The organism is Streptomyces sp. NBC_01546, assembly GCF_045208355.1.
In the GTDB taxonomy this organism is placed as follows: Bacteria; Actinomycetota; Actinomycetes; order Streptomycetales; family Streptomycetaceae; genus Streptomyces.
The window spans coordinates 390,563-448,233 of the sequence record NZ_CP109379.1; the positions used below are offsets into that span (position 1 = coordinate 390,563).

At 70.9% G+C, this 57,671-nt stretch carries 47 protein-coding genes and 2 pseudogenes (2 of these 49 running past the window's edge); 24 read left to right on the top strand and 25 right to left on the bottom strand.

What is annotated here, in order from left to right:
- The 3 genes from OHA89_RS02110 to OHA89_RS02120 all read right to left on the bottom strand — a co-directional run.
- On the bottom strand, window positions 1–422 hold the 5' portion of the coding sequence (locus tag OHA89_RS02110) for a GNAT family N-acetyltransferase (protein WP_266615717.1). 73 nt of this gene lie to the left of the window's left edge; only the first 422 of its 495 coding nucleotides appear in the window; it begins with the start codon at window positions 420–422; its stop codon lies beyond the left edge, outside the window.
- 125 nt (window positions 423–547) lie between these two features.
- Window positions 548–1,081 carry a GNAT family N-acetyltransferase gene (locus OHA89_RS02115; RefSeq protein WP_406365021.1) on the bottom strand — a complete coding sequence of 178 codons (534 nt, stop codon included), beginning with the start codon at window positions 1,079–1,081 and terminating at the stop codon, window positions 548–550.
- Window positions 1,082–1,319: 238 nt separating this feature from the next.
- Window positions 1,320–2,237: a hypothetical protein gene (locus OHA89_RS02120; protein WP_406365022.1), complete on the bottom strand. Its 918-nt coding sequence runs from the start codon at window positions 2,235–2,237 to the stop codon at window positions 1,320–1,322.
- 363 nt (window positions 2,238–2,600) lie between these two features.
- On the opposite strand from OHA89_RS02120, the gene OHA89_RS02125 reads away from it, so the two are divergent.
- Window positions 2,601–2,927, top strand: a complete 327-nt coding sequence (locus OHA89_RS02125) for a hypothetical protein (RefSeq protein WP_406365023.1) — start codon at window positions 2,601–2,603, stop codon at window positions 2,925–2,927.
- 14 nt (window positions 2,928–2,941) lie between these two features.
- Here the strand turns inward: OHA89_RS02125 and OHA89_RS02130 are convergent, their stop codons facing one another.
- On the bottom strand, window positions 2,942–3,802 hold the full coding sequence (locus OHA89_RS02130) for an MBL fold metallo-hydrolase (RefSeq protein WP_266615723.1): 861 nt from the start codon (window positions 3,800–3,802) through the stop codon (window positions 2,942–2,944).
- A 249-nt stretch (window positions 3,803–4,051) separates the two neighbouring features.
- On the opposite strand from OHA89_RS02130, the gene OHA89_RS02135 reads away from it, so the two are divergent.
- On the top strand, window positions 4,052–4,615 hold the full coding sequence (locus OHA89_RS02135; RefSeq protein ID WP_257552507.1) for an NADPH-dependent FMN reductase: 564 nt from the start codon (window positions 4,052–4,054) through the stop codon (window positions 4,613–4,615).
- Window positions 4,616–5,152: 537 nt separating this feature from the next.
- On the opposite strand, the gene OHA89_RS02140 is transcribed toward OHA89_RS02135, so the two are convergent.
- The 7 genes from OHA89_RS02140 to OHA89_RS02170 form a co-directional block, all read right to left on the bottom strand.
- A complete protein-coding gene (locus OHA89_RS02140) occupies window positions 5,153–5,893 on the bottom strand; it encodes a formyltransferase family protein (RefSeq protein WP_406365026.1) in 741 nt (246 codons plus the stop codon).
- Window positions 5,890–9,060: an amino acid adenylation domain-containing protein gene (locus OHA89_RS02145; RefSeq protein WP_406365027.1), complete on the bottom strand. Its 3,171-nt coding sequence runs from the start codon at window positions 9,058–9,060 to the stop codon at window positions 5,890–5,892. Before OHA89_RS02145 ends, OHA89_RS02140 begins: the two co-directional genes overlap by 4 nt.
- A complete protein-coding gene (locus tag OHA89_RS02150) occupies window positions 9,057–10,211 on the bottom strand; it encodes an NAD-dependent epimerase/dehydratase family protein (RefSeq protein WP_406365028.1) in 1,155 nt (384 codons plus the stop codon). The genes OHA89_RS02145 and OHA89_RS02150 overlap by 4 nt, the downstream gene beginning before the upstream one ends.
- Window positions 10,196–12,289 carry an AMP-binding protein gene (locus OHA89_RS02155; protein ID WP_406365029.1) on the bottom strand — a complete coding sequence of 698 codons (2,094 nt, stop codon included), beginning with the start codon at window positions 12,287–12,289 and terminating at the stop codon, window positions 10,196–10,198. Before OHA89_RS02155 ends, OHA89_RS02150 begins: the two co-directional genes overlap by 16 nt.
- 5 nt (window positions 12,290–12,294) lie before the next feature.
- Window positions 12,295–13,137 (bottom strand): hypothetical protein, encoded by an 843-nt coding sequence (locus OHA89_RS02160; RefSeq protein WP_406368352.1) that lies wholly within the window; start codon window positions 13,135–13,137, stop codon window positions 12,295–12,297.
- Window positions 13,138–13,146: 9 nt separating this feature from the next.
- Entirely contained in the window at window positions 13,147–14,205 is a 1,059-nt protein-coding gene (locus OHA89_RS02165; protein WP_406365030.1) for a 3-oxoacyl-ACP synthase III family protein, read from the bottom strand.
- A gap of 517 nt (window positions 14,206–14,722) precedes the next feature.
- Window positions 14,723–14,962, bottom strand: coding sequence for a hypothetical protein (locus OHA89_RS02170; protein ID WP_266615735.1), 240 nt, complete (start codon window positions 14,960–14,962; stop codon window positions 14,723–14,725).
- 254 nt (window positions 14,963–15,216) lie between these two features.
- Here OHA89_RS02170 and OHA89_RS02175 point away from each other — a divergent pair, with 254 nt between their 5' ends.
- A complete protein-coding gene (locus OHA89_RS02175; protein WP_215140569.1) occupies window positions 15,217–16,605 on the top strand; it encodes a hypothetical protein in 1,389 nt (462 codons plus the stop codon).
- Between the two features lie 86 nt (window positions 16,606–16,691).
- On the opposite strand, the pseudogene OHA89_RS02180 reads toward OHA89_RS02175, so the two are convergent.
- The 4 genes and pseudogenes from OHA89_RS02180 to OHA89_RS02195 all read right to left on the bottom strand — a co-directional run.
- A pseudogene (locus OHA89_RS02180) lies at window positions 16,692–16,960 on the bottom strand (Tn3 family transposase); the annotation flags it as partial.
- A gap of 124 nt (window positions 16,961–17,084) precedes the next feature.
- The gene (locus OHA89_RS02185) at window positions 17,085–17,570 is read right to left on the bottom strand and encodes a hypothetical protein (RefSeq protein ID WP_266615738.1); all 486 of its coding nucleotides are present in this window, start codon (window positions 17,568–17,570) and stop codon (window positions 17,085–17,087) included.
- Between the two features lie 143 nt (window positions 17,571–17,713).
- Window positions 17,714–18,805 carry a hypothetical protein gene (locus OHA89_RS02190; RefSeq protein ID WP_406365031.1) on the bottom strand — a complete coding sequence of 364 codons (1,092 nt, stop codon included), beginning with the start codon at window positions 18,803–18,805 and terminating at the stop codon, window positions 17,714–17,716.
- A 53-nt stretch (window positions 18,806–18,858) separates the two neighbouring features.
- Window positions 18,859–19,932, bottom strand: a complete 1,074-nt coding sequence (locus OHA89_RS02195) for a hypothetical protein (RefSeq protein WP_406365032.1) — start codon at window positions 19,930–19,932, stop codon at window positions 18,859–18,861.
- Window positions 19,933–20,702: 770 nt separating this feature from the next.
- Between OHA89_RS02195 and OHA89_RS02200 the strand changes: the two genes are divergently transcribed.
- From OHA89_RS02200 to OHA89_RS02215, 4 genes are all read left to right on the top strand, one after another.
- Window positions 20,703–22,829: a PIG-L family deacetylase gene (locus OHA89_RS02200; RefSeq protein ID WP_406365033.1), complete on the top strand. Its 2,127-nt coding sequence runs from the start codon at window positions 20,703–20,705 to the stop codon at window positions 22,827–22,829.
- Window positions 22,830–22,918: 89 nt separating this feature from the next.
- Window positions 22,919–23,407, top strand: a complete 489-nt coding sequence (locus OHA89_RS02205; RefSeq protein WP_266615746.1) for a hypothetical protein — start codon at window positions 22,919–22,921, stop codon at window positions 23,405–23,407.
- 197 nt (window positions 23,408–23,604) lie between these two features.
- Window positions 23,605–25,140, top strand: a complete 1,536-nt coding sequence (locus OHA89_RS02210; RefSeq protein WP_406365034.1) for a DUF6056 family protein — start codon at window positions 23,605–23,607, stop codon at window positions 25,138–25,140.
- A 116-nt stretch (window positions 25,141–25,256) separates the two neighbouring features.
- Window positions 25,257–26,354 (top strand): MerR family DNA-binding transcriptional regulator, encoded by a 1,098-nt coding sequence (locus OHA89_RS02215; RefSeq protein ID WP_406368354.1) that lies wholly within the window; start codon window positions 25,257–25,259, stop codon window positions 26,352–26,354.
- 68 nt (window positions 26,355–26,422) lie between these two features.
- Here OHA89_RS02215 and OHA89_RS02220 read toward each other — a convergent pair whose 3' ends face one another.
- Both OHA89_RS02220 and OHA89_RS02225 read right to left on the bottom strand, forming a co-directional pair.
- Window positions 26,423–27,667 carry an acyltransferase gene (locus tag OHA89_RS02220; RefSeq protein WP_406365035.1) on the bottom strand — a complete coding sequence of 415 codons (1,245 nt, stop codon included), beginning with the start codon at window positions 27,665–27,667 and terminating at the stop codon, window positions 26,423–26,425.
- 2 nt (window positions 27,668–27,669) lie between these two features.
- Window positions 27,670–29,757, bottom strand: coding sequence for a glycosyltransferase (locus tag OHA89_RS02225; RefSeq protein WP_322975601.1), 2,088 nt, complete (start codon window positions 29,755–29,757; stop codon window positions 27,670–27,672).
- Window positions 29,758–29,819: 62 nt separating this feature from the next.
- Here OHA89_RS02225 and OHA89_RS02230 point away from each other — a divergent pair, with 62 nt between their 5' ends.
- On the top strand, window positions 29,820–30,365 hold the full coding sequence (locus OHA89_RS02230; RefSeq protein WP_257552525.1) for a hypothetical protein: 546 nt from the start codon (window positions 29,820–29,822) through the stop codon (window positions 30,363–30,365).
- A 356-nt stretch (window positions 30,366–30,721) separates the two neighbouring features.
- A complete protein-coding gene (locus OHA89_RS02235; RefSeq protein ID WP_406365037.1) occupies window positions 30,722–31,660 on the top strand; it encodes a glycoside hydrolase family 16 protein in 939 nt (312 codons plus the stop codon).
- Window positions 31,661–31,780: 120 nt separating this feature from the next.
- Here the strand turns inward: OHA89_RS02235 and OHA89_RS02240 are convergent, their stop codons facing one another.
- The 3 genes and pseudogenes from OHA89_RS02240 to OHA89_RS02250 all read right to left on the bottom strand — a co-directional run bounded on the left by OHA89_RS02240 (window position 31,781) and on the right by OHA89_RS02250 (window position 34,338).
- A complete protein-coding gene (locus tag OHA89_RS02240; protein ID WP_406365038.1) occupies window positions 31,781–32,998 on the bottom strand; it encodes a pyroglutamyl peptidase in 1,218 nt (405 codons plus the stop codon).
- 239 nt (window positions 32,999–33,237) lie between these two features.
- A pseudogene (locus OHA89_RS02245) lies at window positions 33,238–33,597 on the bottom strand (GNAT family N-acetyltransferase); the annotation flags it as partial.
- Window positions 33,598–33,675: 78 nt separating this feature from the next.
- The gene (locus tag OHA89_RS02250; RefSeq protein ID WP_266615756.1) at window positions 33,676–34,338 is read right to left on the bottom strand and encodes a DUF5979 domain-containing protein; all 663 of its coding nucleotides are present in this window, start codon (window positions 34,336–34,338) and stop codon (window positions 33,676–33,678) included.
- 526 nt (window positions 34,339–34,864) lie between these two features.
- Between OHA89_RS02250 and OHA89_RS02255 the strand changes: the two genes are divergently transcribed.
- Entirely contained in the window at window positions 34,865–35,350 is a 486-nt protein-coding gene (locus OHA89_RS02255; protein ID WP_406365040.1) for a DUF2975 domain-containing protein, read from the top strand.
- Window positions 35,350–35,607: a helix-turn-helix transcriptional regulator gene (locus tag OHA89_RS02260; protein WP_266615759.1), complete on the top strand. Its 258-nt coding sequence runs from the start codon at window positions 35,350–35,352 to the stop codon at window positions 35,605–35,607. The genes OHA89_RS02255 and OHA89_RS02260 overlap by 1 nt, the downstream gene beginning before the upstream one ends.
- A gap of 353 nt (window positions 35,608–35,960) precedes the next feature.
- Here the strand turns inward: OHA89_RS02260 and OHA89_RS02265 are convergent, their stop codons facing one another.
- Entirely contained in the window at window positions 35,961–36,338 is a 378-nt protein-coding gene (locus tag OHA89_RS02265; protein WP_215148560.1) for a hypothetical protein, read from the bottom strand.
- A 696-nt stretch (window positions 36,339–37,034) separates the two neighbouring features.
- Between OHA89_RS02265 and OHA89_RS02270 the strand changes: the two genes are divergently transcribed.
- The 10 genes from OHA89_RS02270 (at window position 37,035) to OHA89_RS02315 (ending at window position 50,895) form a co-directional block, all read left to right on the top strand.
- Window positions 37,035–37,787, top strand: coding sequence for a hypothetical protein (locus OHA89_RS02270; protein WP_406365042.1), 753 nt, complete (start codon window positions 37,035–37,037; stop codon window positions 37,785–37,787).
- Between the two features lie 155 nt (window positions 37,788–37,942).
- Window positions 37,943–38,878, top strand: coding sequence for a LysR family transcriptional regulator (locus OHA89_RS02275; RefSeq protein ID WP_406365043.1), 936 nt, complete (start codon window positions 37,943–37,945; stop codon window positions 38,876–38,878).
- A gap of 141 nt (window positions 38,879–39,019) precedes the next feature.
- Window positions 39,020–40,282 carry a hypothetical protein gene (locus tag OHA89_RS02280; protein ID WP_406365044.1) on the top strand — a complete coding sequence of 421 codons (1,263 nt, stop codon included), beginning with the start codon at window positions 39,020–39,022 and terminating at the stop codon, window positions 40,280–40,282.
- On the top strand, window positions 40,279–41,508 hold the full coding sequence (locus OHA89_RS02285; RefSeq protein ID WP_406365045.1) for a Dyp-type peroxidase: 1,230 nt from the start codon (window positions 40,279–40,281) through the stop codon (window positions 41,506–41,508). Before OHA89_RS02280 ends, OHA89_RS02285 begins: the two co-directional genes overlap by 4 nt.
- Before the next feature lie 37 nt (window positions 41,509–41,545).
- On the top strand, window positions 41,546–42,961 hold the full coding sequence (locus OHA89_RS02290; RefSeq protein ID WP_406365046.1) for a hypothetical protein: 1,416 nt from the start codon (window positions 41,546–41,548) through the stop codon (window positions 42,959–42,961).
- A complete protein-coding gene (locus OHA89_RS02295) occupies window positions 42,958–44,418 on the top strand; it encodes a radical SAM protein (protein WP_406365047.1) in 1,461 nt (486 codons plus the stop codon). Before OHA89_RS02290 ends, OHA89_RS02295 begins: the two co-directional genes overlap by 4 nt.
- Before the next feature lie 37 nt (window positions 44,419–44,455).
- Window positions 44,456–46,363, top strand: a complete 1,908-nt coding sequence (locus OHA89_RS02300; RefSeq protein ID WP_406365048.1) for a ferritin-like domain-containing protein — start codon at window positions 44,456–44,458, stop codon at window positions 46,361–46,363.
- A gap of 7 nt (window positions 46,364–46,370) precedes the next feature.
- The gene (locus OHA89_RS02305) at window positions 46,371–47,429 is read left to right on the top strand and encodes an FAD/NAD(P)-binding protein (protein ID WP_266615774.1); all 1,059 of its coding nucleotides are present in this window, start codon (window positions 46,371–46,373) and stop codon (window positions 47,427–47,429) included.
- A gap of 249 nt (window positions 47,430–47,678) precedes the next feature.
- Window positions 47,679–49,661, top strand: coding sequence for a LodA/GoxA family CTQ-dependent oxidase (locus OHA89_RS02310; RefSeq protein ID WP_266615777.1), 1,983 nt, complete (start codon window positions 47,679–47,681; stop codon window positions 49,659–49,661).
- Between the two features lie 34 nt (window positions 49,662–49,695).
- A complete protein-coding gene (locus OHA89_RS02315) occupies window positions 49,696–50,895 on the top strand; it encodes an FAD-dependent monooxygenase (RefSeq protein ID WP_406365050.1) in 1,200 nt (399 codons plus the stop codon).
- On the opposite strand, the gene OHA89_RS02320 is transcribed toward OHA89_RS02315, so the two are convergent.
- The 4 genes from OHA89_RS02320 to OHA89_RS02335 form a co-directional block, all read right to left on the bottom strand.
- Window positions 50,879–51,952, bottom strand: coding sequence for a M14 family metallopeptidase (locus OHA89_RS02320; protein WP_266615779.1), 1,074 nt, complete (start codon window positions 51,950–51,952; stop codon window positions 50,879–50,881). The two genes, OHA89_RS02315 and OHA89_RS02320, sit on opposite strands and share 17 nt — an antisense overlap.
- A 10-nt stretch (window positions 51,953–51,962) precedes the next feature.
- Window positions 51,963–52,277, bottom strand: a complete 315-nt coding sequence (locus OHA89_RS02325) for a hypothetical protein (protein ID WP_215148581.1) — start codon at window positions 52,275–52,277, stop codon at window positions 51,963–51,965.
- A gap of 322 nt (window positions 52,278–52,599) precedes the next feature.
- The gene (locus tag OHA89_RS02330) at window positions 52,600–53,547 is read right to left on the bottom strand and encodes a hypothetical protein (RefSeq protein WP_266615781.1); all 948 of its coding nucleotides are present in this window, start codon (window positions 53,545–53,547) and stop codon (window positions 52,600–52,602) included.
- Window positions 53,548–53,561: 14 nt separating this feature from the next.
- On the bottom strand, window positions 53,562–54,425 hold the full coding sequence (locus OHA89_RS02335) for a papain-like cysteine protease family protein (RefSeq protein ID WP_266615782.1): 864 nt from the start codon (window positions 54,423–54,425) through the stop codon (window positions 53,562–53,564).
- Between the two features lie 811 nt (window positions 54,426–55,236).
- On the opposite strand from OHA89_RS02335, the gene OHA89_RS02340 reads away from it, so the two are divergent.
- The 3 genes in view from OHA89_RS02340 to OHA89_RS02350 are tightly spaced (at most 8 nt apart) and all read left to right on the top strand, a layout consistent with a single transcriptional unit that may run on beyond the window.
- Window positions 55,237–56,094, top strand: a complete 858-nt coding sequence (locus tag OHA89_RS02340) for a class II aldolase/adducin family protein (protein WP_406365053.1) — start codon at window positions 55,237–55,239, stop codon at window positions 56,092–56,094.
- Between the two features lie 8 nt (window positions 56,095–56,102).
- A complete protein-coding gene (locus tag OHA89_RS02345; protein ID WP_406365055.1) occupies window positions 56,103–56,882 on the top strand; it encodes a TetR/AcrR family transcriptional regulator C-terminal domain-containing protein in 780 nt (259 codons plus the stop codon).
- On the top strand, window positions 56,879–57,671 hold the 5' portion of the coding sequence (locus OHA89_RS02350) for an alpha/beta fold hydrolase (protein WP_406365057.1). The gene runs 83 nt beyond the window's last position; 793 of the gene's 876 nt are visible here — the first part of the coding sequence; its start codon is at window positions 56,879–56,881; its stop codon lies beyond the right edge, outside the window. The genes OHA89_RS02345 and OHA89_RS02350 overlap by 4 nt, the downstream gene beginning before the upstream one ends.

The following is a 57,671-nucleotide window of genomic DNA, read 5'->3' on the forward strand; positions in this document are numbered from 1 at the left end:
AGCACCGTGGACCGGCGTCGGCCCTCCTCCCGGAAGCCCGCCTTGGTGAAGGCGCGGACCGCCCGCTCGTTGCCGCTCCAGGTGTCGAGCTCGATCCGGTGCAGCCCGAGGACCCCGAACAGGTGCCCCACCAGCAGTCGCAGCGCGTCGGAGCCATGACCGCAGCCCCAGCGGCCCCGCTCGCCGATGGTGACGCCGACCGTGGCCTGCCCGGCGAACGGGTCCAGCTCGCGGTAGTCCACCATGCCGATCACCGTGCCGTCGGCCAGATCCTCGACCGTGAAGACGGCCGACTCCTTCGGGTTCAGCCGCAGCATCGTCTCAAAGCCGAGCTCGACGGCCTCCGCCGTGACCGGGCCGAAGCACGGGTTCCCACGTGACCCGCTCCCTGTGCGACAGCCGCGTCGCCGTCCGGAGTTCAACGGAGTGGGGAGCTTCAGCGAGTGCCTCAGGTGGGGTTGTGGGGCAGGGTCTGCCCGTTCGCGCAGCGTGACGAAATCGCCGGCGGGGTGGGGTAGGGGGTGGTACGGACTGAAAGGGCGTTCCCTTACATGGGGAACGAATGCACGCGCACCGTTCCGGTTGGCCAGTTCACCCCGTCATGGAGCGGTGTCCACATGGTGCGCAGTGGCATCGGTACTGGTCCCTCGTGTTGCTCGACATGGACCTCCTGGTCCAGCGCCTGCCAGCCGAGGCGCTCGTAGAAGGGCGCGAGTGGAGCGCGGCAGAAGAGGAGCGCGTGCTGCGGCCCGAGCGTTCGTGCATGGTCCAGGGCCGCCGTGATGACCAGCCGTGCAAGGCCCTGACCCCGTAGGTTGGGAGAGACGGCCACTCCGCCGACGCCCACCACCTCGGTGTCCACATCTCCGATCGATAGGGGCAGTCGGAGCAGGCCGGCGTGCGCGACGAGGCGGCCACCGAGCCTGATGCCGAAATGATCCTCCTTGGGGAGCCAGGTCAGACCGGTGTGTGCGACGCCGAACGGATCGTCGCCGTTGCCGAGGATTTCGCCCTGTTCTGTCTTCGTGTACTGCGTGAGTCGCACTGTGGTCGGCGATGCGGGTGACAGGTGATCAGACATTCTCACATGATCCCTTTTGTGTCACTCCATGCCAACAGAAGCACTCAGCCGGCCAGCTGAAGGCACACGGACAGGTCGCCGACCCCTTGGCTCTGACGGGCGATCAGGGCCCTGCCCTTGGTGCCCGCCTGCAGGGCATGCCGTTCGACGCTGCCTTGAGCTGCCCCCTTCTTCTGGAAAGCGCCTCGGGGTCCAACGTGTCAGGCCTGGGCTGGGGAGTGTGCAGGCAGGACTGGTCTCACAGGCGCGGCATCAGGTCGGTCAGCGGAAATGCCTTCGCGTCTTCAGGGGGGCGCGACAAGTGCAGCGCCGTGTGGAAGTAGCCGTCGGTCTCCTTCCCGTATGGGTCATCGCCGGCCGCGGTCACCGCTTGGACGGCGTATCGCTGTTCGTCCGCGTCTGTGAAGCGTCGTTGCCGGAACGTGTGCGTGGTGGCCTTCTCGGTGACCAGGCCGTTCGCAGCCAGGCATGCGGCGATGGACTCATAGGAGGTGGTGCGGAGCACGAAGGCCGCGACCCACACCGGGTCTTGGGCAAAGGCCAGGATCGGTTGGAAGGTACGGGGGGACAGGAAGGTAGCCCCTCCGGTGATCGTGATCAGCCGGGCGTGCCGCGCGGCGCGAAGCAGAGACGGAGAGGGAGGCCCGGTTTCGAGGTTCTCAGCGAAGCCTTGTTCCAGCAGACCGACCTCGCATGCGTAGGAGATGGCGTTCGTGGCCACGTCCAGTCCGATCACCCGGGCCGGATCTTGGCGCCGGCGAGCCGCGTAGTAGCTGCGGTCCCATTCGATCAGTTCGGCTGTAGTGAGCGCGGTGGCCTGCGGCGAGGTGTAGTGGGCATAGAGGTCGTCCAGTGTCACCTCGTGGTTGAGGAGGGCGGCGTTGATTCCGTAGGAGCAGCAGATGTCCAGCACGGTCACCGGTCGTTGCCCCGCGCGGACTGTACCCGTGCGGGCCGCAACCGCCCGCCGGAAGACGCTCTGTCCGTGATGGGGTGCCTGGTATTCCAGGGGGCCCAATGACCGGAAGTAGGCCCGAGGATCCGGCTGGTCGTAGATGTCGTCGAACGCCGTCATACCCTCCGGGACGGGGATCTCCGATGCCTGCGAGCCGTCGGCGGCGACGTTGCCATGACCCCTGTTCCGCATCCCGCCCATGCCGGTCCTCCTCATACAGCTCAGGTCCGCTATCCGGTCAGGGTCGGTGACCCGGGGCGGTACGGGAAGACGGCAGGCAGAAAACAAGCCACGCGCCGCAACGGGCCGGGAGAGGATCGAACGCCCCGGTGTCCGTGCCCCCAGCGGTCGGTTGATCGTCGACTCCCCATGGTCCGAGGACCACGTGCGCGAGATCGTGGCCCGCATTCCCCCCGTACCTATCGCGTCGAGGCGGCTTGGACGGAGGCGCCGTACGAGCATGGCGGCGAGTACTTCGACGGACGGGAATGTGCCGCCACCCGGCTGCGCGTCAGTGCCGACCCGGTGGTCGTCTGGGAGGCGGTTGAAGGAGCTCGTTACCGGTTGGTGCGACAGCTCGGCGACGGCGATATGGGGCAAGCGCCGGAGGCGCAGGACGAGACTCCGGGCCGGCCCGTTGCGGTCAAGGTGATCTCCCTGCTCGCCGGCGGCGGAAGCCGCGGCAACGAGGCACGCGCCAGGTTCCTGCGACGCGCGGCACCAATCACCGCTCAGCTGCAGCATCCCAACATCGTGACCATCCACGACCTCGGCGAAGCCGGCACCGGGGACAACAAAGCACCGTTCCCGGTGATGGAGCTGATCCGAGGCGAGGGCATGGACGCGACGCTCTGGCCACGCACCCGGACGGGGCGCCCGGCGCTCTGGTAAGCCTCCGAACAAGCTCAGGAGGTGTACACCACGATGAAATCGCCGCAGGGCTGTGAGCCCGGTTGTCCCGCAGTCTCGGCGAGCGCCTTGCGCAGTGTGCGCAGATGCGCGGCGGTGAGCTGAAGCGGAGGCTCGTCCGGCTGGTAGGTGGTGCCACGGGGGTAGTCGGTGTCCGCAACGGTGGTCATCTCGATGTGGCAGCCGAGGACGTGGGTGACCGGCCGGGTCGCGCAGAAGTCCAGGAGCCGGTCCACGGTCTCGGCGTACGCGGCCCGGTCTTCCACATAGAGCCGCCCGGGGTAGAGGGAGTCGCCGGTCAGCAGCAGGCCCGTGTGCCGGTCGTAGAACACCAGGGCCGCTGAGTGGTGTCCAGGGCCTGGGACGAGGTCGAGGATCCGCCCGCCCAAGTCCAGTTCGGCCGTACCGTGCGGCCAGCCGCCGAGCCCGAAGTGGGCCGTGACCTCGTCCAGGCCGTGGCCGACGACCGTGGTGCCGGGCCTGTCGGTGAACTGCCCGTCGGCCGCGATGTGGTCGCCGTGGCCGTGCGTGTGGGCGACCGTCAGCCCGTACTGCGCGCGGGGATTGCGCATCAGCCAGTCCTCGATCAGTGCGTCGACCGTCGCACGCAGCGGAAAGTGGCCGGGGTCGGAGGTGGCGCCGGTGTCGATGAGCAGCGCGCTCTCGTTCCCGAATAGGAGGAAGAGGAAGGGTGCCTCGTAGTGCACGGACTTGTTCTGGCGCAGGATCACCGTGTTTTCGGTGTACGCGTGAATCTGGATCTCCGGGGCGGGATCGTGCTTGGGCGATGGCCAGCCCGCGTGCCACACGATGTCCAGGCTGCCGGCGACCGGGATGTCAGCAAGAAAATCGATCACGGGTCCAACCTATCGCCATGGTGCGGGCCCCTGCGGGACGGGCGGCGTGCCTGTGACTGAACCACCGTGTCCGGACGGCGCCGGTGGCATCGTCCGGGGACGTGCACGATCCGTCCCCGGCGGAGCGCGCTGAGGGCCCTGCCACGCCCGGCCAGGGGCCCGTCGCTCCCGTCCAACCTGGGCGGCGAACGTCAGGCGCAGGCGAGTCCGGCCTGCATGCCGCAGGCCAGGGGTCGGTAGGGTGATGAGGTGTCTACGCTGCCTCTGATCCTCTTGCTGTCCGGAAGCCTGCGGGCTGGTTCCTCCAACGAAGCGGTACTCAGCACTGCGCGTGCAGTAGCCCCCTCTCACGTGCGCACCGTCGTTTACGAGGGGTTGGCTGCGCTTCCGCACTTCAATCCCGACGATGACACCGATCCTCTACCGGCTCCCGTTGCCGAGCTTCGCGCGGCGATTGGCGAGGCGGCAGCGGTGTTGATCTGCACTCCGGAGTATGCGGGCACTCTCCCAGGCTCGTTCAAGAACCTGCTCGACTGGACGGTCGGCGGCTCCGAGATCTGCGACAAGCCCACGGCCTGGGTGAACACCGCTGCCCCCGGGCGTGGTCAGGGTGCGGAGGCTACGCTGCGCCTGGTGCTCGGCTACACAGGCGCTGCCATCGTGGAATCGGCCTGCGCCAGTATTCCGGTGTCCTCCCAGATGGTCGGCATGGACGGGCTCATCACCGACCCGGAGGTGCGTGAGCAGATCGGCAAGGTTCTCGTCCTGCTGTCGGAAGCGTGCGAAGAGGTCACAGAACTCGACCGGGGGTAGCGTCCGTCGACTGGCGGGGTGCACAGGAGCACACGCTGGTGCCCGTCCGGGGCGGGCGGGACCTGGCAGTCCAGCTCGACCGATCAGCGGGTGCACGACGCGCATGTGCGATGCCCGGCGTACGGAGACCTAGTGCAGGTCCCGAGGGCGGCGAGCTCCTCGCCGCCCTCCAGGAGCCGCTCCACCAAGCGTGTCGCAGCCGGGTCGCCGGCCCGTCGGCCGACGGCCGCCCGCAGGTCCGGCCACGTGCACGGCTGTCGCAGTCGTGCCCCTCCGGCGGGTAGGCGGCGCGCTGGGCATGGTCGGCGAACCGGCGCCAGACCACATGGATCCAGCCACTCAGGACCGCCGCACCCACAACACCCTGCTGAAACACGGGAGCGCGGACGAGCCTCGACCACCACGACAGGACCGGAAGTATCGACCGACAACACCAGAAGCCCCGCCAAGTGCGGTAATGGTTCTGCCAGTTCGACCTCCTGGAGCTCCGTCCGGAATCCCCCGCGTACGCCACACAGGTACGGCTGTGATGCAGCGTCAGGACCGCGAGCACCTGCGCGAGCCCGCCGGTGTCCCACCCGGTGGCGAAGCCGGTGAGGACAGCCGGAGCAGCGCCCGGGCGACCTCGGGAGCATGAGCCGCGAACAGGCCGAGGTCGGTGGCACGGGCGTAGGCGGGGTGGTCGGAAAAGGCGGCGAGCCGGTCCAGGGCGCGCAGGCCGTAGTACGCGGACGGCTCCGCCGCCGCGCGGGGTGCGGGGTGCGCGGTTCCGGCTGCGACGGACGGGAGGATCTGCTCGAACAGGGCGTGGCAGGCTCGGACTCCGCGGAGCATGACCTGGTGGTAGCAGTCCTCGGGCCCTAGGGGGAAACGGTGTTCGGCCAGGACCGGACCGGTGTCGATGCCGGCGTCGACCTCGTGGGCGGTGGCGCCGTACTCCGTGTCGCCGTGGAGGACGGCGAACAGGACGGCTATGGAAGGGAGTCCGCGGTGCCGGGGCAGCAGTCCGTTGTGGATGTTGAGGATGCGCAGGCCCTCGGACCGCAGCAGCGGCTCGCGGAAGATCTGCCGGTTGTTGAGGGACCAGACGATGCCATCGGTGCAGGCCCGGGCCAACGTACCGGCGTGGTCGTTGACGTCCGCCGCCGCCAGGTGGGGCGCCTCGGCGGGCGCGGCATCCAGCGGGTCGGCGGAGCAGACCAGGTCGACCGGATGGCCTCGGGTGGCCGCATGGGTGACGGCGCGGCGCAGCAGGGCTCCCTCTCCGACGAAGATCATGCGGCGGCCTCCTCTCGGGCGGCGGCCAGCCGCGAACAGACCTGCTCGAGCGTCAGGTTCCCTACCAGGCAGTCGAGGCCGCTGGTGAACCACTGGGCCTGGCCGGGGCTCAGCAGGTCGGAGGAGACGGCGGTGAGCATCTCGACGAGGGCCAGGGAATCGCCGCCCAGGACGTGGAAGTCGGAGTCCGCCGACAGCAGCGTGCCGTCAACGCCGAGGATGGCCGCCCAGTGATGCCTGACACGCGCCTCCACACTGTCCGCCGGGGGTGCGGCGGACTGCGTGGTACGGGTGAAGGGGTCGGGGAGGGCGTCGAGATCGGTCTTGCCGCTGACCGTGCCGGGCATCGTGTCGACCACGACGACATGCGCGGGGACGAGGTGCGCGGGCAGGGTCCGGGCGAGCTCGGACCGCAGGACGCGGGCCAGGTCCGTATGTGTCGTGGAGGCCTCGAGGTGCTCGGCGTGCGGCAGAACGTATGCGCAGAGCACGGCCGCCGTCGAGTGCGGGCGGCGGCGGGGCAGGACGACCGCCCGGTGGACGGCAACGTGGGCTTCGAGGGCGGCGACGACCTCGGCGGGCTCGACGCGATGCCCGGCGATCTTGACCTGCTCGTCGATGCGCCCGGCGAACTCGACGGCGCCGCCGGCCAGTCGGCGGCCGAGGTCACCGGTGCGATAGGCGCGGACGCCGTCGGGGCCGATGGTGAAGGGTGAGCGACGGACGGCGGCCGGGCCCAGGTAGCCGCGGGCCACTTGGACCCCGCGTACGACGATCTCGCCGGTGCGGCCGATGTCGCCCGGTCCGCTGCCGATGGTCTCGTCGTCCTCGCCGACGAGTTCGACCCGTGCGTACGGGCCGGGAAGGCCGATCGGGACGGTGGCGCCGCTCTCGCCGCCGTCCACGGTGTGGGCGAGCACGGCGACGGTCGCCTCGGTGGGCCCGTACGCGTTGATCACACGGCAGCCGGCCCCGAAGGCGGCGTGCGCGGACCGTACAGCGGCGCGGGTGAGGGGCTCTCCGCCCAGCACCAGGGTGCGCAGGGAGTGCGCGGGGCCGCCGCTCGCGGCGCCGAGGAGGGCGAGGTGGGAAGGCGTGAGCGCGAGGGAGTCCACGCGGTGCTCGACGACGAGAGCACGCAGGACGGCGGGCGAGGGCGTGCCGGGCGCGAGGACGACCGTACCGCCGGCCAGCAGGGGCAGGAAGAGGGGGAAGCAGGAGATGTCGAAAGCGTAGGAGGAGGCGAAGCCGAATCGGGTGCGACCGGTGACCCGACAGACGCCGGTCATCCAGCGGACGAATCCCATGAGGCTGCCGTGCTCGATCTGCACGCCCTTGGGGCGGCCGGTGGAACCGGACGTGTGGATGACGTACGCGAGGTCCCCGGGCCGTACTTCTGCGGCGGCCCTGGGTTCGGCGTCACGGACCGCGCCGGCGACCGCCGCGGCGGTGTGCGGGCCAGGACCCTCGAGGAGATCCTCGACGGCGAGCAGGGTCCCGGGCACGAAAGGGGCGAGTTCCCCGACCAGATGTCGCCGGGTCAGGCACAGTCCGGCGGCGGATCCCTCGAGGATCTCCCTGATCCGTGCGCCGGGATGACCGGAGTCGAGCGGCACGTAGGCGGCGCCTGCCTTGAGGACGCCCCACAGGGCGCACACTCCGGCGGGAGTGCGGTCGACGACGAGTCCCACCAGGTCCTCTCGTCCGACGCCGCGCCGCCCGAGCCCGGCCGCGACCGCGTCGGAGCGCCGGTCGAGCTCGGCGTACGTGACCACGCCTTCGGGTCCGTCGAGCGCGGGCGCGTCAGGGGTGCGGGCGGCCTGGGCACGGAAGACGTCCACGACGGTGGGCCCGGGAACGGCCCCATCCGGGACGGCCTCATCCGGCCGCGCCACCGACGGCGCGGGGCGCTCGGCCGCCGCGTCCGGCCCGGCCCGGCGGGCCCCCGCCGCCGGCCTGTCGTCGAGACCGGCCAGGGTCGTGTCCAGCAACTCCGCCGCACGGGCGGCGAGGCCCGGGCCCCTGCCCCGGACGCCCAGCGTGATCTCGGTGGCAGTGCCGGTCTCGGCCGCTACCAGGGAGAGCGGGACCAGCGGAGCATGTACGGGCAGCGCGTAGGCCGTGGACGCTTTGAAACCACCGCCGGAGAGTTCGGTCAGGTCCAGGCGGCCGAGGTGGGAGACGACGGCCGAGGCGAGGTGCCGGTCGGTACGCAGCGCCACGGCCTGGGCGGTGCGCAGCAGACCGGCGGTCACGGCGGGCGGGAGCACCGCGAGGGCCGTCTCGAATCCGGTGGCGAGTTCGCGGCCCTCGGCGAGGGCGGTCACCAGGTGGGTGTGCGCGGCCGTCCACTCCGCCCCGGGGCGCAGGTCCAGGAACAGCGGCAGGCTCAGGTTGCCCGTCGCCGCGATCCCGGGGCGGTGGCGGCGCAGGTCGACGGGGACCATGACGCGGGTGTCGAGCCGTGCGGCGTCGGTCAGGCTCTGGGCGAGGCGGGCGGTGAGCGCGGGGCGACGACCGGGCAGGGTGCGGCGCAGCCACATCGTCCGGAGCGGGCCGCTGCCGCCGTGGGCGGTGCCGAGCGGGGAGCGCCGGGCGGGCCTCGGTGTGGGCCGCGGCCCGGTGCTGCCCAGCCGGCGCAGCAGCCCGGCATCGGTGTCCACGTCGAGCGCGGGCCGGGCGGGGTCGCCCCGCAGGGCGCGGAAGACCTCCCGTACCCAGGTCAGGGCGCCGTGACCGTCCATCACCGCGTGCGAGGCGCTGAAGACGACAGTGGTGGTCGCCTTCCCTTCCCCGCCGGGCACGACCAGTACCTCGCAGCCCGGCGGCTCCGCTCGACGCGACGGCCCGGCAGGCAGCACGACCGTCCCCGGTGCCGAGTCGGCGTACGCACCGGCGCGCGGTGCGGCGTACCGCACCCACGGCGACGGCCCATTGGCGCTCCACATCGCCCCGACGCGCACGAGCCGGGAGCCCGGACATGCCTCGGCGGCCTGGGCCAGGGCTGCCCGGAGGCGTCTGCGGTCGATCACGCCGTCCCCTTCGACGACGATGCGCAGGGCCATGTCCCCGCGGGTGTCCCCGGCGGCGAGGTAGAGGCGCTCGGTGGGCGACACCGGACGCCGGTAGCGGGTGGCGTCATCGGCGTCGACCTGACGGGATGTCATGACTGTGCGTTCCCTTGTTCGGTGTGGTCGGATGCGGTGCGCGGCGCCGGGCAGGCCGATGCGACGGAGCCGGCGGAGTGGGACGGGCTGGCGGTCCAGGCGGCGACGCCGCCCACCGCCGTCACCCAGTTCCGCAGCGCCCGCAGTCCGTCGGCCTGGGTACGCGGAGCCGCGTAGCCGAGGTCGCGACGGGCGGCAGTGGTGTCGTACGTCGCCGACCGGGTCAGCAGCGCCATCATGTAGCGGCTCAGTGCTGGACCCGTGTCCGTGTCTCCGCCTCTTCCCGCGGATCGGCGGCTCAGGTGCCATCCGGTGTCGACTGCCGCGGCGATCCCGCGGCCGAGGAGGAGCGGTATACGCGGGGCGGGCGGCGGGCACTCGAAGAGGGCGCCGACCCGGGCCAGGAAGGGCCACAGGTCCGTCTCCTCGCGGTCCACGACGAAGTAGGCCTTGCCGCCGACCCGCCCGGCAGGCGCGATCGCGGCCCGCAGGCAGGCGTCCACCGCGTTGTCGACGTGGCACAGCGACACCAGGACCCGCTTGCCGCCCGAGAGATCCGGCAGCCGGGCCGCACGCATGGCCTCGACCATGCGCGGCAGGAATCCGGCGTGGTCGCGCGGCCCCCAGATGCCACGCGGGCGCACGGCGCAGGTGGTGAACTCCGGCCCGTCGGCCGCCCGTACGTACTGTTCGGCGATCGCCTTCGTCTCGCAGTACTGGTTGAACCACCGCTCCGGGTACGGAGTGCTCTCGTCGATGCCGAAACGGTCGCCCTCCCGTACCCGCATCAACGCGCTCGGGCTGGAGACGAACACGAACCGCCGCGCCCCCGCCGACCGTGCCTCTGCCAGCAGCCGCAGCGTGCCGGTGACATTGGCGGCCTGGAACTGCGCGCGGCTGCCGTGGTCGACGACCCGTGCCGCGCTGTGCAGCACCGCCTCGCAGCCCTCCGCCGCCCGCCCGAGGGAACCGCCGTCGGTGAGATCACCGGTAACGACCTCGACGCCGGGCAGGGAGCGCAGCCGTACCGCATCGCTGCCGGGCCGTACGAGGGCGCGGACCAGATGGCCTTGGCGCAGGGCACCCTCGACCAGGTGCCCGCCCAGGAACCCGGATGCTCCGGTGACCAGAATCTTCACAGGGACCGCCACCAGGTCGCACCGTAGAGCATGGTGCGTCCGACCACCGAGGAGGTCCCGTGTCCCGCCGCCCGGCCGCGCGGCAGCGCGAGCGGAACCTGCGCGGCGTGCACGCCGATGCTGAGGAAGGCGTCGGCCCACCACAGCCACCGCAGCGCCGGGAGGTCGGGGACCCCTGCGGTCGCGGCCCACACCGCCCCGCCGACAAGGTACGCCCACCCGGCGAGCGGCACGATCCGGACCGCCCGCCGGCGCCGGGCAGTCCGGGGCTGCTGCCGCTCGGCCCAATGGGCCAGCTCCTCGCGGCCGATCTTGGCGTTGTGGCGGATGTCCACGGGGAAACCGGGGTGGCGCAGGAACTCCTGGATGCCGGTCGTCGGGGCGTGCGCCTCGGCCATCGCGCGCAGTTCGGCGACCAGGTTCGTCCACCCGGCGTCGTCGAGAGCCGCCCCTTCCGCCCCGGTCTCGGTCTCCACGCACACGACGGGCCGTTGCGCGCCGGCCGGCCCGATGCCGACCAGGGCGGTGCGCCGGACCAGAGGGTGGGCGTTGAAGACGCCCTCGCAGCGCACGGTGTGCAGGTCTCGGTAGGCGGTGCGGACCCGCTGCGCGGCGCGTCCGCAGAACCACAGCCGCCCCTCGTCGTCGAGGCGGCCGAGGTCACCTGTCCGGTGCCAGACGCGCGGGGCTTCGCCGCCCGGGCGTTCCTCGGTCACCTTGTGCGCGGCGTCGCATTGCGGTGCGCGATGGTAGCGCCGGCTGACGGAGTCTCCGTGGACCAGGATCTCGCCGACGCGCCCGGCCGGCAGGCTGGTCTCGGAGTCCAGGCGGGCGAGAGGGCCGTCGGTGACGGGGGCGATGGTCACGCGGGTGCCGGGAACGGGCCGGCCGACACAGGTCCCCTCGCCTGCGGCGGACCGGGCCGCAGTACCGGCACGGTCGCCGCCGCTGCCACCGTCGCCGTCGCCGTCGCCGTCGCGGTCGCGGTCGCGGTCGCGGTCGCGGTCGCGGTCGCCGAGGATTCCAGCTGCCTCGATCGAGGTGATCGGCAGTGCCTCCGTGGCCCCGTACGTCACATGGATCCGCGCCTTCTCGTCGAGTACGCGGCGCAGCGCGGCCACGACCGCGTCGGGCACCGGGGCTCCGCCGGAGACGACGCAGTTCAGGTCGGGCAGCGGGTGGCGGCCGCGTGCGGTGCCGGTGAGGTGCCCGGCCAGGTTCCGCAGCAGAGCGGGTGAGGCGAACATTGTGGTGACGCGGAATCGTTCCAGAGCGTCCACGATCAGGGCCGGGTCCGCCCGTGCGACCCGGGCGGGGGCCAGCGGCGCGAGGACCAGGGTGGAGCCGTAGACCAGGTCGAGCACCCCGTAGAAGGGCATCGTGACGAGGGAGACGTCGTCGCGGGTGCGGCCGTGGACCGCCTCGATCTGGCGGGCGATGGACAGAGCCATGCGGTGGGTGTACTCGACTCCCTTGGCGGGGCCGGTGCTTCCGGTGGTGAAGCCGATCATCAGCAGGTCGTCCCCGCCGGTCAGCGCCGCCGCCTCCTCGTGCCTCCCGGTTCCCGAGGTGGCGCGCAGCGCGGCCAGCGTGTGGCCGCGGCCGAGCCGGCATCGCCCCAGGGTGATGGGCACGCGCACCGCTGCGAAGGTACGGCGGCTCAGGACGCGCACGAGCTGGGCGACGGGCGGTCCTATGAATGCCTCGGCTCCCACGGCCCGGTAGCAGTGCAGCATGCGCCGTACGCCCATGCCCGGATCCACGACGACGGGCACGGCTCCGACCCGGAACAGCGCGAAGGTGAGCGCGAACAGCTCCGGCCCGGGTGGGGCCATCAGCACCGTTTTGGTGCCCCGGGTGATCCCGGCCCGCTCGAATCCGCGGGCCAGCATCTCGACCGTCTCTTGCAACCGGCCGTAGGTGAGGGTGCGGTAGCGGGAGCCGCGCCCGTCGGGGTGGATGACGGCCGGCTTTTCGGGAAAGGCGCGGGCGTTCCACTCCAGCCACCCGGCCACGGTCCCCGTCACGGTGGCGAGGTGCTCCGCGGCGTGGTCGGCGGGCTGCCCGGTAGCTGACCTCGTGCTCCTCACGGGGCTCACCACCCCTCGGGCCGGTAGACGGCACATGCCGCGCTGGGTCCGGCGCCGACGGACACGAACAGCAACTGGTCATAATCGTCCCGGCGTACGCCGTCCATCGCCCGGAGGTAGCCCAGGACCGGCGCCGCGGTGTGCGGCTCTCCCCCGCCCTCGGCCTGGGCCGCGGACGGGCCGATCACGAGCGTCCGGTCGAGGTCTACGCCGGTCTCCTCCGCGTAGTCGGTCACGGCCCGCGCCGCGAACTCCCTCAGCCGCTCCCCGTGGCCCGGCTCACGCCGGACGGTGATCGCAGCCCGCCCGTGCCTGCCCATGGCGTCGGTGTCGAGGTAGCCCTCGACATCCGTGGGCAGGTCAGCGGTGTAGTGGCGCACCGGACCGAATCCGGCACCGGGGTCGGCGCTGCGCTCCAGCAGGAAGGCGCCGGCCAGGTCCGCGTACGGGTAGCCGGTGTCGCGGTCCGCGTCACCCCCCGGGTGCACGTCGGCGGCCGTGATCAGCACCCGCTCGGTGCTTCCCGTTTCCAGCAGTGCATGCCCCACCTGTACGGCGTTGAGCACGCCGCAGGCGCCGTTCATCAGGTCGAAGGAGAAGCCTGCGGCAGGGTCGGGGTCGGCGATGTAGTCGAGGTTGATGCCGACCTCCTTCTGCACCAAGGCCGCCATGGCCGGCTCGAAGGTGTTGTGCTCCCGGTAGACGCCGACGTTGACGAGCACGCCGATCGACGAGGCCGACACCCGCGCCCGGGCCAGGCAGCTGCGGGCGACCCGGCCTGCGAGGTCCACGACGGACGCGGGGGCGGACCCGTCGGGGACAGCGGTTGCGGCGGCGGTGATGACCATGCCCACGGCTCACACCCCCACGTTCGTGAGCGTCGCGGACAGGGCACCGGTGACCACGCCGGAGGCAGCCGGCACCAGGAGGAACTTGGCCCCGGGGCGGGCGCTGCCCGTCCTGAGGTGCTCGCACAGCGTCAGGAAGTGCGATGTCGTGGCGGTGTTTCCGTACCGCTCCACCACGGAAAGGGAGGCAGGCATGGGCGTGCCGAATTCGGCCTCGGCCATCTGGTTGGCGTAGTCGATGAAACGCGTGCCAACCTGGTGCTGGATGACGTAGTCGAACTCCTCACCGGCGAACTCCCGCCCCCTCTTGGCCAGGAAGTCTCCGTGGAACCGCGGCCACAGCCTGAGCCGGTCGCGGTTGTGCATCTTCTTGTTGTCCGTGTACAGGGCGATGCCCGGGGTGCGGTCGCTCGGCATGCCCATGCACAGGTGGGAGTACTCGGAGCAGGTCATCAGCTCGATGTAGTGAATGCGGTCGGCCGGGTCGGCGGAGGCGTCCAGGACGACCGCGGCCGCCGAGTCGCCGACGGAGAGCGAGGCGAACTGCGGGTCGTAGGAGTCGGTCATCTCCTGTGCGGCGGTCTGTGCGACGCGGGTGGCCTGCTCGCCGCTGACGACCAGGCCTCGCCGGACCGCACCGGAGCGGATCATCCGGTCGAGCAGCCAGACGCCGGTCATCATGCCGGCACAGGCGTTGGAGACGTCGAAGTGGATGGCGGAGCGGGCCCCCAGCTCCCTCGCGAGCATCGAGGCGAAGGAAGGCTCGAAGGTGAAGCGGCCGCCGTCCTTGAACCGCGTGATCGAGGCGGAGATGACGATGTCGAGGTCGGCGGCCCGGTAGCGGGAGGACGCCAGGGCGTCGCGGGCGGCGGCCAGGACCATCCCGAACGAGTCCTCGCCGGCGGCTGGTTCGGGGTCGTACACGCGCCGCTCGGCGATCCCGGTGATCTTCTCGATGTCCACGTCCCCCAGCCCCGGGACCCGGGCGGCGAGTTGAGGGGTGGTCTGTACGGCTGCCGGCAGGCAGACGCCTAAGGCTTCTATTCGGCTGTATTCGGTCGTGCTCATGTATGTCGCTCTCCGTGGCGGTCCGCCGCGGGCATGGGAGTGCCAGGGCAGTAGATGACAGAGGGATGCAAGGGGCGTCCAGGGAATAACGGACAGTGAAGTTACCGTAGCGTACAGATCTCCCACGGGTTCGTCAGAGATCCGCAAATGCGGCACATCCGGTCGAATACCGGCCACGGGACCCGATGGCGACACCGCGCAGAGTCAAGGCTTCCGCCCCTTTCCGCAGCGCCTGCACGCTCGAAAACCTGTCCGGAACCACCCGGTCCACCCGGTCCCAAGCCGACCCGCGCGTAGGAACCGACGCATCCATACGGGCCGGGGCTTCTGGCCGGGAATGCGGCCTCGGGGTGCCTCCGCCAAGTCCGGGAACTCGTCGACGCATCGCACCGACTACTCATGGGGAAGGCGTCGGGGCACGAAGGGATGCCACCTCGGCAGCGGTCCACGTACCGCAGCACCGGACTGGCAAGCGGCGCCGGACAGCGCCCGTTCATGGAGTGGCAATGGCGGAACGTCAGCAGTCCCCCGGCAGCACGTACCTCTCGCTGCGGCGGTGGGTGCCGCCGCCGGCGCTCACCGGGTTCCTGGCCTTGCTGGTGGTTGCGTTCTGACCACTGTCACGTTCAGCAAATGGGATGACATCCGCCAGGTCTTCGAGCGCGTTCCCACGCGCCGCCTGGTGGTCCTCGGCGAGCCGGGTGCCGACAAGACCATGCTGCTCGTTCGCCTGCTTCTGACCCAGCTCGAACACCACCCGCGCGGCGGCCCGGTGCCGGCCCTCTTCTGGCCAAGTGCGGCGAGCTGCGTCACGGCGAACGGGTCCGCCCTCCAGGGCGGACCCGTTCGCGCGTCTTGACCCGTTCGCACGTCTTCATGCTCCGTCCGGGCTGTCCGCGCCCCCGTACGGATCATGCCGGGAAGCCGACGGCGGTTGCGCATGGTCGGCTGGGCTCGGCTGGTTGCGGTCCCCTGACGGCCGGCCGTACACCGCAGAAAGAGGAGTCTCCGATGTCTCGTCGGCATGTCCCGGCCGTCCTCGGCCTACTGGCGGGCGCGCTGGTGGCGGTCCCCGTCCCGGCCGCTCACGCCGCCACGGTGCAGGTTCGCTGCTCGGTCCCGGATCTCGTCGCGGCGATCAACGCCGCGAACAGCTCACCAGGGCCGGACACGCTCCGGCTGGCGCGCAAGTGCACGTACAAGCTGACGGCGCCGGACGCCGTGAACCCCGGCAACGGCCTTCCGGTGATCGCCAGTGAGATCACCATCGACGGGCGTGGGGCCACGATCAGGCGGGACGGGCGCGAGAGCAACGTGCCGAAGTTCCGGATCCTCTTCGTAGGACCGACGGGAAACCTCACGCTCACCCACACGACGATCAGTGGTGGCTTCGCCACGGACTGCCCTGCTTTCCCCGACCCCCCGGGCCTGGCCTGTGGCGGCGGCATCTCCAACGCCGGAACGATGACGGTGACCCGGAGCAAGTTCATCGGCAACACGTCCCGGTCTGACGTGTTCGCCCAGGGCGGCGCCATCGACAGCCCCGGCACCGGAAGCGTGAGCGAGACCGAAGTCACCGGAAACCACGTCATCTACAGCGGGAGCGAATCCGGCGGCGGCGCCGCCGGCGGCGCCATCGCGAATGACGGTCCGCTGACGGTCACCCGCTCCCGGCTGACCGGGAACACCGCGACCGTCACCAAGAACACGCAGAGCACCGCCTTCGGGGCCGGCATCATCAGCTTCGCCGAGACGACCGTCGAGGACACGATCATCAGCAAGAACCGTTCCTTCGCCCCCGGCGGGTTCGCGCGTGCCGCCGTCTCCAACGGCATTCCAGCGCCCGGCAGGATGACGGTGACCGGCGGCGCCATCACCGACAACACCTCGGACGCTCCGCAGGGTGTCGCCCAGGGCGGCGGCGTCGCGAACAACGCCCTGATGACCGTGAGCAAGGTGAAGATCAGCGGCAACCGGGCGGTAGCCAAGGACGGCACCGCACGCGGTGGTGGCGTCCGCGTGGGCCCCTTCGGCACGCTCGAACTGACTGACAGCCACATCACCGGCAACACCGTCAACGCGTCGAACGGTACGGCTCAGGGCGGCGGCCTCGACAACCCCGACGGCGGCACCCTGACGGCCAGGCGCAACAAGGTTCTCCGGAACACGGTCACCGCGAAGGACGGCACGGCGCAGGGCGGCGGCCTCTACCACGCCGGGGGACCCGCGGGGCTGGGCACCACCACGCTGGAGGAGAACTCCATCACCCACAACCGGGCGGGCGACGGCGGCGGCATCTTCAAGGCGTCCGGCGTCCTGACCCTGAACGGCGATGTCATTCGCGACAACCAGCCGAACAACTGCAGCCCGGCCGGTGCGGTCCCGGGCTGCACCGGCTGACGGTCCCCCAAGGGGCAGTCCAGCCCGCCGGGCTGTGAGGCCCACGAACTCGACAATTGACTGCCGGGCCGCCCGAGCGGCCCGGCTCATTCCTCTCCGCCGTCGTCATCATCGTCCAGCTCGACCGCGTCCGGTTGCGCAGGTGCCGCAGCCCCTCGCGCGGGACAGACGCGCTGAAGCTGCAGCGACCCAGGACGTTGAGGTTTCTGTGCTTGAGCGGGGACAGCCGCACGATGTCCTCGTCGCGGATCTCGTGGGCCTCCGCGCGGAGCTGGGCGACTGTGGCGTCGATGTACCGCGTCGTCCACAGCACCACCGCCTTGAGGACCAGGCCGAGGGCGGCGAGCTGGTCTTGTCCGAACTAGCCCAGCTCAGCGACGGTCCGCCTGCGAGCCGACGTTCACCACGGAAAGCAGTCGTGAAGAAGTTGGGTGGACGGGCTCCGGCGGGCGTGTCGTCTCCCCACGCCCTTCTCGGTCCTATTGGGAGAACGCGTAGGTCCGGATGGGGTCGAGATGGAGTTCGTAGGGCCCGAAGCAGTCGGCCGCGAGGGTCGCGACCGGAGCGCCGCAGGGGCAGGCCCGGTTGAGCCCCTCGTCGCCTGTCGGTCCGCAGCAGCCAGTGCTGTTCTCCCAGTTGGGCAGTGGCTGAAGGCCGGCGGCGGCGTCGGGGTGCACCAGTACTGTGTGTCGGGTGCCCGCCGAGAGGACGAAGCCTTCTTCGCGGCAGACCAGAGGTCCGCGTGACTGAGCCGGCTTCGGGTCCTCCTGATCGTCCTGCACGACGTAGGGAGGTCCCCAGGGCTCGGGATCGATCGCGTAGTGGCCCCGCGGAACGGTGGAAGGTGCCCGGCGTGTTTCCTTGTCCCGGTCGCGTTCGTCGTCCGAGACGTCAAGGACGGCGGCAAGCTCAGCCGGCTCCGGCGTGATGGCGCCGCCGCATTTGGAGCAGAGGAAGACGGTCATCCCCTCGTTGTAATACTCAGGACTACTGACTCGCGTGGGGTAGGCGGCTCAGAGTCAGAGGGGGCGTGTGGGGTGGCCGGATACGGCAGCGAGCGGACCCTCCTGGCGCCGGAGGGTCCGCTGCGGGGAAGTTGCTCGGGGAGCTACCGCTTGTGCCCGTGCTGCACGTCCAGGCACAGCGCCCAGACGTCGGAGTAGCTGTTCGGGGAGGGCGAACCCCCGCTGTGGGTGGCTGCCGTCCAGTACGACGGGTTGGAGCCCCCGTCGCCGACCGGGGTGCCGGCAGCGTCGCTGGGGAAGCTGCCGTTGAGGTGGGGGCCGCCCGAAGTCGCCTTGCTGAAGTCGGTCGTGGTCACGTTGCCTCCGCTGATGGCGGCGCCCCCGCTGACCAGTTGCCCGTCCTCGCGGGAGCAGCCGGCCGTCGCCGTCTGTCCCGTGGAGGCCGTGTTCGGGCCGCTGACCTCCCTGAAGTGGACCGTCGTGGAGACGTGCTTGAGGTCGATGTCGTCCGCGCTGCAGATCGCGTAGGCGTAGGTCATGTTGTCCTCGCCGCGTCCGCCGCCGATCCCCCCGACGGCCGTCCAGGAGTCGGGGTCGGTCTCGCCGTCGCCCGCGGCGATCGCGCCGAAGTGGTGCTCGGAGTCGTTGAAGGTGGGGAAGCTGGCGATCGGCTTGAGGCTGCCGACGCTGGCCGGGGTGGTGCGGGCGCCGCCGCCGATCAGGACGGTGTTGGCTGGGCAGGTCGCCGTCACGAGCTTGGACGACAGCCCGCTGGTGGGACCGGAGGCCTTGTTCATGACCACCTGGGTGTGCCTGATCAGGTTGCTGTGCAGGCAGATCGCGTACGGGGTGGTGGAGAAGGCGGTGCTGCTGCGGCTCCCGCTTCCGCCGAACGCCATCCAGTGCGTGGCGTCGCTGCCGACGGTCCCGGGCGTGTCGGTGTACTCGGTGGCGCCGTCGGCACTGGGCACCATGCCCAGCACGTGGTTGCCGTTGGCCATCTCGTCGTCGCCGATGGCCTGGTCGACGCCGCCGCCGGAGACGAGGCCGTCGGCGCAGTCCGCGTGCGAGGAGACCCCGGTGAAGGGGGTCGCCGGGCCCATGGTGGCCCCGGGGGTGATGACGGTGACGTCGGCGGTCTTGGCGTACGCGGCTCCCGGCACCGCGACGGTCAGCAGAGCGGCCAGGATCAGGGCCTTGCCGGTGGCGGAGCCCCGCCGGAGTTTCGTGCTCATCGAATTCTCTCTCTTGTTTACTTGTACGTGGCCGGCCGTCCGGAACCGCTGCCTCAGACGCCGTCGTCGGCGCACAGCGCCCAGACGTCGGTGTGGGTACCGGGCGAGGACTGACCGCCGGTGTGGGCGGCTGTCCAGTACGCCGCCGTGGTGGTCCCGTCGCTGACCGCGGCGCCGCCGGAGGTGCTGGGGAAGCTTCCGTTGAGGTGGTCGCCGCCCGAACCCGGGCCGGTGAAGTCGGTGGTCGTCACGCTGCCTCCGCTGACCGCGGCGCCGCCGCTGACCAGCTTCCCGTCACCGCCTCCGCAGCCCACGGTCGCCGTCTGGCCGGTGCTCCCGGAGGTCGGGCCGCTCACCTCGCTGTGGCGGACCTTGACCGTGGCGCCGCTGACGTTGATGCCGCTTCCGCTGCAGATCGCGTAGGCGTAGGTGTAGTTGGCGCTGTTGGAGCTGCCGTCCCAGCCGACCGCCGACCAGGAGTCGGGGTCGGTCTCCCCGTCCGCCGCGGCCTTCGCACCGTAGCTGTGGGCGGAGTTGTTGAAGGTGGGGAAGCCGGCGATCGCCTTGTAGCTGCCCGTATTGCCCGGGGTGGTCCGGGCGCCGCCGCCGAGCAGGCGGGTGTTGGCCGGGCAGGTCGCCGTGACGCGGCCCACCGTCGCCCCGGTGGTGGGGGTGTTGGCCTTGTTCATGACGACCTGGGTGTGGTTGATCAGGTTGCTGGTGAAGCACATCGCGTAGGGGGTGGTGGAGAAGGAGGCGTTGACCTGGCCCCCGGTTCCGCCTATGCCGAGCCAGTGCGTCACGTCAGTGCCGACGACACCGGTGGAGCCGGTGTATTCGGTGGTGCCGTCGGAGCTGGGCGAGGTGCCGTTGGCGTGGTTGCCGTTCACGCCCGCGCCGGCGCCGATGGCCTGGTTGATCCCCCCGCCGGAGATCAGGCCGCCGGAACAGTCCGCGTGCGTCGATATCTCGGCGTTGGCGGTGGCGGGCCCGCTGGTGGCCCCGGGGGTCTTCACGGTGACGCTCACGGTGTTGGCGTAGGCGGTTCCCGGCACGGCCAGGGTCAGTACGGCACCCAGGAGCAGCGCCCTGCCCGTGGCGGAGCGGCGCAGAAGTCCTGTGTTCATGTGGATCTCCCCATCTGATGGGCGAAAGCGGCAAGCGATAGGCGTCGAAGGCGCATGGCGCGGTACGGAGCGGTATCCGAAAGCGGGGGCACGGGCGTCGTCGGTGCGGTTTTGCCACGGCATCACAACGGTTGCCTGCCTCGCGGATGTATGCCGCTCAGGGGCAGACCAGGGGTTCAGATCGGCCATCTCGCCACCCTGTACCGAGCAGCGCATGCGGACTCTAGCAGCGAAAATACCCTGCATCTACATATGAGATTCGCAATTTTGAGTAGCAGATGCGGATGTGCAAGATGTGACTGCCCGGCAGCCCAAACGCCCCCAGGTCACACGCCCGTACGCGAAAACACCCGCCCCGCGCCGGGACCGCGGGACGGTTGATCCGCAGGCGGATTGAGAGCCGGACGATGGAGTTGATGTGGGCCTGGACACATCGGCGGACCCGCTCGGTCCGCCGCAGGTCCTGGTTTACCGGCGACGCGAAGACGGAACTCGCCCGGCCGCGCCGCAAGGTCAGGCAGCTGCGCGAGGGAGAACAGAGCACCTCCCCGTCCTGCCGTGGCCGCCACTCAAGCGATAGAAAATGGGACAAAGAAACCTAAATAGTGCATTTAATTTGATTGTCTGTCATATGCCCCTTGATGGTGTGTCAGTCGCAAACGCGCGAGGCATAATCGGGCCCGGTCGTCTCCGGTAAGTGGTGGAGCCATCGGGACGCCGACTCCCCCTCGGCGGAAATCCGCACCGGATCGACCCTCAAGGCGTTGCAGATGTCCCTGGCCAGCCGCACCCGCCTCGCGGCCCTGCTCGCCACGCTCACCGTCGGCGCCGCCGGGGTGACGACCTGGGCCTACGGATACGGGACCGCGCAGGAGCCGACGGCTCCCGAGGCGGCCTTCCGCCCGAGTGTGACCGAGGGCACGGTCCTCCAGGTCGTCGCGCATCCCGACGACGACCTGTTCTTCATGAACCCCGACCTGAGCCGCTCCATATCGACGGGCGTCAAGGTCGCCACCGTCTACCTGACCTCCGGCGAGTCCGACGGCAGGAACGAGGCCCACAGCCCGCACCTGGAGGACCCCGCGGGCCCCGCCGACCACGCCGCCTACGCGGAGGCCCGGCAGAACGGCATACGGGCCGCATACGCGCAGATGGCCACCGGCAGCCGCACCAGCGCCTGGCAGCGCAGGTCCATACCCACCGCGGGCGGGGGGAGCGCCGAGGTGGACGTCCTCGTCGCCAGGCCCGAGGTCAACCTGGTATGGATGCAGCTGCGTGAGGCCCGCAGCATCTCCGGCGACAATCCGGACAGCCTGCGCGGCCTGTGGGACGGCAAGGTTCCCGCCCTGGGCGCCCAGCTGACCTCCGGAACGCCGGTCAAGCCCTGGTTCTCGTACACCAAGGAGCAGGCCGTGGAGGCCATCGCGGACATCTTCGCGATGTACCGGCCGACCACGATACGGACGCAGGACCCGACGCCCGGCCGGTCGCAAGGCGGCGGCGCCTTCCTCGACCACCAGGACCACATGTACGGAGCCCGCTTCGTACAGGCCGCGGCCGAACGCTACGCGAAGGCCACGGACCGTCCGCACTTCTCGGTCCAGAACTATGTGAGCTACCCCAACAGCTCCCTGCCACCGACGCTCGACCCGCAGGCGGCCGAAGAGAAGCTCGGCTACCTCAAGACCTACGCCTGGACGGACCACCAGGACTGGTGCGGCAGCCCCGCCGGCTGCGGCGACCGCAAGACCGCGACCCGGCCCACCGGCGCCGGATGGAACCAGACCATCCGCTACAGCCGGGGCGACGGCACCTCCTGGATGACCGAGGGCGTCTCCGGCCGACTGTGGGCCTTCGCCGTCCTGGACGGCCGGATGGCGTACTGGTCGCGCAGCAGCCCGAAGACCTCCTGGCAAGGGCCCCAGTTCCTCCCCGGCGCCGGGATCGACGCGGGCGCGACGGCTGCCCGGCTCCCCGACGGCAGGATCGCGGTCTTCGGCACCCAGACCACCCTAGGCGCCACGCCCCAGGAGTACGGGCGCAATGCCGTGTACGCCGTCCAGGCCACGCCCGACGGTGCCTTCGGCCCGTGGGAGTCACTGGGCACCCCGGACACAGACGACATATCCGGCACCTCGGCGATCAGTGCACCTGCCGTCGCCGTGGACCGCACCGGCCGGATGACCGTGTACGTACGCGATTCCCTGCGCACCCTGCGCGCCCGTGCCCAGGCGACCCCGGACGGCGCCTTCGGCGCGTGGCAGGCCCTCGGCGGCACCAGCCTGCAGGGCGACCCGGTCACCGCGACCGACGGGGCGGGGCGGCGCCATGTGTACGCGGCCACGCCCCAGAGCGTGCTGGCCTGGATCCAGCCGACACCGGACGCCCCGTTCAGCGGCCCCTTCCCGACCGGGCTGCCGGCGACCACCGGGCCGCTCTCGGCGAGCCCGCAGGGCGACGGCGTCCGCCTGTACTTCCGCCACCCCGGCACGGGCACCGTCGGTACGAGCCTGGCCACCGCGGGCGCCCCCGCGCCGACGTTCTCCCCGGTCACCGAGGCTGGCGGCGGGGGCGGCTACGGCGCCGTCGGTGTCGCGGGCCACCTGCTCGCGGGCCGCGCGGGCGCGGGCACGGTCAGTGTGTCGGGCCCGGACGATGCGCCGTCCTGGTACGAGTCCCAGATGCTCTACACGGGCGCACCGGCAGCCATGGCCGAGCCGGACGGCACGACCGTGGCCGCAGCCCTGGGCCTGGACGCCGGGCTGCACATCACCACGGCTCCCCCGGCCGGATCCGAGCCTCTCGGCAGCCGCCCGCCCGCCTCCCCGTGGCACCGGGCGGCCCAGCCCTCGACGGTCACGCAGTCCGCACGCGCGGACTCCGTGTGGCAGCGCTGACCGGTGCGGGCGAGGATGGCGGGCGGACCACGTCGGGGCCCGGCCGAGGTCGACTCCCGACCACCTGACCACTAGTGATCGGGGCTCCCATGACCCGTTGCTCCACCGTGCGCGGGCGCGCGGGACAGGGAACGGTCCGCGCCGTGGCCTCCGTCGCCATGCTGGTGGCCCTCGCCACCGGGTGCAGGAACGACGCCACGCCGGCCTGGGGGTACCCGGAGCTCGAGGCCACCGTGGGATCGCTCTCCCGCGCCCTGGAAGAAGCCTGTGACGGGACGGCCTCCGACGGCTGCGCCGATGACCTCGACCGGCTCGACACCCTGGCGGAGCGCGCCTTCGACGAGGTCCTCGACCACCGGCTCCTCGACGCGGGGTACGTCGAAGCCAGGAGCGAGGTGGACCGCGCGAGGGAGTTCCGCCTCGCCGCCGCAGCGCAGGCTCAGTCACCGCGTGATCCGAACTACCTCCCCCTCGGGCGGGCGATGGCGGCCGAAAGGCTCGCCTATCGGGGCCTCCTGGCCGAGCTGGAGAGGATCCGCACCACTCCGCCGCCGCGTGACGGGATGGAGCCCGTCTGAGCCCCCGCCGCGCCCCGTGGCTCGAGTACCAAGGCCGCAGGGACGTTTCTCGGCGCTCCGTACCCGTCCTGGCGCACCCGGGATGCCGGTGGTGGCGAACCGTGCACATCATGGGTGTTCGCGGGCCGTGCGGTCACCGCGGTCGGCGGGCGCATCGGCCGCCTCTCCGGCCGGGCCCCGCTGCGAAGGGGTGGTGTATGAGCACTGCTGCGGTCGAGGGCGAGGACGTCCGCACCTCCTCCTCCGCGGTGGGCCGGGGAACCGGCCGCCGCCCCCTCCTGCGCAGGCTCCTCCCCGCAGCCGGGGCGACGCTCGTCGCGGCGTCCGGAGCCCTGATCGCCGTCGGATGCTTCCTCGGTCTCTACGTACGACCCACGTCCGACGACTGGTGCGCCGCGTGGAAGGCCCGTGATCTGGGAGTCCTCGGCATCACGTCCGATTTCTACATGACCCAGAACGGCAGGATCGCCAACGCCTTCCTGAGCGGTGTCGTCTACGGCGACGGACTGGCCGGGACCAAGATCCTGCCGACGGTCATCGCCGTCTCCTTCACAGCCGGACTCGTCCTGTTGGGGCGTGAATTCATTCGGCTTCTCGGCGGCAGACCCCGGGTGCTGGTCCTGACCGCCTGCGCCCTGGTGGTCCAGGCGCTGCTCTACTTCGGGGGCACCCGCAGCTATCAGGTACTGCTGTGGGCCCCTGCCGCGATCTCCCACACCGTTCCGAGCGTCATCGGCGTGTGGATGCTCCTGCTGGCCATCCGGACCGTCCGCCATCCAAGTGCAGCCGCCCGCGCGGCCGGCTTCGCCTCTGCCTTCCTCGTCGGCTTCGCGCTCGGCACCCTGAGCGAGCCGTTCGCGCTGGTCAGCGGGCTGCTCGCCGCCGCGGTCGGGCTGCTCTCCCTGCCCCGCCTCGGCCTGGCGCGGAACTGGCATCCGTTCACCTGGTGCCTGCTCTGGTGCTCCGGCCTCGTTTGCGGACTGGCCGTGCTCTACACCTCTCCGGGCGCCCGATGGCGCCGGGCCCAGCAGCCGGACAAGGCATCCATGCTGTCCGCGGGCGAGCTCAGGGGCACCTTCGAGGACTGGCTGCGCATGTGGGACTCCGTCACCGGCCAGTGGGCCTACCTCGGAGCCGCCGCCGTCGGCGTCCTCCTGGGCCTGGCGAGCGGGCTCCGCGGGCCCTCGCCCGGTCAGCGGGAGCCGCGGCGGACCGTCCCCCGCAAAGTGCTGATCGCCATGCTTCTGCTCCCGGTGCCCGTGGTGGTGCTGGGGTCGCTCGCGGTGGCGGTGGGCCTGCGCAGCGGCTACGGCCCGAGCGGGTGGACGTACGCCCGTACCTGGACGAGCTACCTCGTGCCGATGGAACTGGCGCTCTGCGGGTACGGCGCACTGCTGGGAGCGTGGGGCGGCCGGTGGCTCTCGGGCCGTCGCGCCGACGCGGCCCTCGTGACCGGCGCCGTGGCGGCGGGCTGCCTGGCGCTGGCCTCGGTGACCGCGCTCGTACCGAACGTCCAGCAGCTCACCACCTCCACGGTCGCCCGTTCCGTGGCCTGGGACGCCCAGAACTCCCGCATCCGGACCGATTCCGTACGGGGGGCCACGGACGTGGGCTACCGGCCCCTGTACATCGGCACTCTCGCCGAGCCCTTCTTCACGGGGAACTACGAGCGGGACTGGGTCGCGGCCTGCGTTTCGAAGTGGTACGGCGTCGACCGGATCCACCGCCGCTGAGCCGCGAGTCGCCTCGGACCGCCGCTTCGCGTTCGGCACTTGCTGCCACGAGTGATGCTCTTGACCCTCACGTGGCGTCAGGCTGCATAGTCGATGCCGTGGAGGATCACTGGACCGTGGGACGCGTGGCCGAGCTGGCCGGCGTGAGCGTCCGCACGCTGCATCACTATGACGAGATCGGGCTCGTTCGACCGTCGGGGCGGACCGTGGCCGGGTACCGGGCCTATTCGGCGGGCGACGTGGAACGGCTGCGGGAGGTGCTGGCCTATCGGCGGTTGGGCTTCGGCCTGCGGGAGGTTGCGGAACTGGTCGGCGACCCGTCCACCGACGCGGTCGCGCACCTGCGCCGACTGCGCGGCCTGCTGCTGGAGCGGCGTGATCGCGCTGACGCCATGGTGGAGGCCATCGACAGGGAACTCGAGGCACGGGCGAAGGGACTGAAGGTGACACCGGAGGAACAACTGGAGATGCTCGGTGCACGGCTGTACGACGCGATCGGCGGCGCCTACACCGCGACACGGCGTACTGAGCCACGGATCGCCGCGCAGATCTGGGACGCGCTCGGGGACGCGCAGACGGTGCTGAACGTCGGGGCCGGCACCGGCTCCTACGAGCCTGCTGATCGTGACGTGACCGCGGTGGAGCCTTCGGCGGTCATGCGGGGGCAGCGGCCTGCCGGCTCGGCGCCGTGCGTGGCCGCCGCCGCGGAGAGCCTGCCGTTCGAGGACCGCTCCTTCGACGTCGCGATGGCCGTCTCCACCGTTCACCACTGGGGGGACCCGATAGCGGGGCTGCACGAGATGCGGCGCGTGGCCCGCCGCGTGGTGGTGCTCACGTTCGACACCGACGAGCCCGGATGGCAGGACCGGTTCTGGCTCAGCCGCGACTACCTGCCCGAGTTCGCCGGCGTCCTCGCAGAATTTCCCTCGCTTGCCGGGATGGCCGACGCGATCGGCGCCCGCGCCGAGCCGGTACCCATCCCGTGGGACTGCGCCGACGGCCTGTTCGAGGCGTACTGGCGCCGACCGGGAGCGTATCTGGAGGATCACGTGCGCCGTGCGATGTCGGTGTGGACGAGGGTCGGGCCGGAGGCCGAGCAGCGGGCGGTACGAAGCCTCGGCGACGACCTCGAGTCCGGCCGGTGGGCCGAGCGCAACAGCGACCTCGCCGGCCTCGACACGGCAGATCTCGGCCTCCGCCTGCTCATGGCCTGAACCGCGTCGCGACGTCAGTGTCATGGCGGCTCCTGGGCGGCCCGGCACATCGTCGCGCGCAGCCCCCGTCAGTCGGCGGCCCGGCGCCTGCCCCGTCGGCGGCGCGGGTACGGCAAGAGCCGCGGCGAGCGTTTGGCGGCCACGTCCTCGACCCAGCCGAAGGTCAGCACCAGCAGGCCGAGCAGCGGGATCGCCACCAGCAGCGTGAACCACTGGCTGGTCAGCAGCCACTGGAGGTTCTTGTAGAAGAAGGAGACGCTCCAGAGGGGGTCGATCAGCGGGATGGCGACCACCAGTGCGGCCTGGTGCCACAGATAGATGCTGACGGCGCGTGCGTTGATCAGGCTGATCAGGCCGTTCCACCGTTCCAGCGGCCTGGGCCACTGCTCCCAGGACGGGCTTACGTGGAGCAGGATGGCAACGAAGCCCAGGGACCACAGGGCCTGGGCAATCGGCCAGGACTCGATGTCGGTCGGTACGGTCGGATCGACCGGCCGGGTCTGCAGGTACCAGAAGCCGGCCACCATGATCAGCGGCGCGATCGACGGCAGTACGTACTGCGGGACCTTCTTGAGCAGCCCCTCCTGGTGGGCCATGCCGAGGATCCAGCAGGAGCCGAACATGGTGAAGTCGTTGGCGGTCTCCCAGACCCGGCTGTAGATGAACTCCTGGTCGGCGAAGAACGTGTTCATGACGATCAACAGCGCCAGAGGAGTGACCAGCGTCAACACCGGAAGTCGTCGCAGCGCCCAGAGCATCAGCGGTGAGAGCAGCACGTACCACAGGTAGGCCCGCAGGTACCAGAGCGGGACGATGATCTGCTCGGCCCAGGTGTGTTCCACCTGATGGAAACCGGACAGGCCCTCCGCGAACGGCGGAGTGCTCAGCGGCAGGATCCAGAACGCCAGCTTGGCCCACCACCAGGTGGGGTGGCCGTCGGAGTCGGGGCCCCAGCCGTCAAGGATCTGGAGGGTGATCAGGACGGCGCCGAACAGCCACATCGGCGGGAGCAGCCGGCGCAGTCGGCCACGGATCACGCCGAGAGCGGGACGGCTGAGCGAGCGGGTCATCAGCGAGCCGGCCAGCGCGAACATCACGCCCATCGACGGAAAGGCGAGGGGCAGCCAGAACCAGCCGAAGTTGTGGTACAGCACCACGCGAAGCAGCGCCAGAGCGCGCAACAGGTCGAGATAGCGGTCCCGGCCGCCCTTGCGTGTGGACGGCGCCTCCGGCTCCGGCTCCTGTCGCAGGACGGCGGGGATTCTCAACTGGACGGTGTCGTGGGTGCGCCCGAGGTCGATGGATGCAGTCATGGTCAGGCCTCCACCGGTACAGCGACCTCGCCGGTGCGCCGGAGCTTCTGCCAGCGCAGTCGGCCCCCGGTCATCGCCGTGATCGCGGACTGCAACAGGACGATGTACATCAGCTGCCGGTAGACCAGCTGCTGGATCGGCAGGCTGATCAGATGCCAGGGCTTCTCGCGGTCGAGCCGGAAGGCGTACCAGGACAGCGCGGCCTGGAGCAGGATGAAGCCGCCCCAGCTGGTGAGGGTGATCGGGGCGTCCCCGAACAGCACGCCGTACAGCAGGAACAAGTCGACCAGCGGCGCCAGCAGCGGGGCGATCACGCCGAACAGCACGACGAGCGGCAGCCCGAGTCGGCCGAAGCGCCCGGCCGGGCCGCGGGAGGTCACCGCGCCGCGGTGCTTCCACATCGCCTGCATGCTGCCGTAGCTCCAGCGGTACCGCTGGGACCAGAGCTGCTGGAGGCTGGCGGGAGCCTCGGTCCAGGCGCGGGCGTGCTCGGCGTAGACGATCCGCCAGCCGTCGCAGAGCACCGCGATGGTGATGTCGGTGTCCTCGGCGAGGGTGTCGTCGCTCATCCCGCCGACCCGCCGCAGGGCCTCCTTGCGGAAGGCGCCGACCGCGCCGGGGATGGTCTGGATGACGCCCAGCATGTCGTACATCCGGCGGTCCAGGTTGTGGCCGAGGACGTACTCGATGTGCTGCCAGGCGCCGATCAGGCTGTCGCGGTTGCCGACCTTGGCATTGCCCGCGACCGCGCCGATCGCCGGGTCGCCGAAGGGCTGGACCAGCTCGTGCACGGTGGACGGCTCGAAGACGGTGTCGCCGTCCATCATCACGATGATGTCGTGCGAGGCAGCCGCGATACCGGTGTTGAGCGCGCTGGACTTGCCGCCGTTGGCCTGGCGGATCAACCGGACGAACGGCAGGTCCATCTCCTCGACGATGTCCGCGGTGCCGTCCGATGAGCCGTCGTCGATGACGATCACCTCGATCGGATAGTCACTGGCGGCCAAGGAGTTGAGGGTGTTGGCTATGCACTCGAGCTCGTTGTAGGCGGGGACCAGTACGGTGACCGGCTCGGTGACGGGCGCTCCCCAGGCGTCCCGCCGCTTGGCGCGGCGGGCGTGGATCGGTGCGAGAACGAGCATCAGCGCGAACCGGCCGAAGTTGAGGAAGCCGACGAGGGCCAGCAGCCCGACCAGCACCGGCAGGGTGTGCACGGCGACCTGGGTGGCCCAGATGTATCCCTTGCCCGCCCACAGCTGGAATCCGTGCACCGGCACGGTGGCGCTGGAGGCGCCGAGTGCGTCGGAGATGGTGGTGAAGCGGTAGCCCTGGGCCTGCAGCTTGTCGATGATCTGCCCGAGCGCGGTGATGGTCTGGGTGCGGTCGCCACCCGCGTCGTGCAGCAGGATCAGCTCGCCCGCACCGGGCTTGGACGGCATCGCCGCCTTGACGATCTCCTCGACTCCGGGACGCTTCCAGTCGTCGGTGTCGCGGTCGATGAACGCGGTGAGGTAGCCGCGCGCGCCCACGTACTTGATCACCGGGTAGTTCCAGTCGTCCATCGCCGAGGCGTCGGAGGAGTACGGCGGACGGAACAGCGCGCTGTGGACGCCCGCGACGCCGGCCAGCGCCAGCTGCGTCTGCGCCAACTCCCAGCTGATCCGGGCGTGGGACTGGTACACCAGATCGGGGTGGGTGAAGGTGTGCACGCCGAGTTCGTGGCCGCCCGCGACAATCTGCCGGATCAGCTCCGGGTTGCGCGTGGTCATGGCGCCGGTCACGAAGAAGTCAGCACGGACGTTGCGGGCCGCGAGCAGCTCCAGGATCTTCGGAGTCCACTCCGGCGAGGGACCGTCGTCGAAGCTCAGAACCACGGTGCGGTCGGGGATGTGATAGCTCACGGGCTGCGCGTTCTTGGTGCCACGCGCGTCGATGATCGGACCACCCTTGAGCAGGTTGTCCGGCACGGTCGTCTTGTCGACCGAGATCGCGATCCGGGAGTCGTGGAAGGCCTCGTTGGTGGCGAGGCCGCGCAGGACGAGGAGCGCAAGCAGGCAAGCGAGCAGCGACAGCGGCATGAAGAAGCGCAGCGGCGGCGCGGCCAGTCGGCGCGGCCTCAGCAGGGACTGCCGGCGGCGCTGGTGGCGGGACAATGACGCTCCTGGAGATGGGTGGTGCGGACGATCAGGGGCGCTTGGTCGGTTGGCCCGAAGGCTTTGTCCCGTGCGGCGCGGTGCTCGTGGGCTTTGATGCGGTGGTCGTGGGTTTCGCTGTGGTGGCCGTGAGCTTCGATGTGGTGGCCGTGGTCTTCGTCTGGGGTGTCGCGGACCGCGTGGCCGTCCGTGGTGAGGACGACGCGGACGACGGGGTGGGCGACAGCGACGGCACGGGTGAGGGCGACGGGGCGGACGATCGCGCAGGCTGCGCGGGTATGCCCATCGCCGGGGCGTCCGCCTGGACACCGATCAGGCTGCTGCCCATGGCGACCGCCAGGATCGCGCCGACGACGGAGACCGGCCAGCCGAAGCCCCGAAGCAGACGGCCGCGCAGACCCGACTGGTCGACGAATACCGGTGCTGGAGCGGGCTCCTCGAAGCTCGACTCGGACATTTCAGGCTGTGCCTGGTGCGCCGATCCGCGTTCGATGGAAGTGATGACTGAGCGCACCTTGCGAGGCCTTTCATTGCAGGGTACGTAGACCGCGGGATCGCAGGGCGAACGCTAGTGCACCGGCCTGAATCGACTTGGGTTCGATGTACGCATTTGGCGCGATCTGCTCAGGTGTCGTAATCGGATCGGAATGCCAATTGGTCGTACCGGCCAGTAGTCCTGCCCGAACGGTCGCCGGGCACTGATCGGTGCGTGTTCAGCCGGAGCCGTTTCGCCGGGACCGCGGTGGCCGGAGTGGCCGGAGTGGCCGGGGTCGCTAAGGTCACCCCGGTGGTCGCCCCAGCGGTCACCCCGAACCTTAGGATGACCCCCTCATGGGATCAGCCATTGATCCTCATGCAATGGGCGTGTCCAGGTACCGCCTCTACGCCCCAAGGAGCCCGTGTGAGCCAGTCCCGCCGCACCTCTCGTCGCCGCGCGTGGACCGCGCTCACGCTGCCTGCCCTCCTGTGCGTACTCGCCGCGTGTTCCGGCGGCCCCGGTGACGATGCCGCCGCGCCCGCCCCCAGCGCCTCGCCGACCCCCTCCGGACCGCCCGGAACCCTGTTCGACGACTTCCACTACAGCGGCCCCGACGACCCCTCGCTCGCCGCCCACGGCTGGGAGGTCCGTACCGGTGGGGGTGGCCCGGGGATCAAGGACACCTGGTCCACCGCTGGTGCCAGCTTCCCCTCCGACACGACCGCCCAGGGGGGCAGGGTCCTGCAGCTGCAGTCCTCCACCGACGGCACCAAGCAGGGCACCAAGCAGGTCGAGGTGCAGAGCACCGGCAAGAACCTCTTCACAGGGACCTTCGCCGCTCGGGTCTACCTCAGCGACAAGCCCACGAGCGGTCGCAACGGCGACCACGTCGTCCAGACCTTCTTTCCGATTTCCCCCTCGGACTCCTCGGCGAACTACAGCGAACTCGACCACGAGTACCTGCCCAACGGCGGCTGGGGTTCGGTGGGTCCGCAACTCGACAACGTCAGCTGGTACAAGGCCGATCCGCCGGACCGGGTCAACCACACGCTCAAGCAGCGCCTCGAGGGCTGGCACATCATGATGATCACCGCCGTGGACGGAAAGGTCACCTACTCCCTGGACGGCAAGGAGCTGTTCACCAGCTCCGGCAAGTACGTCCCGCGCGAGAAGATGGACGTCCACTTCAGCAACTGGTTCATCGACCTGCCCTTCACCGGTGGTCCGCGCACATGGGGCATGAAGATCAACTGGTTCTACTACAAGGCCGATGAGGCCGTTTCCCAGGCGGATGTCCAGAAAACGGTGGACGGCTTCTACAGTGCCGGCACCAACTACATCAACACCGTGCCGAAGTCCTGACCCTGGTCCTACCGCGCCGGCTGCCGATCGACGGCGAAGAACACCCGACGAGCCGCCCCCCCTACGTCCCAACGCAGATCAGCCCGGTCCTGGGATGACGCCCCGCATGCCGGGCGGCGGCTACCGCCGCACGGCGGCGTGTTCGAGGACCGCGCGGACCTCCGCAGTGATCGCGCTCTCGTTGCGTTCGAACTCGGGGCCGGTCAGCAGCTGGGGGTCGGCCGGCAGACCGGTGAGCACCGGGGTGTGGAGGTGGCCGCCGGGCAGGTGCGGGGCGAGTTCGGCACGCAGCCGGTTGGAGCGGTAGGCGACCTCGTTGGACAGGTAGCCGCCCCCGCCACCCGCCACGGCCCGCGAGCCCGGCGTCGGGCCGTCGGTCCGGTCGACGGGATCCGTGCCTCCCGCCGGGATCTCGGTCACCTCGGTGTTGAGGAGGACCGGGTACGGGGTCTGCACGGCGGCGGTCACCGCGTCGGCGGGCAGCGTGGTGCGGATGAACTCCGGGCCCGGGCCGAGGCCAGGGGCCGTCACCGGACGCTCGCGGGTGCCACCGGAGAGGGCACGTGCGTTGTCGGGGTACGGGTCGGCGGACCGCGCCCGCCCCGCCCAGTCCTCCAGGGTGAAGATGCCGGGGTAGCCCTGGCTGACGGTGGTGATGATGTCGGCCGAGGCGGGACCGGCGGCCAGGCGCGGGGCGAACGCCCGCTCCACGATGCCGGCGTCGAAGTCGGCGTACCGCACGGGCAGAACGACGGCGCGGATTTCGGCAGGGCTGCCGTCGGCGAGGGTCACGCGCCGCCCGTTGAGCTGCAGGGCAGCCGATCCGGACGGGTTGGCGCGGCGGATCTCCGCGTCGAGCCCGAAGGGGTCGAACCCGCTGATGAAGAGCCTTCGTACGCCGGGCGCCGTCCGGAAGGCGTTGTCGGTGAGGCCGCGGGAGGCGTCCTCGAAGCGGACGCGGAGCGCCGCCCGATCGACGGTGAACTGCGGCTGCCAGCGGGCGAGTTCGGCGGTCATACCGAGCCGCGCCCAGTACAGCGGCCGGTCGTCCCCGGGGGCGAGGTCGCCGCCGTGCCGCTGCCCCTGGGCCCGCCGCACGGAGGCCTGCCAGAGAGCCTGGCCCCAGGAGTCGAGGAGCCGTTCGGCCTCGGCGGGGCTGCGCGTCGTGCACAGAGCGGTGGGAAACCGCCGTACGAAGTCCCCGAACCCGGCACGCTCGACCAGGGCGGTGGTGCGGGCGTCCGCGAGCCGGTCCTGTTCGGCGTCGAGCGGTACGGACGCCGGGGGGCGGCAGGCGGACGCGCCGTCGGCCGCGTGCGCGGGCGAAACGACAGCCACAGGGAGGACCGTGAGGAGAAGGGCAGCGGCCGATGCCGCACGGCGTAAGAGTGTCATGCGATGTGACATTACATAGCGGCTGTCACCCCCACCAGGCACACCGGCCACAGCCGCCAGGACTGGCTCAACTCCGCCGCTGACCAGTCCGGTTCGGCCAGCCACCACTACCGTCGAGCCGCCCGCTCTGCCTGAGCACATTCGATCACGTAAGCATGAAACCCCAGGGGCGCGACCCCGCGTCACGGCAGCGAGCGTGTGAGCCACACCACTTCACCGCTGTCCTCCGTGGAAACGTGGCCCCGCTCGAACCCGAGCTTCTCAAGGACACGGAACGACGGTGTGTTCCACGCGCCGACGGTCGCCCAGAGCCGCTTCCGCCCGGTCGCAATAGCGGCATCGAGCACCGCGCTGGCCGCCTCGGTGGCGTAACCATGCCCATGCGCGCGCTGGAACAGCTCATACGCGATTTCAGGCTCCTCTACGGTGGAGCGTCCGATGATCAACCCGCAATAGCCGATGAAGTCGCCTTCGTCACGGCGCTGGATGGGCAGCAGGGCGAACCCGGTTGTCGCCGTTGCGGTGAGCAGCTTCGCGATGGAGGGAACCGACGCCATGGCGGGGACGGCCTGCCCCGTCCCCCGCCATAGCTTCGGTGGCCCCGAATCGGCTCTGGCCGATCAGCCCACGCGCTCGATGCGCGCCCGCCGGATCAGGTTCTTGCCCGGCTCCCGCACCTTGTCGAAGGCCGCGTTGTTCAGCAGGACACAACTGCCCGACGGACCGTTCACCGTCACCGTCGTCGCCTGACCATTGTCCAGATTCGTCACCTTCAGCTTCGTCCCCACTGGAAACGTCCCACTGCTCGCCGCCGGCGCACCCGCCTCACCCGACAACGTCACCGTCGACCCCGGACAAACCACCTCACCCGTGGCCGGCGGCACCTGCCCACCCGCCGTACCAGCCGGCGCGTCACCGCCACCACCCACGCGCTCGATGCGCGCCCGCCGGATCAGGTTCTTGCCCGGCTCCCGCACCTTGTCGAAGGCCGCGTTGTTCAGCAGGACACAACTGCCCGACGGACCGTTCACCGTCACCGTCGCTGCCCGACCATTGTCCAGATTCGTCACCTTCAACTTGGTCCCCACCGGAAACGTCCCACTGCTCGCCGCCGGCGCACCCGCCTCACCCGACAACGTCACCGTCGACCCCGGACACACGACGTCGGGGACGGCGGCATTGCCGGTCGCCATCGTGGTGACGAACCCTCCTGCCACCAGCGCTCCCGCGACGACAGAGAGCACGACCTTCTTCTTGGAACTCATGATCCGCTTACGGGACATTGACACTCCTCGATCGATGGACGCTGTCCCCCTGTCCTTCATACGGGCCGACATCACGAGCGAGTGCAGTCTTGTCACCGCCTTACAAATCCATCCTTGAGGAGGTTCCGGGTGGGCGGCGCGTGGGATGCCACGGCGGCTCGAGGCTCAGGGAGCACGTTCAAAGAAGCAGGTCACAGCCCCAAAGCCCTTGGGGGTCGACGTGTGTGCTGCGCTCACACCGACGGTCTTGATCGACGCGCGGCCGAGGAGCCCAAGGCAGCCTTAAGGTCCAGTTGATCTGCCGTTAACCAACCCAAGGGCAAAGGGCAGCGAGCCACGTAGGCATCGCCACCATCGCCACTCGTGCGGAGACGTCACCATCGCCTCACCGCGGCCTACGCCGGGGTGTTCACGCACCGCCGCGCGACCACTGCGACCAGGCCCGCGCCACGACGTGAAACCGCCGCCCGCCCTCCGCCCCAGCCCTTGCTCAACCTATCGAAATTCGATAGATTCCCATCGCGACTCGATGGAAGGATGGGCTATGGGAAAGCTGACAGTGGGTGCGCTGCGTGCCGTGCTCGTGGTGGTGCTCGCCGGCACCGTGTTCGTGCAGGCAGGGATGGTGTGGGCGTTGTTCAACGACCCGGAGGACGGGTCGCTTCCGCTGACCCCGCTGCGCGTGCTCACGATGCTGGGCATGGTGTCGGTCCAGGTCGCCGTGGTCTGCGTGTGGCGGCTGGTGACGATGGTGCGGCGCGGAACCGTGTTCTCCCACGCTTCCTTCCGGTACGTGGACGTAGTGATCGGCGCGATCGTGGCGGCTGCCCTCGTGTGGTTCGCGGTCACGGCCGTCAATGCACCGGGCCAGCGGGAGGACCCGGGTGTCACCGTCATCATGGGCGGGGTCGGCGTGGCCATCCTGGGGGTCGCGCTCTTCGTGCTCGTACTGCGGACGCTGCTCGCCCAGGCCGTCGCGCGTGACGTCGAAGCGTCGCAGATGCAGGCCGAGTTGGACGAGGTGATCTGATGCCGATCGCCGTCGACATCGACGTGATGCTGGCCAGGCGGAAGATGTCCGTGGGCGAGCTCGCGGACCGCGTAGGGATCACTCCCGCCAACCTGGCGGTACTCAAGAACGGCCGCGCCAAGGCGGTGCGCTTTGCGACGCTCGCCGCGCTCTGCGAGGTGCTCAGCTGCCAGCCGGGCGACCTGCTGCGCTGGGAGGCCGAGGAGGCCGAGGAGGCCGAGGACACCGCGGGCGCCGCGGGCGCCGCGGGCGGATGACGTGCCCCACGGCCGGCGTGAAAATGCCTTGCACCACCGGGCCCCTGACGCGGCACGTGGACCGCATGGACCTGGTCGACGATCGCGACCTGCGAACTCGACCTCCCCACAGCAAACCCCCGTCCTTCCAGAGCGGAAGGGCGGGGGTTCGTCGTTGGACGTGCAGCCAGGGCCTCGCCCGTAGTCGCTCGACGCCCGATTCACGACAATCTGTCAGTCCGACGCAATTCTGGGAACGCGACAGGCACGGGCGTCCAAGATCATGGAGTCCTCGACGCCCCATGATCCGAATGGAAGACCGTGCCTGCCGGAGCAATTGGCCGAGCTGCCCGACGCTGGCCGATGGCGGGTCGTCAAAGCACTTTGTATGTCAGCTCGTACAGCGACAAGGACAGCGCGCCGATTGCCTGCGTTCGCTCTCCAAGGCCTACCTCGGAGGGGACGATCTTCGCCCCTCCAATGAAGCTGACCTGATCGGTTGCCTCATTCACTTCATGCAGAACAACGTCAATCGGCGCTTGGTTGACGAACGGCACGAACCGCTCGTCGAACTCAAAGACGTCCCCTACTCGCATTCGTACCTTTTCAAAGGTACCGCCGTCCCCTCTACCGACGAGGACCTCGTCCGCACCGTCCGGGTCCTGAACCCTTTTCGCCTCCAGGAACAAAAGCTTGGCGAAAGCCGCTGCCATGTTGATCCTCCCATGCTCCCGTGTCGTCTCGCCCAGCATATTGCTGAGTCCTAGCACACGTGTCTAGGCAGCGCATACCGTGAGGTTCCCGCCGCCGTGCGGGAGTGACTTCCTGGCTGGTCAGGGCGGGTTGACGTGGTCTCAGGTTCACCGGTTCGGCCTTTGCCTGGTCGGCGTAACTGAATGTGGCTCAGCTATATCCGCAGCGAGCTCCTGCAGCTTTTCGAACGCGAGGAACACCCGAATCGCCAGTCACTCGAACCGGACGTCCGGATAATTCCGGTCGCTCAAGATGCGCACCCGGCTTTCACCGGCCGGGTCAAGCGCCTGATCGCCCTGGGACGGACGAGCCCCGCGCGGGCGGACGACCCCGCCGGGGAGGCCGAGGTCGTCGTCAGCGCTCACCGGATCACACGGTTCGCCCATCCTTACGCCGTCGCCGCCCAGTGCGTCCAGGGCCCGATTGGGCGCTTGGACCAAGCCGGTCGGATCCGGACTGCGGCCCGGGGGCGGTGCCGATATCCTGGAATAGCTGGATTGACCAGCTCCGGGAGTCTTCGCTCGGTGTCGACCCGCCGAGCCGCGCGTGGGCTGAAGTTCTATGGGATCCAGCCCACTCCGACTCCGTGGGGCCTTGAGGCCCGCAGGAACAGCGGACGGGGTTCATCACTCGCGTCCGGCAGCACCTGCGGGACGTCTGCGACAAACGTCAAGGAAGCGTTCGGGAGCGATCCGATGAACCTGTTGCCGGTCGAGATCAAGGTCAACATCGAGGGTGACGTGGGGGCGGCGCTGTCCGCTCTCGATGGGTCGCACAGCTCGGTGACGACGCGTCGGATCTGGTTCGCGGAGGACGTGGACGGCGTCACCGAGGGGCGGTTGCCGCTGCTGGACGGCGGCGTGATCGTACGGTTCAGGATCGGCGGCGGTCCGGACGACCTGACCGTCAAGTTGCGTCCGTGCACACAGGAGCAGCTGGTCGGCCGGTTCTCCGCCCCGTTCGACGTCGAACCCGTCACCTACAAGATCGAGGAAGACTGGTCGGGCAGCCGCCGCACGCTGGCTGCCTCCCTGGTCCACGATCATCCGCCGGGGGTGCTGTCGGACACGGTGGCGCCCGGCGCCGATCCCGCCAAGCCGATCGACGCGGTGCAGGACCAGTTCCTGCATGCCTGCGCGCCCACCGTCCAGTTCGGCGGGCTGGTCGCACTGGGGCCGATCCTCTCCACGAAGGTCGACGACGTCGCGCTCGATGACCTGGAGGTGGACTTGGAGGTGTGGTCAGCCGCCGGTCTGGAGCTTCTGGAAGCGTCGATCCGGGTGAAGCCCAAGGACGGTGACGACGCCGAGGAGCTCACGGCACGGGCCGAGCGCAAGCAGCGAAAACTCGAGGATGCGGTGCGGGGGCTGGGGGTGGCGCTCTCCGAACACCCCGACAGCAAGACCCACCGCTTCCTCATCGCCTTGGCCGAGGCCCGACGCGGCTGAGGCCTACCGGACGGGCGCAGATGTCTGCCCGCCGCCCTTTCCCGCTTGAGCGCCACCCGCGCGCCAGATCCCCAGAGCCACCCCGCTCCTCATACCCGCCGCCCCTCGCCACTCGCCATGGCCACAACCAATGGTTGTGGCCATAGGGTGGCGACATGGACCTCGACACCGTCCGGACCTTCGTCGCCGCCGCCGACACGGGGCAGTTCCAGGAAGCCGCCACCGAGCTGGCGGTCACCCAGCAGGCCGTCTCCAAACGCATCGCCTCGCTGGAGCGCAACCTCGGCGTACGGCTGTTCACCCGCACCGCGCGCGGCGCCGAACTCACCATCGACGGGCAGGCGTTCCTGCCCCACGCACGCGAGCTGCTGCGCGTCGCCGAGCGCGCGGTCGCGTCCGTGCGCCCCGGCCGCCGTCCGCTGCGCGTCGACGTGATCGCCTCGCGCGTCGCACCGTCGGGCCTGATGCGCGGCTTCCACCGCGCACACCCCGACATCGACCTCGACGTGGTGATGCTTTTCGACATCGAGACGGCCGTCGCCGCCCTCCGGTCCGGTGCCATCGACGCATCCTTCCGCGCCGTCGCCGTGCCCGGCCGGCCCCTTCCCGAGGACATCGAGTCCATCCGGGTGCTCGACGAGCCCCTCCAGCTCCTCACCGGCCCCGCGCACGCGCTGGCGCGTGCCCGGTCGGTGCCACTCGCTCAGCTCGCCGGACACCGGATCTGGATGCCCGGCATCGTCCCCGGTACCGAGTGGACCGCCTACTACGACGACCTCGTCGCCGAGTTCGGCCTCACCATCGAGGCGACCGGCCCCAACTTCGGCTCCGACGCACTCCTCGACACCATCGCCGACACCCCGGCCCTGGCCACCTTCATGGGCGAGCACACACGCCTCGTCTGGCCCGCCGGCCACGGCCTGCGCCGCATCCCGGTGACCGACCCGACGCCCGTCTACCCGCACTCGCTCCTCTGGCACCGCGACAACCCCCACCCGGCGCTGGACACCCTCCGCACCCACCTCGCCACCACAGCGGCCGGCCACGCCGTCGCCGGGACATGGACGCCGGACTGGGTGCTTCCGCGCTAAACGCCGCCGCCCCGGACGTGCGGCTGGCGATCTCGGGCGCGCCCATGGTGACGCAGCGCTTTACAGTCGATACCCTGCGTGACGATCTTGTTCGTGCCCTACGTCGCCTGCGGGTCCCGCGACCCGCCGGGAGGTGCCGACATGCCCTCATCGTTCTCCGCCCCCGGATTCGCCGACGAGCTGACTCCCGGTGTCCTCGACCGCTGGAACCAGGTGGTCGAGGATGAGTTCAAACGCCTCGAACCCCTCTACGGAAGCCCGTACTTCACGCTCGAACCCGGCGATCCGGACACCCAGCGGGTGGCCGTCACCTGGTTCGGGAACCCGGCGGAGCCGGAGTTCTGCTTCGACGAGACGACCGCCCGCCGGCTCTCCGACTGGGGCGTCCGCGGACGGCGCGCGCTCCACAACGAGTACTGCGAGTACGCGGTGGTCACCGCCCCCGACCAGCAGGGCAACCTGCGCCCCAAGCGGGTCCAGGTCACCACCGAACTGCCCGAGTACTACCAGCTGCTCGCCGAGGACGCCCCGGACCTGCTGCGCGACATCCTCAGCGACACGCTGGGCGGCGAGCCTCCCCGCTGGGAGGAGCTCTACGGTCCCGCGGTCGCCAACCCGAAGCTCCTCAGCCCCGCACAGCGCCGGGTGGCGTTCGCCCGCCAGATGACCGGCCACGGACTGCACCCCGACCTCCAGGAAGCCGATGTCCCGGCCGATCCCGTGGGCTCCCTCAACGCCGTCAACGCCCTCTTCATGGCCCACCCCATCAACGGGCTCGACGACCTCCTCTACATCGTGATGTTCGGCGCCAAGCCCTACGCGCGCCGCACCGCCTCCGGTGCGCTGGAAGCGGCCGGACGCGACCAGATTTTCCGCCAGGACCCGCCTCTCGCCGCCCTGGCCTGCCGCAATGCCGACCCGGCCGCCGCGATGGCCGCGGCGGGCGCCGCCTTCGACGGGCGGACCGTGTCCTTCGCCGACCCCATCGGCATGTACATCCACGCGTTCACCTCCGAGGTCTTCCAGTTCGAGGGCGGGCCGGTTCCCGATCCGTGGATCCGGCTCAGCCGCGGCCGCCAAGGGCTCCACCAGCGACTGGAGTTCGGCCCCGGGGACGCGGACCCGCACTTCCTCGACGACATCACCGTGGCCGAGGGCGAGTCGGAAGACCCGCTCACCGGCGGCTACCAGGTCGTACGCCACGTCCAGGTGGGCCCGCTCGCCGCGCTCGGCGCACCCAAGGACGTCCCGCCGGGCGACTTCGTGGTCCTGCCCGATCCGCCCGGCCCGATCCGCTGCCGCGACGCGGGCGTGTGCAGCGACGTCGTACGGCCGCTGAAGGAGGCGTTCGAGGCCGCAGCCGGGCAGCCGGCCCCGCCCGCCGGCCCGCGCGGCCGCCGATGAGCACCCTCCAGGACGGGATCTACCACGCCCCCGGCCGCCGCCCGCCCGGGCACCTCGCGCTGGTGTTCCTGCGCGCCGACCCCGCGGCGGACTCCACCGCCGTGGACGGCGCGCTGCGCGAGGTGACCGGGATGCTGGGCGACCTCGCCGAAGGGCGCGTCGGCGAGCTGCCCGGCCACCCGGTCCCGACCGGTGACCTGGAGTTCCTCCTCGGCTTCGGACCCAAGGCCTTCGACATCCCCGGCGCTCGCGTCACCTGCCCCGCCGCGCTCGGCCCGCGCTTTCGCTTCCGCTCCCCGCTGCCCACCGGCGGCGGCCCCGTGCTCGTCGGCGCGGGCCTTCCGTACGCCTCGGACATCGTCCACAACGACGCCACCGAGGAGTTCTGCCTCCAGCTCACCGCCGGGACCCAGCTCGCGGTCTCCCGCGCGGTCGTGGAACTGTGGAAGCTGCTCGGCGGCAGAAGGGACAGCCGCACCCGGATGGCGCCGCTGGAGATCGCGGGCATCCACACCGGCTTCCAGCGCGACGACATGCGCAGCTGGATCGGCTTCCACGACGGAGTGTCCAACCTGGAGAGCAGTGACCGAGAAGGGGTCATCTCCATCGGCGACGCCGAGGCCGGCTCCGACGCCTGGACCGTCGGCGGCACCTATCTCGTCTTCCTCAGACTCGCCGTCGATCTCGACCAGTGGCACCATCTGCCGCGCGTCCAACAGGAGTTGCTGGTCGGCCGGGACAAGCTCACCGGCGCCCCGCTCACCGGCACGGACCCCGAGGGGCTGCCCGTACCGGCCGCCGGCTGCCCGGTGGCCGGAACCACCGAGGTCACCCAGCCCGGCAACAAGGACTTCATCGAGCCGGGCCCCACCGACGACCCCGTGCTGCTCGCCGCCCACGTCCGCCGGGTCAACCTGAGCGGCGGCGACGCCCCCGACCTGGCCGGCTCGCTGCGGATGTTCCGCCAGGGCCACGAGTTCTTCGAACCCGTCGCGGCCGCGCCCGGCTTCCGCGTCGGCCTGAACTTCATCAGCTTCCAGGACCGCCCCGACCGGGTGCTGCGCGTACTCACCCAACGCGGCTGGCTGGGCGGCGTCAACTTCGGCGGGCAGCCCGACCAGGACGGTCCGGCGGGCCGGCTGCTGACCGTACGGGCCGGCGGCACCTACCTCGTCCCGCCGGTGCGGGACGCCACTCCCTATCCGGGAGCCGAGGTCTTCGGGTGAACACACCCCCTCTCCCCGATGGAAACGGAGACGCACGGTGATCGAAAAGATGTGGCTCTACCCGCCGCTGGCCTTCGCCCGGCTGGGTCCGTCCCCCCACCCCTGCGAGAACTACCGCTACGGGCCCAACGACCTGAACCCCCGGGGCACCGGCAAGACCGTGGCCCTGCCCGCGCCCTCGCTCGTCGTCGACGCCACCGACGGCACCCTGACGGAACGCCCGCCCCAGGGCAACCGGGTCCGGTTCAAGGACGAGCACGGATTCCGCCCCATCTGCCCCTTCTTCGAACTGCACGGCTCGTGGGTCATCGACGGGGTGCGCGGCGACGGCCCGATCACCACGGAGGTGCTGGACGCCTTCGACCTCACTCCCGCCGACGTGCAGTGGAAGGTGGAGGTCGCCAACCTCAAGGCGCACCACTGCACCCGCGCCGAGGACGACCGCATCGACGCCACCGTGGAGGTCGCCGGGAACCAGCACCAGAAGAGGCCCTTGGAAGGACGCTCCCCCCAGACGGCGGCCCGTCCCCTGGTGCCCCCCGGACGGCACGTCCCGCTCGGCTCGGTCCAGATCCCGCAGCCGAGCGGCGCCTTCCCCGGACTGCGGCTGCGCTTCACCCCCGCCGCCGGACTGGTCTACGGCCCCACGAACCTGCGCCAGCGCACCACCCGGTATCCACTCCCCGCCGAGCAGCTGTTCCTCTCCCCGAACTCCCGCTGGTGCGAGTTCAGGACGACCGTCAGCGACCCGCGGACCGAGCCGGGCGGCCTCTACGCCGGGGCGTCCGACGAGGACGGCGGAACCAGCTTCGGGCTCGTGGACGACGTGTGCGACGGCCTGGTCACCGTCACCATCGCTGAGCTCACCGCCCGGGCCCGCATCGTCGTCACCCCGCCCGACTTCGCCCCCGACCGCAGGCCCTTCACCTCCCTGGCCGACGGCCTGTCCGACCGGGTCAAGCGCGCCGAGGTCCGCGACCCCGCGTACGTCTCCGGGAACCCGCAGCTCACCGCTCTGGAGGTGCGCGACCTGTTCGAACGGGCCCTGGAGGCCATGGACTCCGTCAACGTGGACGCCCAGAACCAGCGCGCCACCAGCGAGAACATCGGCAACGCCCAGGGCGAGGGAAGTTCGGTCGCCGAGGCGCGCGCCCGCACCTTCCCCACACCGGTGCCCCTGGCCGGGATCACCCTCGCGCTCACCGAACGCGGCCGGCGCAAGCACCGCCGCTTCGCGGCCCTGGAGGTCCTGGAGGACCTCATCCGCGAACAGCCCAACTTCATCGAACGGTTCGTCAGGCCGCCGGCCGCCGAGGATCCCTGGTACGACCGCCGCATGCCCGTGGCCGTCCGCGGATCCGACGCCTTCCCCATGCACCTGACGCGCCGCCAGTACGACCTCCTCGTGGCCTGGGCCCGCTCCGTGCGCGCCACCGTGCAGGAGGGGTCGTGAGCGTCTTCCTCCAGATCGGCCGCCGCCCCCCGGAGCCGGAGCGGGAGCCGGAATCGGGCCCGGACAGCACTCCCGCGGGCCTCCCCGCCGAGACCAGGGTCTTCCGCAGCGCCCACGGAGCCCACCTGTTCGTGGCCGACGGAAGCCGGATCTACGACCTCCCCGAGGCCACCGCCGCCCGGCTGGAGGCCTGGACGGCAGCCGCGGGCGCGGCGGCCCACGACCCGGCGGCGGACACCGCCCTCGCCGCCGAACTGGGACTGCCCCTGTGGGGCGGGGCGGGAGTCCCCGCCCCGCGCATCGACGGCACCCCCGCCGCGGTACCCCCGCTCGCCTCCCTCTCGCTCAACGTGATGCAGGCCTGCAACCTCAGCTGCGGGCACTGCTACGCCGACGAGGGCAGGTTCGGCGGCTCCGCCCGCGCCATGCCCCGCGCGACCGCCTTCGCCGCCGTGGACCGGCTCCTCTCGGAAGCCGCACCCGGAGCCGGAGTCGTCGTCGGCTTCATGGGAGGCGAACCGCTCCTCGCCCGCGAACTGGTCCACGAAGTGGTCGGCTACGCGACCCGGGCCGGCGCCGAAACCGGGCACGCGGTCCGCTTCGCCCTCACCACCAACCTCACCACCGTCCGGCCCGAGGACGCCGAGCTGTTCGCCGCGCACCCGTTCACCGTGGCCGTCAGCCTCGACGGCGACCGCGCCGGACACGACGCGCTGCGCACGGCGCCCGGCGGGGGCAGCGCGTACGACCGGCTGCGCGCCGGGCTGGACGTGCTGAACCGGCACGGGCGGCCGCGCCACCTGTCGGCCCGGGTCAGCGTGACCCCGTACACCGGGCGGCTGAAGGACGTCCTGGAGCACGGGATCGGGCTCGGCTTCGACGAGGTCGGCTTCGCCGCGGTGGTCAGCGCCCCCGACCCCGCGTACGAGATCGGCGCGAGCGCCTTCGCCGGGTTCCTGGAGCAGATGACCGAATGCGGCGAGGCGGCGCTGGCCGCGCTCGCCGCGGGCCGCCCGTACCCCTTCGGCAACTTCCAGACCGCGATGTACGAACTCCACACCGGCGGTCACCGCCCCTACCCCTGCGGCGCCGGCGCCGGCTACCTCAGCGCCTCCGCCGAGGGCGGCCTGTACGCCTGCCACCGGCTCGTGGACGACCCGGCGTTCCGGATGGGCTCCGTCGCCGGGGGATCCGACCGGGCCGCGCGGGCCGAGCACCTCGCGGCCCGCCACGTGGACCGGGCGGAACCCTGCCGGTCCTGCTGGGCCCGCTACCTGTGCGGCGGCGGCTGCTACCACGAGGTCGCCCGGCGAGGCCGCCCCGGCTGCGACTACATCCGCGGCTGGCTGGCCTTCTGCCTGCGCGCGTACGTCGAACTCACCGAGAGCGCACCGGAGTTCTTCCGCCTGACAACTCCGTCCGACCTGCCCGGCGATCCTGCCGGACTGGCCCGCTGACCGTTCCTGTGACCCCACCCGGACGAAGGAGCCGACCGTGAACAACCCGATCCCCGGCAGCGTGGACCTCCCCGTACCCGAGGGGAAGGTCTTCCCCCGCAACCTCACCGCACGGGCCGATTACGCGGTCCCGGGAAACCCGTCCGGCTCCCGCCCGGAAAGCGGGGTGGACAACTGCTTCCCGGGTCTCGAATTCGACCAGCGCAACCTGGAGAAGGCCTTCTTCCCCGGCCTGCTGTTCGACTTCCACCACGAGCGGGGCTCCCGGTTGATCGGCGTCATCAAGGACGCCCCGTCCGTACTCGACCTCACCACCGCGGACCTGGGTGCGGGCGTCGCGGCCGACCCGTGGCGGCTCCACCTGTGGGCGGTGTGCGGGCGGACCACCGTGGACCAGACGGAGTCGCAGGCCCCGGTGTTCCACGCCACCGCCCGCACCGGCCTCGCCCTCTGGCGCCACGTCCACGACCTGCTGCCGGGCCGGATCGCCATCCTGCTCGGACCCACCCCGGGCAGCCTGTCCCCGGGCGCGAACATCGTGCCCGACGGTCTCAACGCCTGGCGCATGCAGAACGAGACCACCGTGGAGCGCGATGCCAACGGGAGGGTGGAGGCGGCCGTCCTGATCGCCGACCGGGCCGACTACCTGGACCCCGACGGAATCATCGATCCCGATGTCTACCTGCCGGGAGAGCTCACCCGCAGCCTGTGCGCCCCCTGGCAGTACGACTTCCGCGAATGCGGCTGCTACTACTGGGCCGCTTCCAAACCCGATATCTCGGCCAGCCCCGACGGCCGGTTCCGTCCCCTCAACTTCCAGCGCTCGGACCGCACCCTGCCCCCGCCCAAGCTGGACACGCCGAACTACGCCGACCGGGAGGGCGACGAACTCGACCACCCCGCACTGATCACCAACTGGAACGTGCTGCCCGTGGTCCTCAACGGCCGCGAGGACGACATCCTGGGCCCGGGCACCCCGTTCGAGGTCGAAGAGATGACCCGCGAGGAGGTGATCGAGGAACTGGAGCGGCTCGCCGACGTCGAGCACGCCCTGTGCCTGGAATACCTGTACGCGCACTACTCGCTGAACGCCCCGACCGCACTCGCCCCCGGCACGAACCCCGAGTCGCCCATCTCGCGGTTCCACGCGGCCGCGACCGAGGTGTTCTCGGTCGCGGTGGACGAGATGCGTCACCTGCGATGGGTCAACGAGGTGCTCGGCGTGCTCGGCAGGCCGCACAAACTCGACCCGCCGCCCCTCGGCATGCCCATTCAGCCCCAGTCCGGGCAGGTCTTCGAGCTGGAGCGGCTCACGGCCGCCCAGCTGGACTGGTTCATCAAGGTGGAGAGCACCAGCGCCGAGCTCAACCCGGACGGCATCGACGGCATGTACATCCGCCTCCACCACACGATCGAAAAGCGGCCCGACCTGTTCCCGCAGGCCGACCGCCTCTCCCACCTGATCAAACTCATCATCGACGAGGGCGTGGACCACTTCGAGCGGTTCAAAGCGATCAAGGGGCACCTCGCGGAGTTCTCCGAGGACGAGTACCTTCGCAGGCTCGACAAGACCCCGGACCCGCTGGACCAGCGGCTCCTGCAACTCGCGGACCTCAACTACGCCGTGCTGCTCGGCACGATGAAGGAGACCATGGCCCTGGGTGACAGCGCCGGAGGCGTGCTGATCGAACACGCCCGGCGGGCCATGACCAACCTCCATGAGGTCAACCACCTCCTCGCCTCCCGCGGGGTCGCCCCCCGCTTCCAGACGCCCCAGCCCACCGTCGTCGCGGCGCTCGCCGACGGTCAGGCCACCCTCGCCGCCGCCCGGGCCGCCCGGCAACTGCAAGAGACCGTCGGCTCGCTCGACGGCGCCGGCCTGCGCGGCATGATGACCCGCCACCAGGCCACCACCGAGGCCCTGATCGCCGACCTCATCCTGTGAGGATCCCGTGAGGCCGACCACCGTCGCGATCGCCGGATCCGGACTCGCCGAACTGACCTGCGCCTGGCTGCTCGCGGCGCGCGGCCACCGGGTCCGGCTCCGGCCGCGCCCGGCCGGCGGGCCCCGCCCGCTGCTGCTGGGCGACGACACCCTTGCGCTGCTCCACGCGCTGTGGGGCACCGAGGCGGCGGACGGGCCGGCCGCCGACAGCCACCGCCTCACCCACCGGCACGCCCGCTGGACTCCGGACCGCGACGCCGACCCGCCCCTGCCGCAGCCCGCGGCGGTCGTGGACGGCTCGCGGCTCGCCCGGCGACTGCTGGCCCGCCTCGCGGACCGGTACCCGGACGCCGTGTCGGAGGAACCGGACCCGGCGGGACCGCCCGACGCGCAGGCGCGGCCCGACGCGCGGGTCCCGCCCGTACCGCCTGACCCGACCGACCCGCAGTGGACCGTCACCGCCACCCCGCCCGGCCGGGCCGGCGCGTACCGGACGGCCGGGCGACGACACCTGCTGGCCGGGGAGGCGCCCTGCGCGGCCGGGCAGGACGACACCACCGCCCGCCTGGAGCGCACCGACGACGCCTGGCTCCACCTCACCCCGCTCGGCGACGGCAACGCCCTGCTCCAGGCGATGGTCCCCGGCCCGGTCGGGCACCCGGCGCGACACCTCGGCCGCCTCCTCGCGCACAGTCCCCTGGCAGCGCGACTCGCGCAGGCGCCCGCCAGCGCCGTCGCCCTGCCCGCCGCACCCCGCCTCCACCGCGCCCCGGCGACCCCGCCGGCCGGCCGGACCCCCGGCCTGCTCCTCGTCGGCGCGGGCGCCATCCGCTACGACCCCCTCAGCGGCACCGGTACCGCCCAGGCCCTGCGTACGGCCGTCCTGGCCGCCGCCGTGATCGACTCCGCCGCCGCAGGCACCCCGGCGGACCGGCTGTGTGCCCACTACACGGCCCGCCTGCGCACCGCGTTCCGCGACCACCTCGCCACCTGCGCCCGGCTCTACCCCCAGGCGTTCCCCACCCCCGCGTGGCAGCACGAGCTCGACGCCTGCCGGTCGGGGTGACGGCCGGGGCATCTGCCCGCTGTCCAGTGTGGTGGAGTCCCAGGTGACGTGCGACTCGGCGGCGCTCGCCCCGAACGCCGGGCGCGTGGCCGCCCCTCCGTAAACGGTGCGGCCCGCCCTTCGGTCGCGCATCGCACGCTCGTTTGTCAGCATGGAGAGCTGTACGGACGATGCACTCCTGTACAACGCTCCACGAGCCCTGTGCACCCCAGTACAGCCCGGCAGCGCCGCATCGCGGGAGATCGAGCCATGGCCGTCATTTCCGATTCCTCGTCCACCGAGCCTCCGGGGCACGACGCCCGGATCGTGCGGGCAGCCATCCACCCCGCGATCGGCGTCGCCCGGGTCGGCGACAGCGCCGACGAGTTCTTCCTCTCCCCCGAGACCGAGGACGAGCCCCCGCTCCCCACCGGCTCGTACAAGGACGCGACCGGCGCCCTGAAACGGCAGGCGGCCCGGTTCCGGATCTACGGCTACAACGCGGCCGGGGAGCCGGTGGCCGAACTCACCGAGGACAACGCCGAGGTGCGCTGGACCGTGCACGTAGCCAACAAGAAGGCCGCCTGGTACCAGTTCCAGCTGGCCCTGGACATCCCCGAGGCCGCCCAGGCGGACGAGAGCCAACTCCGCAACCCCCTGGTCGCCGGTCCGGACCGCCCCAGGCTGATCATCGACCCCGGCTGCCGTTCCGTACGCGGCCGCGACCGTGCCGGCGGTCCCGAACTGCGCTTCGACACCGGGAGGTTCCTCCGCATCCCGGTCTACCTCGGCGAGCTGCGCACCGACGGGGCCGGGCGGCTGATCTTCCTCGGCGGCCGGGGCGTGGCCGAGTCCGTCGACTTCAAGGAGGCCGATACCTTCGCGAACAACGACGGCTGGTACGACGACATCTCCGACGGCCCCGTCACCGCCGAGGTCCACTTCGACGGCCGCGCGCTGCCGGTCGAACCGGCCTGGGTGGTGGTCGGCCCGCCCAACTACGCCCCCGAGCTGAAGTCCGTACGCACGCTGTACGACCTCGTCCGCGACGCGTTCACCACGGCCGGAGCGCTCCCCGAACCGGAGCAGGTCTCCTTCACCCACGACATCCTGCCCATCCTGCGCCGCCTGTGCGATCTGCAATGGGTCAACCAGGGCCTGGCAACCCTGTTCGGACACGGCGGACGCGAATACTTCCTCGACCCCGGCCTGCTGGCCGCCCTCGCCGACCCCAGTCCACGCCACGAGGAGCTGCGCCGGCAGATCTCGAAGACCATGCGCGACCCCGACCGGGACGGCACGTCGCCGATTCCCTGGCCACCCGTCTACGGCGACGCGATGAGCCTGCCCCCCGTCTCCGCACGCCAGCACCTGGCCCTGTCCCCGCTCCAGACAAGGCTGTTGGTGCGCTGGACCCGCGGAGACTTCGTCCCCGACCACGTCGTCGGGGCCGAGACCACGCCCACGGAACTCGACCGGCTGCCGCTCGCCGCCCGACCCGCCGCCCTGGACCGCGCGGCCCTGTCCTTCTGCCTCGCCGACGCCTTCCACCCGGGCTGCGAAATCACCTGGCCGATGCGCCACACCACGCTGTACAGCGCGCCGTTCCGCATCCGCCACCGCCCGCAGAGCAACCCCGAGCGCCCCTACGGCAGGGTGCTCACCCCGCAGACCGCCCAGGCGTACGACGGGCCGCTGTACGGCCAGGAACCCGGCGGCCTGACGCGCTGGATGGCCGTGCCCTGGCAGACGGACACCGCGAGCTGCCGCTCCGGGTACGAACGCCGGTACGACCCGTACCTGCCGACGTTCTGGCCCGCCCGGGTGCCCAACCACGTCCTCGAAGAGGAGGACTACCTGATCGCCGTCGACACCACGCGCCCGCGGGAGGAGCGGCTCGCGGCGTTCGCACGGCGGTCCCCCTGGGACCGCTGGCTGCCCCCGCCCTACAAGGCCACCATCAATGCCATGGTGAAGGACTTCGGCCGGCTCGGCCTGGTCGAACGCCGCCCGGGCGTCACCAACGACCCCCTGCTGCCCGCCGAGATGTTCGTCGAGTCCGAGGTCTCCTTCCCCGCCGAGCCGGCCCCGCCGCGCGGCCGCAACCTGCTGAGCCTGCATGTACCGCTCGCCGCCGACGAGCGGCTGCGGGACGCCGTCCTGGCGACCGCCGTCGCCCTGGCCGAGGAACCCGACGAGGAACTGTCGGCGGGCTACATCGAGAAGGTCGCCCGCTTCCCGGGCAACCGATGACCCCGCACGCGACGGCCGGCCCCGGCGGCCGGCGGTGACCCGTCACGAGGTGTACGACGCGGTCGTCGCCGGCGCGGGACCGGCCGGCGCGGTGGCCGCCCTCGTGCTCGCGCGGGCCGGCCGGCGCGTGGCGATCGTGGACGACCCACCCGCGCCCGCAGCGGGCGCCCACAAGGTCGGCGAAAGCCTGCCGTCGGCCGCCGCCTCGCTGCTGCGCGACCTGAACCTGTGGCCCGACAGCACCGCCGCGCCCCACCTGCGCTCCACCGGGATGTACGTCTCCTGGGGCTCGCCCGCGCTCCAAGAGCGCGGCCCGGTGCAGGACCCGTACGGCGCGGGATGGCAGCTGGACCGCCTCCGCTTCGACGCGTTCCTGCGGGAGGCAGCCCACACGGCGGGCGCCGAGCCGCTCCGCGGGCGGGCCGTGGACGCCGTGGACGACGGCCCCGGCCTGCGTCTGCTCGTGCGCCAGGAGCATGGCACACGCGAGCTGCGCTGCGCCTGGGCCGTCGACGCGACGGGACGGCGCGCGACCATCGCCCGGCGCCGGGCGGTCCGCAGACGCCAGGACCGGCTCGTGGCGGCCCATATCCTGATGTCACGTCAGAATTCTTCTGCTGACGGGCAGTCGGACCGGGAGGTCAGGACCCTCGTCGAAGCGGTGCCCGGCGGATGGTGGTACACGACGCTGACCCCCGTGGGCCGGATCGTCGCCCATCTGACGGACCCCGACATCGCCGACCCCCTTCTGCGCACCCCCGACGGGTTCCTGCGCGCAGCCCTGCACACCCGGTACATCGGCGCCCGCATCACGGCCGGGGACCTCACCGGCCCGCCGACTCCGCGCTGGAGCGCCGCCCACGGCCTGCGCCTCGAGCCGTACGGCGGCCGGGGCTGGATCGCCGCTGGTGACGCGGCGCTGGCCTTCGACCCGCTCTCGTCGCAGGGCATCCTCACCGCACTGCACAGCGGAGCCCGCGCCGGCCTCGCCGCGGCCCTGTGCCTCGCGGGCGCGCCGCCCCGCCCGGTCCTGGCCGCGTACACGGACTTCCTCGACGGCGTCGCCGCCGCCTACGTACGCCACCACGCGGAAGCGTACGCAGCGGAAACCCGCTGGCCGGAACTGCCTTTCTGGCAACGGCGGGGGGCCGTCCGCCAACGCGCGGGCCAGGGGGCCCCGCAACTAGATCTCGAGAACTGGCGAGTTCACGAGGTCGTCAGGCGAGAGTGGTGAGGCAGAACTGGACGAGTCCGGCGTCGACGTCGAGGACGATCTTCTTCATCTCCGGCCACGGCGGGTGGAAGTCCATCCCCCATTCGACGGTGAAAGCCAGGATCCTTTCGTCGCTCTGCTCGACGATGTGCCTCGCGAACGTGTAGTCGTCGCTAGTGCCGCAGGTCGGGTAGAGGTCGAAGGCGGGCTTCGGGGTGTAGACCTTGCCGCGTACGGCTTTGAGCGCCTTGCAAAACTGCTCGGCGAGCACGGCGGAGTCGTCGGCGTCCGTCTTCGGAATGAACTCGGCGTAGAGCAGGTCGTTCTTCATTCCGCGCTTGCCGTCGAAGGCGGGGTTCTGAAAGTTCCTGGTCAGATCATCCGACTGGTTGTTGTCGTCACCCCAGACGTAGAGCATGTTCTGGGTGTAGCTGTGCACGTCGACGTACCAGCGGGTGCGCAGGAAGTGCTCGATCAGCCAGCGGACGTTGCGCGTCTCGGGCTCCGAGAAGGGCTGTGGGCCCTGGTACACCTGGTTCGGGTCGGCGGGGTCGTTCGAGACCCGGACCGGCGCGAGCGGGTGGAAGGCGGTCTCGAAGTCGAAGAGGAAGTCGAAGTTGCGGTTGATGTCGACGCCGATCGCGGCCGGATTCCCGCCGGACTGGGCCGGGTTGCGGTTGCGCCGCCATTCCGGGTCGACGGTCTGGCTGTAGCGCCGGCCATCGGGATTGACGAGCGGGAAGACCACGACGTCCAGTTCCTCGAGGATCGTGCGCACCTGGGCGGAGGTGAAGTGCGTTCCGCCGTACGCCAGTCCCGTTCCGCCGGCGTGGGCGTGCAGCAGGTCGGCCGCGAGGTTGACGAGGATCTCGCAGCTGCCCCACTCCCTGGCGTGCATACCGCCGGTGAGGACGATGGCGTCCTTGGGCGCCAGGCGGTGGGTGCCGATCCGCAGGGCGTGGCAGGCGCGGCCCTCGACGGAGGGCTCGGGCAGCTCGATGAGGTCGCTCGTGTTCTGAAACGCCGCGGCCAGGCTGGTCACGCCGGACTCGACCTCGACGATGTTCATGTACGGCATGACGTCCCTCCTAGGTGTCCTTCACCTTGAGGGCGAGTCCCTGCGGAACCGCGTCCTCTGGAGCGAACCGGTCCCCCTCGCCGACCTCGGCCTGGCGGGCCCGCCCGACGGCGGTGGCGTCCTCGACGACCGTGACCGTCACGCCCTCGCGTTCGAGGGCCTCGGCTTTGTAGGGGGTGACGTAGGCGTCGATGGTGCAGCTGCCGTCCTCGGCCTGACGGACCCGCCCGCCGACGTCGGGGCGGGCTTCGCGCAGGAGGGCGCGCAGGGTGTCGGGGTCCTTGGCAGTGACCCGGACGCGCAGAATCGTGTACTCGTTGGACATCACAGGGCCTCCCTCGGGCGCCGTTGGGCTCACATCAGGAAGCAGGGCCAGAACCGGCATCAGGGTGTCGGGGCCGGTACCGCCCACGGCGCGCAAGCGGACACATATACGAGCACGTATAGATATATCCGATGCGTACCTCGTATCCTCAGCGTGCGCTTCCGCCGTAGAACGCGTCAAGGGGCGCCTCGGGCACCCGGCTCAGGAGGCTGGTCGAGGCGTGGACGGACAGGGCCGGGCCCCCTTCCCGCGCTCGTGCGGACCCGACGACGGAAGTCGCCGGGCTGAGCACGGAGAAGGGGCCCGGCCCATGGGGTCGGGGTCAGCGCGTGGTGGCAGTTCCCCGGCGGCGCGCGTAAACCACCGCACCGCCGATCGCCGCCACGGCCGCGGTCCCGGTGGCGATCCCGGTGGCGGAGATCGGCTGCCGGGACGCCTCGGCCACCGGTTGCCCGGACGTGGCAGCGACCTGCTCCGACTGGTCCTCCACGAGGCCGCCGTATCCGCCGGCCAGGCCCTTGCGGTCGTATTCCGAGCCGGGCATCTTGTCGCCGTAGCGGGCGGTGACCAGCTTCTGGTACGCGGCAAGGGTCATGCCGTGCTTTCCGCCGAGGCCGGTGGTCGCTTCCTCGTTGAGCGGCTCGACCATGCCTTCGGCGGTGAGCCGGTACCAGGCGTGGATCTGCGGCTCGGTGAAGGTGCGGGCCTGTGGAGTGCCGCGCTCGGCAAAGCCGACCTCGGCGTCCCCGTCCCGGATGCCGGCCAGCTGCCAGCCTTCCGCACCGACGTTCCGCTCGCCGCTTCCCGGCGTAGCGGGGTTGCCCTTGGGCGCGAGCAATACGGCGGCGGGTCTGCCGTCGGACGTGGTCACCCGGGAGGCCAGGTAGGAGAGCCGGAGCGCGGTCTGCGGGGTCGCCTGGGTCTTGCCGGTGACGAACTCGGGGCTGATCTCGAACATCGGCACCGGGTCCTTGTTGAGATCGAACCCGGGCGGCGCGGCGACCGCGGCGGGTGCGTTCCCGGGGGTGCCGACTGTGCCGCCGTCTGCGGCGGGGGCAGTGCGGGGCTGTCGGGCCGAGACCAGGAAGCGGGAGACGGTGTCGCGGAGTTGGTCGCTCCGGAGGGCCTGCTGGGCGGACTGGTAGCCGGCGATGCCGTCGCCCTCCGCGGCCTGTGCGGGAACGATTCCGCACAGGGCGGCGGCGAGCGCGGCCGTGGCGAGGACGGCGGCCCGCAGTGCAGCGTGCCTGGCCTGTCGCATGGTCTGCATGGTCGGTCTGCTCCTCAGCCCTGGATGCCGATGCGGGAGTGGGTCCACTGGAACGAGTTGTTGTTCGCGTAAGTGGAGTGGTTCCACCATGTGTAGGTCTGGGTGGTCTGCCACGGGTCGCCGACCGCGATCATGCTGGTGGCGCTGTCGTAGCCGTAGATGACGTTCATGTGACCGCCGCCGGTGCGCCAGCCGAACCGGACGGCGAACGGCCGGCCCGCGTCGATCTCGGCGGCGGACTCACCGAACGAGGCGTTGCGGTTCAGGCTGTGGCCGCTGTTCCTCAGTCCCAGCCTGGCCAGGCCATTGGCCATGTCCTCCAGCGTCGCGGGCTGGTTGTTGCAGTCCACCCACGTTCCCTGGGCCGCGAGTTGGCAGAACTGCTCCTGACTGACGGAGCGGCCCCAGTGTTTGGCTATGGTCACGCCGGACGCGTCCCAGCACCACTGGGTCCTGACCTGCTTCTGCATGTCGATCCCGAGTGTCTTCGCGGTCGTAGGCGTGGGTTTCGGGTTCGGGGTCGGGGTCGAACCGCAGACCGGCAGGGGGGTGGTGTTCTCCTTGATGAAGGCGTCGGCGATGTAGTACGAGCCGGTGAAGATCCACCTCGGGTTGTTCTCCACGGTGTCGCCGGTGGTCCGGCAGGACATCTGGATCTTGGCGCCCACCTTCGAGGACCCCTTCACCTGGGCCGAGAGGGACGGCTTGGCCCGCTGGTTGACGGTCTTGTAGTTGCCCTGCCCGCCGATGACCGTGCCGCTGACCACATCGGCCTGGGCAAGGGCATTGAAGCCGAACAACAGGCCGCCGGAGAGTCCGGCGGTGATCGCGGCTATCAGCGCTTTCTTGCGGCGGGACGCGCGACGTTTGTGCATCATGCTCCTTGATCTGAAAATGCGGAACCGGCTTGCCTGGCCGGCGCTCCAATAAGTGACGATTGGTCAGCTCGCCAGTCCGAGAGCGGCGCTCGAAACGGACGGCCGGCTACTCACCGGAACGGCGGCACAGGCGGGCGACTCGACCACCTGCAGTCGCGGTCTGCTCGCCGCCAGCGACCCAGGGACGGCGCCGCATTGCCGATGCGGCTTCCGCGGCGGGCCGGGCAGACATCAGAGGCGATTGATGGCCGGCGGCCGGACGACTACAGCCGGGCGACGCCAATTGACCGAGCGTCACATTCGAGCGGATCTGCGGCCCCGCACTGCCGGTGAAGCCGGGATTCAGGCCTTCCACGAACACGCACGACCACACCTCTTTCCTTGACTGGATTGGGTGCCGGGAATCCTGCCAGAGAGATCACGGGTTCTGAACGCGGTTGCTCTACGCGCGAAGATGTCGCGAATTCAATCACCATAAATAGGCGACCTGATTGACCGTCAATTTCGCTACAACTCCGAGGAGTTGGCGAACATCCAGCCATTGGTCCAGGCCATTTACAGCCACCCGACGGCGTGGGACTTTACGTAAACTTGATGCATCGCCGCTCTTTATTGGACACGCCGTCAAGTAATTAAATCGCCCAGAGTGCATGCCGCGTGACTCTCCATCATTTCGTAAAGGAAACCGACCCCAGGTCTTGCGCGCAATGGGCGCATCCCGGCCCGCTCCGCCAGCGGTCGCCTTGCGCGATGCGTCCATTGGACGCATGATGTGCGTCCAATGGACGCACACGGTGACAAGGGGGGCGGCATGGAGGAACTGACGGCCGACGGCGTGGCGGGGGCGGCACGGCAGCCGGCCGCTGCGGCAGGCGGCCTGCGCGGCAGCGCCTTCGTCCCGCGCCAGGAGGACCTGGAGCTGTCACAGCCCCCGGTGTTCGACGACCTCGACCAAGAACGGGAACACCGCAAGCAGCGGCTGGCCGGAGCCTGCCGCATCTTCGGCCGGTTCGGATTCTCCGAGGGCGTGGCGGGGCACATCACAGCACGCGACCCGGAGTACCCGAACATGTTCTGGGTGAATCCGTTCGGCATGTCCTTCCGGCACATCCGGGTCTCCGACCTGATCCTGGTCGACGACGAGGGCCAGGTGCGCCACGGTCGGCGCCCGGTCAACCGCGCGGGGTTCGTGATCCATTCCGCCATTCACGCGGCCCGTCCCGACGTGGTGGCCGCCGCCCACGCGCACTCCGTGCACGGCAAGGCATTCTCCAGCCTCGGCCGCCCGCTGGACCCGATCACCCAGGACGCCTGCGCCCTCTTCGAGCAGCACACCGTCCACCGCGACGGCGCAGGCTCCGTGGTGGTGGAGGAGGAGGCGGGCCGTCAGCTCGCCGCAGGGCTCGGCCCGCACAAGGCCGTCATCCACCAGAACCACGGCATCTTCACGGTCGGCGAGTCCGTCGACGAGGCGGCCTGGTGGTTCATCTCCATGGAGCGCAGCGCCCAGGCGCAGTTGCTTGCGCAGGCTGCCGGCACTCCCCTGCTGATCGATCCCGAGGCCGCCCGGCACACCCGTGAGCAGACCGGCTTCCCGCTCGCCGGCTGGTTCTCCTTCCAGCCCCTGTGGGACGAGATCGTCCTTACCGATCCCGACCTCTTCGAATAGGCCCCGACATGCCAACCGCCTCCGACCGCCGCCCGCCCGCAGATCCCGCCCCTGAGCCCGCCCCTGAGCCCGCCCCTGAGCCCGCGGAACCCGGTTCCGCCTCGTGGTGGCGGGCACGCTACGCCGAGCGCGACCGGCGCCGGCCCCGCACCGGCGGGCTGACCCTCGCCCGCATCACGGCAGGCGCCCTCGAACTGGCCGACCGGGACGGGCTGGACTTCCTCACGATGCGCAGCCTCGGGGAGCACCTCCAAGTGCGCCACACCTCCCTGTACCGCCATGTGGCGAGCCGGGAGGAGCTCCTGATCGAGACCGTGGACCACATGCTGGGCGAGATCCGGCTGCCTTCCCTCGAGGGGGGCTGGCGGGCCGGCCTGGAGCAGGGGGCACGGGAGTTCCGCCGGGTCCTCAGCGCCCACCCGGCGCTCGTGCCGGCCCTGACCAGCGGCCAGTTGCTCGGCCCCAACGCCCTGCGGGCCCGCGAGCACGCCCTCGGGCAGCTCCTCGCCCAGGGATGGGCCCCGCGCACGGCCGTGCACGTCTACCTCACGGTCACCCACTTCGTGATCGGCTCCGCCGTGCTCGACACCGGCGGGGCGGCCCGGACCGGTCCGCAGCGCGCCGCGATGATGGAGCTGTTCGCCGGCCTGTCCCCCCGGACGCACCCGGTGGTCCGCCGTCACGCCGACCTGCTCAACTCCCCCGACGGAGCGGACGAGTTCGCGTTCGGACTGCGTGTGCTGGTGTCGGGGCTGGGCCACCTGCACACCGAGGAGGCCGGAGGATGAAGAGCAGTCCGGTCCTGCCGCCGCTGGATCAGTGGACCCGGGGCGGCACCCGCGTCCGGATCGGCGGCCACGCGGTCTTCGTACGCCAGGACGGCCCTGCGGACGGGGCACCCGTGACCCTGCTCCACGGCTTTCCCACTTCCTCCCACGACTGGGCGGCGACCGTCCCGTCCCTTGCCGCGGCCGGACTGCGGGTCACCACCCTGGACTTTCTCGGCTTCGGTGAGAGCGACAAACCGCGCCGGCACACGTATTCCCTCCTCGACCAGGCCACGCTGGTCGAGGAAGTGTGGCGGTGGTGCGGTATCGGACGCACCGCCCTGGTGGCCCACGACTACGGCGTCAGCGTCGGGCAGGAGCTGCTGGCCCGGGATCCGTCACGGGTCACCCGCATGGCCTGGCTCAACGGCGGGCTCTACCCCGACCTGCACCGTCCGGTGCCCGCCCAGCGCCTGCTGCACGGGCCGCTCGGCCCGCTGCTCGCGCCCCTGACCACGCGCCGCCGGTTCGGCGCGGCCCTGCGCGATGTGCTGGGGCGGGAGCTCTGCGACGCGGACGTACGGGAGTTGTGGGCGGCGGCGTCCCGGGCTGGCGGCCACCGGCGCACGCCGCGGCTGCTGCGCTACATCGACGAGCGCCGCCGGCATGCCGGGCGGTGGACAGCGGCCTTGGAGGAGTACCCCGGCCCGGTGCTCTTCGTATGGGGGCCGGCCGATCCCATCAGCGGCGCGCATGTGCTGGCGCGGATCCGCACCAGGATTCCGCGGGCCTCGGTCGTCGAACTCGCCG

Bases quoted from the DNA above. Each gene is read 5' to 3' on its own strand.
- OHA89_RS02310 (WP_266615777.1), top strand. From the start codon at position 47,679: ATGGCCGTCATTTCCGATTCCTCGTCCACCGAGCCTCCGGGGCACGAC.
- OHA89_RS02200 (WP_406365033.1), top strand. From the start codon at position 20,703: ATGTCCCTGGCCAGCCGCACCCGCCTCGCGGCCCTGCTCGCCACGCTC.
- OHA89_RS02145 (WP_406365027.1), bottom strand. From the start codon at position 9,060: ATGACATCCCGTCAGGTCGACGCCGATGACGCCACCCGCTACCGGCGT.
- OHA89_RS02275 (WP_406365043.1), top strand. From the start codon at position 37,943: ATGGACCTCGACACCGTCCGGACCTTCGTCGCCGCCGCCGACACGGGG.
- OHA89_RS02270 (WP_406365042.1), top strand. From the start codon at position 37,035: ATGAACCTGTTGCCGGTCGAGATCAAGGTCAACATCGAGGGTGACGTG.
- OHA89_RS02340 (WP_406365053.1), top strand. From the start codon at position 55,237: ATGGAGGAACTGACGGCCGACGGCGTGGCGGGGGCGGCACGGCAGCCG.
- OHA89_RS02160 (WP_406368352.1), bottom strand. From the start codon at position 13,137: ATGGTCATCACCGCCGCCGCAACCGCTGTCCCCGACGGGTCCGCCCCC.
- OHA89_RS02260 (WP_266615759.1), top strand. From the start codon at position 35,350: ATGCCGATCGCCGTCGACATCGACGTGATGCTGGCCAGGCGGAAGATG.
- OHA89_RS02195 (WP_406365032.1), bottom strand. From the start codon at position 19,932: ATGAACACAGGACTTCTGCGCCGCTCCGCCACGGGCAGGGCGCTGCTC.
- OHA89_RS02120 (WP_406365022.1), bottom strand. From the start codon at position 2,237: ATGGGCGGGATGCGGAACAGGGGTCATGGCAACGTCGCCGCCGACGGC.
- OHA89_RS02280 (WP_406365044.1), top strand. From the start codon at position 39,020: ATGCCCTCATCGTTCTCCGCCCCCGGATTCGCCGACGAGCTGACTCCC.
- OHA89_RS02175 (WP_215140569.1), top strand. From the start codon at position 15,217: ATGTCTCGTCGGCATGTCCCGGCCGTCCTCGGCCTACTGGCGGGCGCG.
- OHA89_RS02190 (WP_406365031.1), bottom strand. From the start codon at position 18,805: ATGAGCACGAAACTCCGGCGGGGCTCCGCCACCGGCAAGGCCCTGATC.
- OHA89_RS02140 (WP_406365026.1), bottom strand. From the start codon at position 5,893: ATGATCTTCGTCGGAGAGGGAGCCCTGCTGCGCCGCGCCGTCACCCAT.
- OHA89_RS02250 (WP_266615756.1), bottom strand. From the start codon at position 34,338: ATGTCCCGTAAGCGGATCATGAGTTCCAAGAAGAAGGTCGTGCTCTCT.
- OHA89_RS02285 (WP_406365045.1), top strand. From the start codon at position 40,279: ATGAGCACCCTCCAGGACGGGATCTACCACGCCCCCGGCCGCCGCCCG.
- OHA89_RS02320 (WP_266615779.1), bottom strand. From the start codon at position 51,952: ATGCCGTACATGAACATCGTCGAGGTCGAGTCCGGCGTGACCAGCCTG.
- OHA89_RS02165 (WP_406365030.1), bottom strand. From the start codon at position 14,205: ATGAGCACGACCGAATACAGCCGAATAGAAGCCTTAGGCGTCTGCCTG.
- OHA89_RS02345 (WP_406365055.1), top strand. From the start codon at position 56,103: ATGCCAACCGCCTCCGACCGCCGCCCGCCCGCAGATCCCGCCCCTGAG.
- OHA89_RS02265 (WP_215148560.1), bottom strand. From the start codon at position 36,338: ATGCTGGGCGAGACGACACGGGAGCATGGGAGGATCAACATGGCAGCG.
- OHA89_RS02330 (WP_266615781.1), bottom strand. From the start codon at position 53,547: ATGCAGACCATGCGACAGGCCAGGCACGCTGCACTGCGGGCCGCCGTC.
- OHA89_RS02205 (WP_266615746.1), top strand. From the start codon at position 22,919: ATGACCCGTTGCTCCACCGTGCGCGGGCGCGCGGGACAGGGAACGGTC.
- OHA89_RS02185 (WP_266615738.1), bottom strand. From the start codon at position 17,570: ATGACCGTCTTCCTCTGCTCCAAATGCGGCGGCGCCATCACGCCGGAG.
- OHA89_RS02325 (WP_215148581.1), bottom strand. From the start codon at position 52,277: ATGTCCAACGAGTACACGATTCTGCGCGTCCGGGTCACTGCCAAGGAC.
- OHA89_RS02255 (WP_406365040.1), top strand. From the start codon at position 34,865: ATGGGAAAGCTGACAGTGGGTGCGCTGCGTGCCGTGCTCGTGGTGGTG.
- OHA89_RS02115 (WP_406365021.1), bottom strand. From the start codon at position 1,081: ATGTCTGATCACCTGTCACCCGCATCGCCGACCACAGTGCGACTCACG.
- OHA89_RS02210 (WP_406365034.1), top strand. From the start codon at position 23,605: ATGAGCACTGCTGCGGTCGAGGGCGAGGACGTCCGCACCTCCTCCTCC.
- OHA89_RS02220 (WP_406365035.1), bottom strand. From the start codon at position 27,667: ATGACTGCATCCATCGACCTCGGGCGCACCCACGACACCGTCCAGTTG.
- OHA89_RS02335 (WP_266615782.1), bottom strand. From the start codon at position 54,425: ATGATGCACAAACGTCGCGCGTCCCGCCGCAAGAAAGCGCTGATAGCC.
- OHA89_RS02230 (WP_257552525.1), top strand. From the start codon at position 29,820: ATGACGCTCCTGGAGATGGGTGGTGCGGACGATCAGGGGCGCTTGGTC.